This is a genomic window from Photobacterium lutimaris (assembly GCF_003025555.1).
Taxonomy (GTDB): Bacteria; Pseudomonadota; Gammaproteobacteria; order Enterobacterales; family Vibrionaceae; genus Photobacterium; species Photobacterium lutimaris.
In genome coordinates this window covers 288,358-346,028 of the sequence record NZ_PYMH01000003.1, presented here as the reverse complement: position 1 = coordinate 346,028, position 57,671 = coordinate 288,358, and the positions used below count along the sequence as shown (strand labels likewise).

Here is a 57,671-nt window from a genome sequence, read left to right as displayed (position 1 = left end):
TCCTTCGTCAGCTTGAAAACCACAGGGCTTAACAGTGACAGTGCAATCAAATTCGGGATCGCCATCATGGCATTGAGCGTATCGGCGAGTAACCAGATAAACTCTAACGAACTGGTTGCCCCAATCGGCACGGCAATAACCCACAACACCCGAAAAGGTACGATAGCCTTTACACCAAATAAATATTGGACACATTTTTCACTGTAAAAGCTCCAACCTAATATTGTGGTAAAGGCAAAAATAGACAGCGCTATTGCAACCACATAATTGCCAATTCCGGGTAATGCAGAGGCAAATGCAGCCGATGTTAAGGCTGCTCCTGTTTCACCACTAAGCCAGGTACCTGAAACGACAATGGCTAAGCCTGTGATGCTACAGACAATAATCGTGTCAATAAATGTGCCTAGCATGGCTACTAAGCCTTGAGCTACCGGGTTTTTAGTTTGCGCGGCAGCATGAGCGATGGGGGCACTACCTAGCCCTGCTTCATTAGAGAAAATACCACGGGCAACACCAAACCGGATTGCAGCCCACACTGCCGCCCCGGCAAAGCCGCCTTGTGCGGCCACTGGCGTAAAGGCGCTACTAATAATTAAACTGAAAGCCGCCGGAATATCGGAAATGTTCATCAGAAGAACAATCATGCCGGAGGCGATATAAAAAGCAGCCATCAATGGAACCAACTTACCGGCAACATCAGCGATACGCTTGATCCCGCCCATAAGTACGAGCCCAACTAATATCATCATTATCAGCCCGGTAACCACTGGAGAAACACCAAAGCTCGATTCAACAGCAGCTGCTACAGAGTTTGACTGTACGGTATTACCAATACCAAACCCGGCTAATGCCCCAAAAATAGCAAATGCCGTCCCCAGCCAGGTCCACTTACTGCTCAGACCGTTTTTGATATAGTACATAGGGCCACCAACATGGTTGCCATTAGCATCCGTTTCACGATATTTTACTGCGCATACCGCTTCGGCAAACTTCGTTGCCATACCGACTAATGCCGTACACCACATCCAAAATAAAGCACCCGGCCCACCCAAAAATATAGCCGTCGCTACACCGGCAATATTACCTGTGCCGATAGTGGCAGACAAAGAGGTCATTAAAGCATTAAACGGGCTGATCTCCCCTTTGGCCTTTTCTTCTTTCTCAGGGATCCTTCCTGCCCAGAGCAGCCTGAAGCCAGCGCCTATTTTCACAATCGGCATTAACTTTAAGCCAAGAGTTAGATAAATACCCACCCCAAGGATAAGCACCAACATGGGTATTCCCCACACAAAGCCATTTATAGCTGAGACAAAATTCGCGATTGAATCCATCCTTGCCTTCTCTTTTTATATTACATACCCCAAAAAACATAGGCGTCATTAACTATAAGTTCAACATCGAGGCGTAGAAAGACAATGCACGAGAGCAAGCAGGAAGGAGTACAGCATGGGCATTAAAAAAGCTTCACGGGGAAGCTTTTATCATCTCTTAATTGGGGGCAGTATTAATCATACAATGATGATTCACCCTCTGGCCGGGTTTTGAAACGACGATGGAGCCACATATATTGCTCTGGCGCTTCCATGATTGAACGCTCAACGGCCTTATTAACATAGGCGGCTGCAGCGTCAGGATCATTATGAGGAAACGCATCCAGTGGCGGGAAGACTTTAAGTGTATAACGCCCTGAGTCGGTATTACGCACCATCGCAAAAGGAACTACCGCACAATGCGACGCATCCACCAGCAAACTTGTACCGGTTGTCGTACACGCTTGCTCAACCGCAAACAAAGGGGCAAAAGTCGAGCGTCGCTTACCATAATCATGGTCTGGGGCATACCATACGCGCTCACCTTTGCGTAGTGCACGCAACATGCCTTTCACATCTTTACGATCAATCATGTATTTGTTGGAACGGATACGACCTGTAAACTGGAAATAATCAAAACAAGGGTTATTATTTGGTCGATATACACCTACACCTGGTGTTTTCATACCGAAGGCACGCGCACCAAGCTCAAGGTTTAATGAATGCACGGCAACAAGCAATACCCCTTTACCTTCCGCTTCAAGTTGATGGATATGCTCCATGCCTTCATAAGTCACATGGCGTTCAACGCGGATGTCGGGCCAAAACCAAGCCATACCCGTTTCAAACATCGCCAAACCGGTATTATCAATATTCTTTTTCATCAATATATCGCGCTCTTGTTGCGACATATCAGGGAAGCAAAGTTCTAGGTTACGAGCGATGGTATGCTTACGCTTTTTAATAATACGCATTGCCAACCGTCCAAGTCCCTGCCCAAGCCGAAACTGAATAAAATATGGCAACCAACTGATGAGGTACATCACTCCGACCATCAGCAGGGTTAACCAATATCGTGGATGTAAAAGCGACTTTGTAAACGTAGGCGCTGTAAATTTACTCATAAGCAATGGTATCCCGTTATTATTTTTATTCCGTACCTATATTTTATCCGAGCAACCAATGCCAGAAAAATTCATTGACGGAATTTATATCGAACACTGCATTCTATTGTGTGGCGATCGGCTATGCAAGGGGATGAAGTTTTGTACCATTAATTTTCAGTTTACATTAAGCGAGTGAGCAGAGATGAAGCAATACATGTTGCAGGAGTAATCAAATATAAGGCACTTATTGTGGCCAAATCAAATAACACCGAAGCCATCAAACGACAGAGTCGGCGTTGAGATGTGTCAGTATGAGTCAGTATGAGTCAGTGGGGTATTTATAGAATAAAGGAGAGCGGCCGAACAAAGCCAATTTACAACAGTTGGGGAAATTGAGAATGGTGACTTGAATAAACAAGCCACCAACTTGCGTTAAGTGAGCCTTTTACAGACTGATGGGGTTAAAGAGCACGTGAATGTAATTCAAACCCTTCTTGACTGTATAGAGATGGCTCACCTTCAGGGCGAGTTTTAAAGCGACGGTGTAACCACATGTACTGACAAGGCGCAGCCAGAATCGCATTTTCAACCGCTCTATTGATAACAACGGCCGCTTTTTCCGGGTCATTGCGCGGGAACTCTTCCTGCAACGGGGCAATAGTTATCACATAATCCCCTGAATTGGTTTCGCGTACCATTCTAAACGTCATCACCTCACAGCCGCTGTTGTCCACTAGCAGGCTAGTTCCTGTCGTCGTACACGCTTTTTCAACAGCAAACAAAGGGGCAAAAGTCGAGCGTCGGCGACCATAGTCATGATCAGGTGCGTACCATACACGAGCTCCCGTGCTCAATGCCTTCAACATCCCTTTGACATCTTTACGGTCGATCAATGTTCGGTTGGAGCGGGCCCTTCCTCGGTACTGCACAAAATCAAAACAAGGGTTATTATTCGGACGGTATATCCCGGTCCCTGATTTGTGAATCCCAAACGCACGTGCCGCGAGTTCTAAATTCAATGAGTGTACGGCAACGAACAATGCACCTTTGCCTTCTTGCTCAAGCTTTTCGATATGCTCCATGCCCTCGATGCGAACATGGCGCTTAACCCGTGCATCTGACCAAAACCAAGCCATGCCAGTTTCGAACAAGGCCAGTCCCGAATTATCAATATTCTTCTTAACGATATCTTTCTTTTCGTTTTCAGTCATTTCTGGAAAGCAAAGTTCAAGATTTCGCTCAATAGTAAAGCGGCGCTTTTTCATTAGCCCCATGGCTAAACGTCCAACCCCCTGTCCTAATCGGCGCTGAACAACATAAGGCAGACAACTCAGCAAATACATCAACACGATCAGTATTAGGGTTGGCCAATAACGTGGGCTAAGTAGATTCCAAGAAAAACGAGGTGCAGCAAATTTGCTCATAGATAGTTATCGCAATAAATAATGTCTAATTTAATCTGAGTGCTTTGTGAAAACACCGTCAATCACTTGCGAATCATACGCTGGCAGCGCTCAAAAACATAGCTAATTTGTGTGACACAAGCACTTTTATGAGCACAGCCTGAAAAAATGACAATTTAAGAATAAACAAATGAAAGTGAACGATGTTTTTATTTACTCACTAACAAAAAAACGACTTAAATATCCATACCTTAAGTAAGGTGTCTATTTTAGCCGTTTTATTTGATTAATTTTGGTAAAACTCTATTTTTGAAATTTTCAGTTAAAAGCCTTCAACCCCTTTCATGTCTGGCAATCGATGTGCAATACCTTTATGGCAGTCAATACAGGTTTTAGAGCCATCAGCCAGTGAGCTTGAATGCTGCACCGATGCGCGTTGGGACTGCTGTGTAAAATCCATATAACTGAACTCATGGCAGTTTCGGCATTCAAGTGAGTCATTTTTCTTCATTCGAGTCCACTCCCGACTTGCCATGTGTAGGCGTCGAGCCTCAAATTTTTCAGGGGTTGATATCGCGCCGGTGATCCATGCCCAGACCTCTTTAGAAGCCTGCATCTTGCGGGCCATCTTATCAGTCCAATCATGCGGTACGTGGCAGTCTGAGCAGATCGCCCTCACCCCTGTACGATTATTAAAGTGAATCGTGCCCTGGATCTCCTGATACACGTTATCCTCATGGCAACTGACACAGAATGGTTCTGAGTTTGTAAATTCCATCCCGGTGTTAAATGCCCCCCAGAAAATAACCCCTGCGATAAAACCACCTAATGTCAAAAAACCAATACTGAAATACTTCGCGGGTGAACGGATCAATGTCCACCATTTTTTTAACCATTGCCACATACGCCTCCCCCCTTACTTCTCTTGATCGAGCAGCGTATCGAGATCGGTAAATGAGTTACCTACCAATGGTTTAGCATCGGTTTGTACCACATGACACTGCTCACAGAAGTAACGCCGTGGCGATAGCTCTGCAAGAAAGTTACCGTCTCTATCCATGTAGTGAGTGACACTGATCATTCTCGCCTGTGTATCTTCTACCCGACTACGGGCGTGGCAGGCCATACATTTATTCGCATTCAAATCTACTTGGTAATTATCGATCTTATGAGGGATCAACGGCGGTTGCATTGGATAGCTCCGCTTTGGGATCCTGTCGTTATTAACTGTTTTGTTCATTTGCGGTGGTTCTGGTTCACCATTGAGAGCGTATTGACGTGTTGTTGCCAATTCATCCCCTTTGATAGCCTCCGTTGCCGCAATAACAAGCCCGGTAAAAAACAATAAAAGTACAGCAAATAGTTTATTCATGGTTGTACCCCTATGCCTTTACCACTTTAACCGCACACTTTTTAAAATCGGTTTGCTTAGAAAGTGGATCGGTAGCATCCAGTGTAACCTTGTTGATCAATTGGCTTGCATCAAACCATGGTACAAAGACCAGCCCTTTTGGTGGCTTGTTCCTACCACGCGTTTCCACCCGGGTAATAATTTCACCCCGTCGCGAAACCACCTTAACGGCATCACCACGCCGCATGCCCCGTGCTTTCGCATCTTCTGGGTGCATAAACACCTGTGCATTAGGGTATGATTTGTGTAACTCTGGTACTCGCCGTGTCATTGACCCCGAATGCCAATGTTCCAATACTCGACCAGTCGATAGCCACAAGTCATATTCTTCGTCAGGGCTTTCTGCCGGTGCTTCATATGGCAAGGCGAATATCACAGCACGACCATCAGGCTTACCATAAAAATCAAAATCACTTCCTGGCTTAGCATACGGGTCGGAGCCTTCCTTGAATCGCCACAACGTTTCCTTGCCGTCAACAACAGGCCAACGTAAGCCTCGCCCTTCGTGGTATACCTCAAAGGGCGCTAAGTCATGGGCATGCCCGCGACCGAACTGAGCATATTCCTCAAACAACCCTTTTTGCAGGTAAAAGCCATAATCCGTCGACTCGGCGTTGCTGTGTCCCTCTGCAATGTCTTCCAACGGAAACTCGTTAACTTGGCCATTGGCAAACAACACGTCAAAAAGGGTCTTGTCTTTGTAACTTGGATTAGCATCGAGCAACTCCTTCGGCCAGACCTCATCGGTCTTAAAGCGCTTAGAAAACTCAACCAATTGCCAAAGATCCGATTTCGCCTCTCCCGGCGCATCCACCATTTGGTGCCAAAGCTGAGTTCGACGCTCGGCATTACCATACCCTCCTTCCTTTTCTACCCACATTGCAGCGGGTAAGATCAAATCTGCCGCCTGAGCTGTTGCGGTAGGATAGGCATCAGACACCACAATAAAGTTGTCGGGGTTTCGATAACCAGGCAGGGTTTCTTCATTGATATTAGCTGCAGCTTGCAGGTTATTGTTTACCTGTATCCAGTAAGCATTGATTTTACCGTCTTTGAGCATCCGGCTTTGCAGTACAGCGTGTGCACCGACCTTGCCTGGTATAGTGCCATCCGGTAACTTCCAGATTTTTTCTGCAATTTTCCGGTGCTCAGGATTGTTGACCACCATGTCGGCAGGAAGACGATGGGAAAACGTACCGACTTCTCGAGCCGTACCACATGCCGAGGGTTGACCGGTCAATGAAAAAGGACTGTTACCCGGTGTTGAAATTTTACCTGTCAGCAAGTGGATGTTGTAAATCAAGTTATTGCACCACACACCGCGAGTATGCTGGTTAAAGCCCATGGTCCAGAAAGACATCACCTTGGTATCGGGATCGGCATAGAGCTCAGCTAACTCGATCAGTTTATGTTGCGGCACGCCCGACATTTCACTGGCTTTTTCCACTGTGTAATCAGAGACAAACGCTTTGAATTCATCAAATGTCATTGGCTCGGAGTCACCACTATCAGGATTTTTGGCTTGCTGTTGCAGTGGGTTATCCGGCCGTAACCCATAACCAATATCCGTCGCTCCCCGGCGGAAATTTACATGCTTGCCGATAAAGCTATGATTTACTTTATCGTTCGTGATGATGTAATTCGCTATGAAGTTGAGAATGGCGAGATCAGATTGAGGGGTAAATACGATAGGAACATCAGCTAACTCAAAACTACGATGTTCAAATGTAGAAAGTACCGACACCTTGACATTGGGATTGGATAATCTGCGATCGGTTACCCTTGTCCAGAGTATCGGGTGCATTTCTGCCATGTTTGATCCCCAAAGCACAAACGCATCAGCAGCTTCGATGTCATCATAGCAGCCCATTGGCTCATCGATACCGAAAGTACGCATGAATCCAACAACCGCCGAAGCCATACAGTGCCTTGCATTGGGGTCAATATTATTCGATCGGAAACCTGCCTTCATCAGCTTCGATGCCGCATAGCCTTCATAGATTGTCCACTGCCCCGACCCAAACATACCGATAGCTTCTGGGCCTTTTTCTTTTAGTACCGCTTTCCACTTTTCGGTCATGATATCGAAAGCTTGATCCCAGCTGATTGGGGTAAAGTCCCCCTCTTTATTAAACTTTCCATCTTTCATTCTTAACAGCGGTTGGGTCAGGCGATCCTCACCGTACATGATCTTAGATAAGAAGTAGCCTTTGACACAGTTGAGACCGCGGTTTACCGGTGATTTAATATCACCATGGGTAGCAACCACCTTGTCATCTTTAACCCCAACATTTACTGAACACCCAGTCCCACAAAATCGGCAGGGTGCCTTTTCCCAGGTGATATTAGTTTTCTCAGAATCAGTAACCACATTACTCGCCACAACGGGTATCGACATACCAGCCGCTGCTGCTGCGCTGGCTGCAGCCTGCGCCTTTATGAACTTACGCCGGGAACATTTCATTGCTTTCTCACTCAACTATTGCTTCACGGTAAAACACTCAAATACACAAGCTTTTGATATTTTTATTTTTACTAGCCTGCTAATACCTGTAAAAACCACACAAAAAACCCATAGCCGCCGACAACAGCAACAGCAAGAATCGGAAATAGTACAATGGTAATAAACAGAAAAGCCTTTAGTTCAGAACGTTGCCGGTTAGCATCACTCATCTGTAACTCCAATTAGTATGGGTACTTATAACTCTAGCTAGCTTCCGAGAATTTGATAACTTGGTGAGATAAAAACCTTCGCTGAGAACCGCTCGCAATAATAGTACGGGTGATCTTTTGTGCAACAAACGCAATATTGATGTTAGGGTGATTAGACAAGCGTTGTTAAAAAAGGAGTCATGGAATGACTATCAGTAAAACGAAATCAAGCTTTTACCGGCGACTATATGTCGCACACCTGATTGATTCAGGGGTAGCAACCGTACCCGATATCCTTGAGTATACCGGTATGCCACGGCGCACAGCTCAGGACACGATCAAGAGCCTTAGCGAACTTGATATTGTGTGTAGTTTCAAGCAAACAAAAGGCGATCGCAATCGCAGTGGGAAATATGAAATAGAAAACTGGGGGGCGATCAACAAAACGTGGATCGCCGAAAATATTGCTGAAATCAAATCGGTTCTGAATTACCCATAATCACAGCAAGTTGGTGGCAGGTTATTTTTTCTTATCCATCATCGCTTTAAGATCGGCAAATGGATTAAACGTCGCGGCTTGGTGATCATCTTCACCCGCTTTCACCACACTGCCCATCTGGTTGTCGTGCTCGGTATATTTTTCATGTTCATGATCATGACAGAACAAGCAGAGCAACTCCCAGTTACTCCCATCTGCAGGGTTATTAGTATGATCATGGTCAACATGGTGTACTGTCAGTTCACGCAGGTTTGAATAGACAAACTCACGGCTACAACGGCCACACACCCAAGGGTATAGTTTCAGTGCTTTTTCTCGGTAGCCTTGCTCTTGTCGGGCATACGCCGCACTGGTTCCATAAAAATCAGAAGACATTTTCTCACCTAGGATTTAATTTTGGTTTCATCGCTAGTCTAAAGGATTTCGTATTGTAGTGCTGCTAAACAATAAGAAATTCATGAATAGTCTCACTGAATGAAACATTTTACGCTAAAAATGAAAGCTATGATTGCTAAAATTGACAAGATAAAACAGTGTATCATTTTATAAACGACCAAATGACAGAGTAATGTCAATGTTAATTGGTGCTAAATTAAGCGACAAGACGGCTAAATGCTTAATAGAGGGCAAAAAAATACCCCCCTTGGATGTAATGCACCTTGATTATGATAATATTTGCCCTAATTTGTGAATTAAACTCTCATTCATATAGAGAAGACGACATATGGCTTTTGATTTTTCTGAACTAACTGTGGACTTATCGGCAATGCCGACAACGATTGATATGGGCCATGCTTGGCTGGGCGGATTAGTGCTCGTCATGCTGGTACTTTATATCTCGAAGAAAGGTAAACCGGTCGAAGTCGAGAAAGTTGTTGAGAAAGAAGTCGAGAAAATCGTTGAGGTTGAAAAACCTGTCGAGAAAATCATCGAGGTCGAAAAAGTTGTTGAAGTTGAAAAGATCGTAGAAAAGATCGTTGAAGTCGAACCTAAACTTAAAACATCGACACCAGATGCTGCACTGCAACTTCTTTCCCTGCTTCAGCAAGAAGCACGCTTTATTGACTTCATGCAAGAAGATCTCAAAGGTTTCAGCGATGCTGAAATCGGTGCTGCTGCCCGTGTTATTCATGAGGGTGGCCAGAAAGTACTCTCTGAATACTTCAGCTTTGCCCCTGTACGCGCCGAAGAAGAAGAATCGCGTATCACATTACCACAAGGCTTCAACGCTTCTGAAGTTCGTCTTACAGGTAATGTTGTTGGCGAGGCCCCATTTACCGGAACCCTAATCCACCGCGGCTGGAAAGTGACCGACATTAAACTGCCTAAACTGGCTGAAGGTCACGATGCAAAAATTGTTGCCGCCGCTGAGGTAGAACTGTGATGCAAGAAATTCAAGAACATCGTTATAGTGTTGGTATCGACCTTGGTACCACCCACTGCGTATTATCTTATGTTGATTTGCAAGACGACGACGCTAGCGTTAATGTCATGCCAATTGCCCAACTTACTACCCCGGGTAATGTTGAAGAAAAAAACCAACTACCCTCCTTTATGTATCAAGCTCACGAATCTGAGCTAGCCGAAGGTGATACCGCCCTACCATGGTCAGCTCACCCAAATGCGATTGTTGGTGCAATGGCTCGTGGCCTTGGTAGTAAAACCCCTATTCGCTTGATCGCCAGTGCGAAAAGCTGGCTATGCCACGGTGGCGTTAACCGCCGTGATGCCTTCCTGCCTTTAAATAGCCCGGAAGAAGTTGAAAAAGTCTCGCCGGTTGAAGCGACACGCCAATACCTTGCCCACCTTGCCGAGGCATGGAACCATCAACACCCAGAAACACCGCTGTTTGAGCAAGACGTTACTATTACCGTCCCTGCATCATTCGACCCAGCGGCTCGTGACTTAACAGCAGAAGCGGCCCGTGAAGTGGGTTTCAAGCACATGACATTGCTTGAAGAACCACAGGCTGCCGTATACAGCTGGCTCAAGAACAACGACGATACCTGGCGTGATCAGGTTTCTGTTGGCGATGTGATTCTGGTTGTCGATATCGGTGGTGGTACCACTGACTTATCTTTGGTTGCAGTGACTGAGGAAGAAGGCAACCTAACGCTAAACCGTGTTGCGGTTGGGGATCATATCCTGCTTGGCGGCGATAACATGGACCTTGCCCTTGCCTACCGCTTAAAGATGAAGCTGGCACAAGAAGGCAAGCAACTTCAGCCGTGGCAAATCCAAGCGATCACCCATGCTTGTCGTGATGCCAAAGAAGCCCTGCTAAGTGACGCAGAGCTTCAAGCTGTACCGATTGTGGTCCCTAGCCGTGGCTCAAAACTGCTTGGCGGCACACTGCAAACCGAGCTTACCCAAGAAGAAGTACAGCAAACGCTGGTTGAAGGCTTCTTCCCACGCAATACCATTGAGCAGCACCCAGTTGAGATGCAGCGCGGTGCACTGACGCAAATGGGTCTGCCATATGCTCAAGATGCGGCAGTATCTCGCCATGTTGCAGGCTTCCTGAGCCGTCAGTCTTCAGCAGTTGATGAGCTGTTTGAAAAGTACGACCAACTACATGAAGGCTTTATCCGTCCTACTGCCATCTTGTTCAACGGCGGTGTACTGAAGTCTGACTTGCTGTCTGAGCGCCTGCTTTCTATCATCAACAGCTGGCTAACAACGGCTGACAGCCCAGAAGCGAAACTGCTTGAGGGTCTTGACCTTGATCTTGCAGTTGCCAGTGGTGCGTCTTACTACGGTTCTGTCCGTAAAGGTAAAGGCGTTCGTATCCGTGGTGGTATCGCTAGCAGCTACTATGTGGGTATCGAAAGTGCCATGCCGGCAATCCCTGGCATGGAGCCACCACTGGAAGCACTCTGTGTTGCACCTTTTGGTATGGAAGAAGGTACACATGCCGAGGTACCTAGCCGCGAATTTGGCTTGGTCATTGGCCAGCCTGTGCAATTCAAATTCTTCGGCTCAACGGTTCGCCGTGATGACGCAGCAGGTACCCACCTTGATTGGTGGCAACCAGAAGAACTTGAAGAACTACCGGCTATTCAGGTAACGCTGCCGGTGTCTGAAGGCCGTTCGGCAGGCGAAATTGTACCTGTACGTCTTGCTTCTCGTGTCACCGAATTAGGCACCCTTTGCCTTGAAGCCATTCCGACCGATGGTGGTCAAAAGTGGCAGGTAGAATTCGACGTTCGCGAAAAATAATTTGCTAGAATAGTCAACGGCGCCTCAGGGCGCCGTTTTTTTATAAGTCTTGATGATAAATCTAGTTGACTGCATGGACAGATCAATCCATTAGATGTAAACAATATATTATTGAAATCAAAGATTTGTTCGTAAAGATAAAGCCTTCATTAATGCACTCAATGCCCTTTTGGGATACTATCTAAAGCCTTAAAAAGTATTAAAACAACCCGTCTGGAGTAATGAATGACTTCTCCTCGCTACCTTGTCGGTATTGATCTCGGAACAACCCACACGGTTGTTGCCTACACGCCGATTTCAGCTAACCTAGAATCGAGCCCAATCGAGATCTTTGAAATAGACCAACTTATCGCCCCTGGCGAGGTCGCACGTAAACCTCTTCTTCCTTCATTTCGCTACCACCCTGCCATTGGCGAAATTGACCCATCTTTAATGGTACTGCCATGGGATATCGAACCTGTAGAAGGTGATATTCAACACGCTATCGTTGGTGAACTTGCTAGGGAGATGGGCGCCAAGGTTGAAGGACGCCAAGTTGTCAGTGCCAAAAGCTGGCTATCACACACAGGTGTCGACAGAACCGAAGCTATTCTCCCTTGGTCGGCCAACAACAGTGTTGAAAAAGTTTCACCTGTCATCGCCAGTGCCAGTTATCTTAACCATGTTCGCCAGGCATGGGATTACCACCACCCAAGTGACAAGCTCCACGATCAGGAAGTTGTGATCACCGTACCGGCCTCTTTTGACGAAGGAGCACGGGCATTGACATTGGAAGCCGCCAAACTGGCTGGCTTTGGTGATATTCTGCTGCTTGAAGAGCCACAGGCAGTCTGCTACGACTGGTACGCAAAAAATAAAGATCAAGCCGAAGTACTGCTTAAAGACATTCCGTTATTAATGGTCTGCGATGTAGGCGGTGGTACCACCGATCTGAGCTTAATCAAAGTGGGTACTAAGGATGACAAGCTGACTCTGGATCGAATCGGCGTTGGTGATCACCTTATGCTGGGTGGTGACAACATTGACCTTGCCCTCGCCCATCTTGCCGAGCAACGCCTTCATGGTGCCAGCAAGAAACTCAGTGCCTCCGGCCTGTCTAAACTCATCCAACAAACTCGTAAAGTCAAAGAGCAACTGCTATCTGGCAACGCTCCTGATACCGCGAAGGTAACAATGCTAGGTAGTGGTTCACGTTTGATTGGTGGCGCTAAGAGTATTGACATGACGCGCGATGAGGTCCATAAAATCGCGTTGGACGGTTTCTTCCCGCAAACCGACTTCGGCGATCAGCCAAGTCATCGTCAGGCAGCTGTTATCGAGTTCGGCTTGCCGTATGCCGCGGATCCTGCGATCAGCAAACACCTGGCCCAATTCATTGCGTTGCATGATACGGTTTGCCGTGAGTCGCTCCAAGATTCTCCCCTTTCACCAGATGCCGATCAACCCGCAATTCCAGTTGCAGTGCTTCTAAATGGCGGGGTATTCAACAGCCCACTGTTATCTAACCGGGTACTAGACACGTTCTCACACTGGAAAGGTGACAATGTCACCCAGCTGGATAACCCTCACCCCGATCTGGCTGTGGCTTATGGAGCCGTCGCCTACGCCAAAGCACGGCATGGAGCGCAACTCAAGATTGGTGGGGGTTCTGCCCGTTCGTTCTTCTTGGTACTTGAGAACAAGAAGCGCGAAAAACAGGGGCTATGTCTGCTACCAAAAGGCATTGATGAAAGTACGGAAATTCGCCTGAAAGACCGTAAGTTCGCCCTCACATTGGGAGAGCCGGTCCGGTTTAACTTGGTTTCATCAACTGATGATAGTCACACCCAAGCCGGTGAGATATTTACGATTAATGAAGAGAGCTTTGTTTCGTTGCCGCCTTTCATTGCCACGTTAGACAGTGATCGCGATCGTGCCGAGCTGGCTGCCAACCAGAAAGACCGCGAAGAAGTCACTCTAGCCTGCCAACTCACAGAAGTCGGTACCTTGCAGCTAGAGTGTGTCAGTACCCATGATGACAACAAACGCTGGAAAGTCGAATTCGCTATCCGTAAAGATTTAGCCAAACTCCACCGCGATGGCAATAATTCAAATCTTGCCGAGTCGGCTCTACCTACTCGTATGGATGACGCCATTGCACTGGTAAAACAAGCTTACGGCGGCAGTACCAAGAACAATGACCCGAAAACCATTAAAACGCTGCGCAGCCAACTGGAGAAAGCACTAGGTAAGCGTGACAACTGGGAAACCCCTTGTCTGAGAGAGCTGGCTAATGCACTTCTCGATAGCAAAAAGCGGCGTCGTCGCTCTGATCTCCATGAGAGAAACTGGCTAAAACTAACCGGTTTCACCATGCGTCCTGGCTTTGGCTATCCATCTGATGATTGGCGGATGGAGCAGGTATGGCAGCTTTACCAACACGGTATTCAATCCAGTACCAGCACGCAGACTTGGAGCGATTGGTGGACATTCTGGCGCCGTATTGCGGGGGGCCTAAGCCAAGAGAAGCAATTGGTTATTTATAAAGACATTGCTAAGTACATCAACCCCGCAGCAAGCCGTAACAGTAAGCTGGCAAAAGAACTGCAGGAACGTAGCTACGAAGATATGGTGCGCCTGGCTGCAAGCTTAGAAAACTTGCCATTTGACAAAAAGCTCCAGCTTATTGAATGGATCTTCGGTCGATTGCAGAAACCACAATATTCCCAAGCGCATTGGTGGGCTATTGGCCGTATTGCAACACGCAGTCCTTTCTATGGCAGTGCACATAATTTGCTCACACCGCAACACGTCGCATACTGTTTACCAGAGCTGATGGAGTTCGACTGGCGCAAGGATCCCAACATCGCTTTTGCCGCTGTAATGATGTCTAGAATGACTGGTGACCGCACTTTGGACATTGACGAAAAGAATCGAAATGACGTTATTTTGAAGCTAAAATCCAGCAAAGCGCCAGAAAGTTGGATAAAGATGGTGTCGACCGTCAAGGTCTTGACAGAGAGTGAAACTAAGCGCGTATTCGGTGATGCACTACCAACAGGATTATGCTTAATCGATTAAGGTTCTGTTAGGGTTCAGCTGGTAATCTCATCAATCATAAATGAGAACTAATTTTTCTTCCTAAGAGATTTGCTCTGGGAATGTTTTTTGCCTAGCGAGTACACAACACATGAACCGTTCACAATATCGAATTATCGCACAGCGGATTTTTAAATCTGATAATCAGCGCATTGCAGTTGAGGCTGTGATCTTCGAAGGCCTATCTAGCTACGAAGCTGAGAAGCGCTTCGATGTGCCAAAAGGCACACTTTCACGCAACGTACGTAAATACAAGCGTGAAGTTGAATACCTAAATACGGTTGTAGCGGCCTAGTTTATCGGCTTAAATCTAAAACGGAGAATGATGACATTCTCCGTTTTTTTATGTGCGCTATTTATACGTGGTTTCCTGCGGCTACATCATACGTAACATATCATCGCGCCCTCTTAGCCAACAGCACATCAAGTACAAAGCAGCACCAATACACATCATCACTAGGTGTGAAATAAAACCGAACTCAGCAAAAACAACATACGCTGATGAGCCGGTCAAAATTGAAAATGGCAAACCATAGATTTCTGATAGTACCGCACCAGCTTCGCTCGACCCTGTTGCCTGAAACATGGCAATTTTAAACAGGATCACCGTCAGAATAGCCGCAAGCAATGGGTACCTGGTTAATTGCGACAAAGCCATAAGACCAGCTCCAATCGGGAAAAGTGCAATACTCATCAAGGCCAAGCGACCAACAAATTCAAACCAATGGCCGATGAGATTCACCACAGAGATCCCCCAGCTCACCATCATTTCTTGCGGTAGCCACACTGTCGCCATTATCCAAACTATAAAATCAGCCGCTATCATTAAGGCCGCAGCAATCAGCGGAATGACAACGAGCGCAAAAACCAATTTAACAGCGATAGCCTGATGATCTGAAACGGGCATCGAACGCCAAAATAGCAAGCTGCCCTCTTGTTTCTCTTTACGTAACGTCTTCGGTACATAGATAAAAAACAAAACAAGGTAAACAATACCGGCAACCACTTCATTAAGCTTGCCGACTAAGCCAGCAAACGTTCCTTGCGCGATTCCCCAGTCAATTATTCCCTGACCACTTGACTGCACAGTAAAAGAAGCATTATCCCCTTTCATTACGAAGGCAAAATTAATAATGGCAAAAGCCAGCAACAGCAGTGGTAGGCGAATCACAATACGATGCTCAATCAGCTCTTTTTCAAGTAATGTTAACCAAGCTTTCATACTTCCTCCTGCTGCAAGGCAATGAACACTTCAGACAAAGAAGGCTCACTGACTTCCCCTATCGACGACAGCTTTTCACCTTTTACATTTTCATAAATATATATCGAGCCTTTTACACCCTGCTGTATATATAAGGGCCTTGCCGCGTCGGCTTGTCGCTTGTTTTCTTCGTTCACAGTCACCTTATGAAAACGGCCTTTGAGCTCGTCAACAGCACCATGCATAACCGCTTTACCTTTCTTAAGGATTAGCAAATCAGTTAACAGGTGTGAGACCTCATCAACCTCATGACTCGCAATAATCATCGAACGCTCACCTTGCTTGAGCCAATCAACCAACTGGTTGTAGAAACGCTCCCTGAACATCAAGTCCAAACCAAGCGTTGGCTCATCCAAAATGAGCAAACGGACATCAGCAGACATGACTAACGCTAAATGCAACTGCACCTTCATACCTTTCGAAAGGCGGCCAATTTTGGTTGATAGCTGAATATCAGTTTGTGCTAAATATTTTTTTGCGCGCTCAAGATCAAAGTTAGGATGGACGCCTGCACTGTATTTTACGATTTGTTTTACTGTCATCCATTCCGGAAGCACGGCGACGTCAGAAAGGTATGCTAAGTCACGAACAATCTTTACCCGCTCTTTTCTTGGTTCAAGACCAAAAACATTTAATGTACCGTCATATTCATGTGCGCCCAGCAAACATTTTATAAGCGATGACTTTCCAGCACCATTATGCCCTAGGATGCCTAGCACCTGCCCCGGGGAAATTGAAAAATTAATCCCCATCAGCGCGCGGAATTTACCATAGCTTTTACCAAGCTGATATGCATTTACCAACGTATCCACTATTTAACCTTTTTATCTTTTCGTCCATTTCTACATAAGCATACTATCAGGTTCGCAATAGCCCTAATACACTTTGTTGTGCATAATATTAGATACGGGTATGTGGTATTATTTACAATAATAAAGGCAGGTGGGTACTGTGGATATATGACATAAAGAATGTGCCAACCCAGCGATTGGCACATTAAAGAGGTATACTGAGCTCACCCTAAGTGTGGTAGAGTGAGGATATCCGAAACATTGCTATGTTCGGAGCATTACTGTACCAGCCCTATAACATGCAAATTACACGCAGGCTAATATCGACAATTAACAAGTTTGAAAAGCGGTTTTATTCTTCGACTTTCCCAACGAGCTCGTCAGGTTCAACGCCGTCTTTTTCCATAAGAGCTAGAATCTCCATCATTCGAACTTGACGGGCTTCTTCTTTAAACTCATGGAGAACAGCAATAAGGTTGTTAATTTTGTGCAACGGCATACGTTTAATCACAGCCTTTTGACGACCTGGGACTTCATCTGCAAAATCGATAAGTACCTGGCGGTAGTCAACACGCTCTTCTTTTGTTATAACACCTGTTTTTGTATCAACTTTTACAGTTTTAGCTTCAACGCTATTAAGCATTGCTGATAACGCTTTTTCAGCAGCTGCAAAGTTATCCATCAATATTACCTCTTAAATTGAATATCATACATTAAAGCCAATGTTTAATAATTGGGTCATTCAAGCTGTTTAGTGATGATATGCAAATAACATTCAAATGATTTTACCTTGCATCAAGAGCAAGAAATTCTTTTCATATTGAACCACAATCAATGCAGCACATAGGTTGTCAGAAGCAATGAGTGGCAATCGTTAGGAACTACAAAGGGTAGATGCGATGATAATACCTCGAGTAAGGATCCTTGTGAACATAAATTTAAGGAAATTATCAAATATTCAGCAAACAGCAGGGTTTTCCTGCTTATAGACAGTGTGGACTAGGGAGAACACTTTAGCAAATTAATCCACATAGGCCTTTTTTATATTTATCCATTTCTACATCCAAATAGCTCTCGCTAAACAATATATACCCAAGCAAACATCCAGGCGATGGGCTCAGCGAGAATACTTGGATGGTCGCGAGTACCCATCAGTCCTCCCCACCTTCAGGTTCCCGCCATTACGTCCATAACCGTTTCAAATAACCTCGAAAGAGGCTTACTTGCCATTTCGCGATTTCCCTTGAACTAAACCCATGGATGATGCTCTGATTCCAGGAACCAAAATCATTGAGGTATCGGTAAATTTAAAAGTAATAATGAGAGGCAGGTATTATTTTCAAACATTTGCCCTATTGCTTTATGGCCATCGTACTGTAAAATTCACACTGTTAATAGCTAACACAATGAATATAAAGCCTTTTGGCGGACATTAGCGCAGTTTGGTAGCGCACTACTCTGGGGGAGTAGGGGTCGCTGGTTCAAATCCAGTATGTCCGACCAAAAAGCTTTATCCTGCCCATAGCCGCAGCACTGTCAACACAACTTCTTCATGAAGGGTCTATTCTACGCTGATTTAACACAACATATTCAATGAATTAGGTTAAACTACCCCAGCCTACTGTTTATGGTATTTATACCAGAGCCAAGTAAAATACTCGTACGTTGATTTTTTATGTCAAGCCGAGGTATCTTCAACGATTAGGCGTATCATTACATTGTTTTCAGCACTCTTAGCAATACAAGGGATATAACAAGCACATGCTTTTTTTCGTTAGCCAGCTGCATACTCTACCTCTGGCTCTATTATCAGTCAGTCAACAATCCAAAATGCTATGAAGCTATTGAATGTTTTACGTTTTTCTGCCATCGGCTGCATTCTGATCATTTCGTGCATTTTGTTGATCGATCGTTGGTTCTCCGATCAAGCTTCGCCACGTATCTTTGATAACACCCAAACGACCCCTTCCCGCTCTGTTGGCCTAGTGCTAGGTACCAGCAAGTATATCGCTAAATCACTCAACCCTTATTACCAGTATCGAATAGATGCCGCTAAGCAATTATATAAAGAAGGGAAAATCAATATTTTGCTGCTCAGTGGTGATAACGCCCATCGTTCATACAACGAACCGTGGACCATGAAGCGCGATTTGCTTAAAGCCGGTATACCTGACCAAGACATCGTACTGGATTATGCCGGGTTCCGGACTTTAGATTCAGTAGTCAGGGCAAAAAGTGTTTTCGATGCTAACCATTTTGTCATTATTACCCAGCGCTTTCACTGTGAACGAGCGCTGTTTATCGCAGATCGCAATGAAATCGATGCAATTTGCCTTGCCGTTCCTGAGCCCAAGGGCATGGCCGGATTAAAAATCCGCACACGAGAAGTTCTTGCTAGAATCAAGGCGATTATCGATGTCTATATTCTAGATATGCAACCCAAGTTTTCTGGCCCTAAAGAGCCGATAGAAAAAGAAGTCCTTGAGTTTGAAGGCCCTTACCTTCCGAAATAAGCGTAATCAGAGACTAATGCAATTATTTGGTAATCGATGGCTTAGGGGCAGGCTGAGACTGACTGCCCTTTGGCGTATTATCAAACGACTTAATAAACTTTGCCCTTACATTGCGCACATGCAACTGGGCATCCTGCCTAATGCGCTTTTGAATCCCTTGCTGTTTCATATTACCTGCCAAAATTAAACAATTATCCTTCATATTGCGTTGGAATATGATACATCTAGCATAGGAACGGGAAAATAGGCATAGAGTGCCACGACTTGTCATTTAGAGCGATATCACAGACTGCAGCAACTTTCGCTCAGTTCCGCGCCACTATCGTAATATACTGGCTGATCCTCATTATAAAATGGGTGATTTTATACACATTCCCACTTTATAGCCTCACACTTCAGTCAATCCAAACGCCAAGCGACCAACAAATAGACACACCTCTATTAACAAACCAAAAACAACTGTTAACATTCATCTCGAGTCAACTTAATGCAAAAGATTGCACTAAATAACTATAATCAGATGAAAGGAAACAACGATGACAGCCTTGACGATGACACTACGCAAGTGGCTGTTTGACCGGAACAGTATTATTCTTCTGGCAGACATAGCCCTCTTTACCCTACTTTTTAACACCCTACCTTTTGAAAAAGACGTGGTCGTTGGTCTTAGTATTCTTGCTTTTGTTGCGGTACTTTGGCTGACTGAAGCTGTCCACGTTAGTATTACCGCTATCTTGGTCCCTATCCTTGCTGTCGGCTTCGATATCTTTCCTACACCAGCAGCGCTAAGTAATTTCGCCAACCCGATCATCTTCCTCTTTCTAGGGGGATTTGCTCTTGCAGCAGCACTACACAAACAAGAACTAGACAAAGCAATTGCAGATAAAGTATTGATGATTGCACAAGGACGCATGTCAGTCGCTGTCTTCATGCTCTTTGGCGTTTCAGCGGTACTATCCATGTGGATCAGTAACACGGCAACAACAGCGATGATGCTTCCATTGGTACTGGGTGTATTAAATAAAGTTAATGCCAAGAGCGAACGCAGCACTTATGTTTTCGTACTGCTTGGTATCGCCTACTGTGCGAGTATCGGTGGTATAGCGACGGTAGTCGGTAGCCCACCTAACGCTATCGCGGCAGCAGAAGTGGGGCTGAGTTTTACTGAGTGGATGGCATTTGGCCTTCCAGCATCCATTGTATTGCTACCGATAACAGTTGCTCTGCTTTACTTTATGCTAAAGCCAAACCTTAACCACACCTTTGAGCTTGACCACAAACCTGTTGAATGGAACAACAGCAAACTCGCGACATTGGTCATTTTCGCTATCACTGTTACGCTGTGGATTTTAAGCAAGCCAATCAACGGTATGCTTGGTGGGCTCAAAAGCTTTGATACGCTAGTCGCTCTCTCCGCCATCGTTATGCTTGGTGTATCTCGCGTGGTACAGTGGAAAGACATCGAAAAATCAACGGACTGGGGTGTATTACTTCTGTTTGGTGGTGGTATTTGCCTGAGTAATATCCTAAAAGCCACTGGCACCAGTGTCTTCCTAGCGCACAGCCTGAGTGGTTTCCTAGAGCAAGCAGGCCTATTCTTCACTATCTTGGTCATTGCTGGCTTCGTGGTCTTCCTCACCGAGTTCGCCAGTAACACCGCAAGTGCAGCGCTATTGGTACCAGTGTTTGCAACTGTCGCCGAGGCGCTAGGCGTTTCACCGGTTATTCTATCTGCCTTAATTGCCGTTGCTGCTTCTTGTGCATTCATGCTACCTGTTGCGACGCCCCCGAATGCCATTGTGTTTGGTTCTGGACACATCAAACAGTCCGACATGATGAAGGTCGGTATATATTTGAACGTGCTTTGCATCGGGGTACTTTCTGCCCTTGCCTACCTGTTCTGGTAATCAAACTTAAATAAAAAAGGGTGGTCCTATGACCACCCTTTTTCATTCTTACTCAATTGAGAAGAAAACTTATACTAATCTGGATAAATAATTTAAGTCGATGATTATGACTGCTCATCTGCCGGAAAACGCACCCCTAAAATAGCTCGGGCTTGCGTAGTAATCGCACTGACTATCTGAGTGCGAATAAGCCCTTCATGGCTAACGCTACCCTCGCTATACAATCGAGCAAATTCTTCAGCTTCATAGCGCATTGCATTTTCATCTTGCTCTACGGTTAAATCAACCACGGGTTCATCTCGACGACATAACTTCACACTATGGCACTCTGAAATAAAATCAATCAGTAGCGTGCCCTGCTCACCTTGGATCTCGCTAGCAATGAAACCATCACTGACTTTTGAATGAGCTATAGTGGCATCAAATTCCGGGTAGTGCAGTACCAATGTACCGTGAGCATCTACGCCTGAATCTAACAAGCTCCCCTGCGCTGTCATGCTGTTCGGCTCGCCAAACAAGCTAATAGCACTACTGAGAGGATATACACCAATATCCATTAAAGAGCCGTTTGAAAAGACCGGATTAAATGTGTTTGGGTTCTCGCCATCTAAATATTTCTGATATCGAGAGGAATATTGGCAATAAGAAAAATAGACTTTACGTAAACGCCCCAGCTTAGGCAGTGCTTTTTTAATGACCTCAAAATTAGGTACATAGATTGCTTTCATCGCTTCGAATAACAATACCTGATGCTCTGCCGCAAGCTCGACCAACTCTTGAACGTCAGTAATATTGGAGGCTAACGGCTTTTCACCAATGACATGCTTACCGGCTTTGATAAAAACTTTTGCCTGCGATGCATGTAATGAATTAGGGCTGGCAATGTATACCGCATCAATGACATCACTGTTTGCCAGTTCGTCTAACGAGTCATAACATTTTACTGGCTCATACTTGCTTGCAAAGTCCGACGCTTTTTCCAGTGTTCGAGAATAAACCGCCGTTAGTTGGTAATGGCCGGTTGATAATGCTGCGTTAATAAAGCGATCGGTGATCCAGTTTGTACCGATTACACCCAAACGAATCATTGGCTATTTCCTTGTGGTTATTGATTATATACCCAAGCAACTTCAAGACCTTACTTAGGTATACACAGTTTACCAAATACTCATAGTGCACATAACTACAATATCTTCATGTAAACAAACCCTAAGCCTTGTGTTAACAGTCAGTTATGGTTTACTTTGGTTTAGTCGAATAATAATTACGAGTGACGCTATGTATTATGCGGAAATTACCGGATGGGGGAAGTGCCTCCCTCCTACGGAGCTCAGTAATGATGAGCTTAGTCAATTTGTTGATACGTCAGATGAATGGATTCGAACTCGTACAGGTATCGAGTCCAGACGAATTAGCCATGTGAATACCTCAGATCTGGCTCGTGTTGCTGGAGCTCGGGCACTTGCAGCTGCTGGGGTCGATGCATCTGAGTTGGATCTAATCATTATTGCAACTTGCTCGCCAGACACCCTAGTGCCAAATATCGCGTCTAAAGTGCAGCTCGATCTGGGGGCAACGAAAGCAGCCGCCTTTGATATGAATGCGGCCTGCACCGGGTTTCTGTATGGTCTGGAAACGGCAACCAAAATGATTCAAGCAGGTAACTATCAGCATGTTCTGGTTGTTGGCGCTGAACGCCTTTCATGGTATCTCGACTGGAGCCAGCGCGACACTGCCGTACTATTTGGTGACGGAGCTGGTGCTGCAGTCTTAAGCCGTTCAACGCAACATTCGGGGCTACTTGATGCACAATTAGGGTGTGACCCTGAAGGAAGAGATGTTCTTGCCATCCCCGAATTTGGTACGGCAATGGATCGTTTCAACCCTGACGCTGGGCATTTTGCCTTTAATTTTGTAGGCAGAGAAATCTTCCGCCGCGCGGTGCGTGGTATGGGTACCGCTGCGAATACCGTATTACAGCGAGCTAATTTAACCCAAGACGATATTGATGTTGTCATTCCCCACCAAGCAAACCAACGCATAATTGAAGCGCTGTGCGACCATGCGGGTATCCCACAGGACAAAGCCTTTATAAATATCCACAAGTACGGCAATACATCGGCGGCCACTGTGCCTATCGCACTATGCGAAGCCGTTGAACAAGGACGAATAAAAGCTGGTGATACCATTTTATCGGCCGCATTCGGAGCAGGCCTGACTTGGGGAGCTGCAGTCATTAAATGGGGACAACGTGTCACCCCCGTTAACAAGACGGATATCGAGCTGCCAGAGTGCCACCAAACGGCGACTGAATTACTAGAGAACGCCATCAAACACTGTAAAAAATGACCATAGATAAAACCAGCAACAAGGTTGCTGGTTTTATCTAACTATGCCGCTATACCGTCGCTTCCTCTACCCTATTCCTTCCCTGCTTTTTCGCCTTATACAACGCACTGTCGGCTCGCTGGATAAAGTCCTCGATGTCCTCTCCGGGAATATACTCGGTCACACCGACACTACAGGTAATATAGAGCCCATTCGCCCATTGATAACTTTCAACAATCATCCTGACCATCTCAGCAAACTCCTTCGCTCCTCGAAGGTTGGTTGCAGGGCAAAAAATAATGAATTCTTCTCCCCCCCAACGTACGACAACGTCGGTTTTTCGGGAGCGTAAGTTCAATACCCTACCGAACTCTTTCAATACCTCATCACCACCGTGGTGCCCCAAAGAATCATTGATCTTCTTGAAAAAATCGATATCGATATAGACCATCGACAAAGCGTGGCAGTTTCGTTGCGAAAAATCCACGATATCCCTTAACCAACAGTCCACGGCATGACGGTTTTGTGTCCCCGTCAGGTTATCGGTATAAGCCAGTTCCTTAAATGCTAAAGACTCTTGATAAAGATGCTGGTTAGCTTGTTTGAGGTACTCTGATTTTGCCACCATTTCACTCACCTGCTCGGCAAGGCGCCGCCGCTCATTAATGAGGAAATAGATGGCAGCAAAACCCCACATCAATATGTTGAGCCGTAACAAAGTCGCTTCCGACAACCAGTGGCCATAAAATACCAAGCGATTGAGCCGGATAGCGTAATTTGCAGGCTTGATATAACTTCCTGTCGCAATTTCTATTTGAACTATATTGTCAAATTGCGGACCAGCATTTTCAATTGGCACTTCATAATCAGCGATCCACCAAGATAATACCTGATACGACTTGAGTGGAATAACTTTCATACCATTACCTACGCCAGGTGCGTACTCAATGGCATTAAATTTATAGGATACGGGATCATCTTCAGTGGAGTATTCTGGGTCGAAGTTACGCAAATAGATACGAAGACGCTCATCGTCGTTCAAGCTGTAGTAATCGACATCAATACCGATTGAATGATATGAAGATAAATCTAACCCATGAAAGTTGTCATCTAATGCCAGTGATATCTCACAAAATGGCCATTTACCCTTAGCACCGATTTCGCAATTGAGTGCAATAGACTCGCCATCAAAATCAATACTTGATTGGCTATTACCGTCTTGCGCACTATCGTCAATACTCACATATGCTGCGTTCCTTGCATTGATACTCAGTTCCTTATCAAACCCACCGACGTAATGAAGAAGAAAAGTTAACAATGAAAACGTTAGCAGAAAATAAGCCGCTACTCGTACACGTCGTCTTAATTTGTCCACGGAATACCTACGACTACGAATGATCAAGCATACCCATTACGGATAACAACATGCTTGTGACAAACACAATAAGGCACACTAGCAGATGAAGTTGCCTTTACCAATAACCTAAATTATCAATGCAAAATAATAACTTAAAACAACGTATCCAGCCACGACATTACGCTTGCAACCTAAGTAAAGTTCCCTTGATGACACAAAAAAGCACCACGATAAGTGATGCTTATTTTTCGAATAAAATATATTCTCTTTCGCTATTTCCGAGCGCTGTGGCGACCTCGGTTCTTATGTATATGCGATTTCGCCTTAGCTCGGCGTTTGTCACTTGAACGTCCTCGACGACGATTTTCAGGTGGTTCAATCGTAGGGTCCGGTTCATACCCTTCTAGCCACTGCTGTGGCAGCCGTGTATCAAGTAACTCTTCAATTGCCCGCAGCGCCCATTCTTCATCAAGGCTCATCAGAGATATCGCATGGCCTGTTTGCCCCGCTCGGCCGGTACGGCCTATACGGTGCACATAATCTTCGGCTTTGAACGGCATTTCGTAATTGATGACATACTCCAGCTGCTCAATATCGAGACCGCGGGCAGCGACATCAGTGGCAACCAGTACCCTTGCTTTACCTGACTTAAAGTCTTCCAATGCGCGCTGGCGTGCGCCCTGGCTCTTATCACCATTGATGGATACCGCTTTGATGCCATCTTTACCAAGCTCTTTGGCCAGTTCATCCGATCCCTGCTTGGTTTTGGTGAACACCAGTACTTGCTGCCAGTTGCGTGAACCAATTAAGTAAGCCAGCAGTTCACTTTTGCGGTGTTTATCGACCGGATAGACCATTTGCTCAACCGTTACTGCGGTACTGTTGCTTGGTGTCACTTCGATCAGTTTGGGATCATCCAGAATATCAAAAGCCAGCTTTTTGACCTGCTTGCCAAATGTTGCGGAGAAGAATGAGGTCTGACGCTCAACCTGCATGCGCTTAAGAATACGCTTGATATCATCAATAAAGCCCATATCCAACATACGATCGGCTTCATCTAGAACCAGGTAGCTGCTCTTGCGGAGATCAACAGTGCGTACATGCGCATGATCAAGCAAGCGTCCCGGCGTCGCGACAAGAATATCAACGCCAGACTCCAACGCTTTGACCTGCACTTTCATGCTGGTTCCACCATAGGCAACAGCAACCTTTAGCGGTGTGTTCTTTGCGTACACACTCAAGCTATCGAATACTTGCTGTGCTAGCTCCCGGGTTGGCGTCAAGATCAAAGCCTTAACCTGCTTTGCTTCAACTGCCGTTCCACTTTCCAATAAGCGGTGGATAAGCGGAAGACCGAACGCAGCAGTCTTTCCTGTCCCCGTTTGAGCACCGGCCAACACATCGTGGCCTGCTAATATTTCGGGGATAGCCTGAAGCTGTACTGGTGTTGGCTGCTCAAAACCGAGTGATGACACATTTTCGACGAGTTGGTTATTCAACCCCAGCGATTGGAAAGACATGCAAAATACCGACAATTTTCAAAAGAAGCGGGATTCTAGCAAAAAAGCAATGAAAGTGTGAAACGATAAAAAAAAACACCGCAATGCGGTGCTTTTGAATTAACGAATAGTAACGACAGTTTATACCCAAATAACGGGGTATATGTATTACTTTATATTCAGGAATGCTGCACCGCGAACACCGCCAGAATCACCGTGCTTTGCTTTGATAATCTTAGGGCACTTGGCCACAGACAGCAGATACTTAGGAATACGCTTTGGCATCTCTTCGTAAATCAACTCAAAGTTAGAAAGGCCGCCGCCAAGTGCCACGACATGTGGGTCAGTGGCAGTAAATAGGTTTGCAAAACAAATAGCAAGTAGCTCCATAAAGCGCTCCACATGCTCAACAGCCTTTGCTTCACCGTCTGCATGCGCTTTGATGATCTCAACCGCTTTCTTCTCTTCACCGTAGTAATGCGCATAAAGAAGCTCGAAACCACGGCCTGACAAATAGCTATCTAAACAACCTTTCTTGTCACAACCACAGCCGAGCAGCGGTGCATTATCACCTAGATGGAACCATGCATCGAGTGGTAGTCGGGTATGGCCCACTTCACCAGCAACGTGGTTTCGGCCAGAGAACACCTTACCTTCGTAGATAAAACCACCACCAAAGCCTGTGCCTAGGATTAGGCCTAATACAGAAGGCTCATCCTGCAGATCTTCATCCCAAGCTTCAGACAATGCAAAACAGTTTGCATCGTTTTCAATTTTGACCGTACGACCAATTTTCGCTTCAAGATCTTTACGTAGCGGCTTGCCTTTTGCCGCTGGTACGTTAACCGTGAGAACTGTACCGTCATCGGCATCTTCCATTCCCGGCAGGCCTAAACCGATAGTGCCCTCGCAACCATATTCTGCATCATATTTATTGACCAGACTTGCGATAGTCTCAACTAACAGCTCATAGTCGCCGGTCGGGGTTGGCACACGTTCAGTGGCAACACGCTCAAGTTGTTCGTTAAACGCACCAAACTCAATTTTGGTTCCACCCACATCAAAGCCGTAGTACATCCTGCACTCCCAAAAATAGTAAAAAAACCAAACTGAAAAAATTATCCACATATCTACACCTACAGACTGTGACGAGGTGCAGGTTTAGCGGGGATCTATGGTGCTATCTATCGCGTTTGCTGAAAGAAACATCAAAATGCTGCATTATTCAGAGAATATGTGTAATCAACTCGCGACTAGACGTAACTTCCCATGTATTTATGTAACTGGCTGATGGCATTATCATCCGGTAACACGCGGTTCATCTTACCGGTCATGTAGTTCTCACGGAAAACATCGAACCACAGATCCAATACATCGGCATTCTTCTGTTCACCAAATAAGTCAACAATACGAGCCGCAACTTCAGCAGTTCCTAACTGATTTTCCTTTGAGGCTTCACGTACCTTGTAGCGCGACGGCTTTTCTGGGTTAATCGACAATACCGGAAATTGATTCAAATAAGGGCTCTTACGGAACATCTTCTTGGCTTCAGCCCAACTGCCATCAAGCATAATAAACAGTGGTCGTTTGCCCGATTCAATCTCCACTCGCTCAGCAACACGTTCTGGGGCTGCGTATTCCGCGGGAAATACTACATAGGGTTGCCACTGCGGGTCTTTCACCAATGCAAGCATCTCTGGATTAGGCTCTGTCCGGGACCAAATATAGGCATAGGTATCTTCAAACAAGTCAGCGATCAAACGGCCGGTATTACTTGGCTTTAGGACCTCATCATCATACATCACCAACAGAAAGGCAGCGTTGGACGAAATGCTAGGCTTGCTGGAGCAAATACACAAATGTTTGCGTAACATACAGAATAAGCAGCGCTCTACTTTACCGCCGCGGGCAAGGAACGGACGAGTAGAGCGAGCAAGACGCTCATCATATAACTTGTGGACAGCATGGATACGCATTACAGCTTTACCTAAATACAAAAAACGCCAGCATTCTACTGGCGTTTGTATACCCAAGCTAGTTCAAAATACACTTTTAGGGCTGCAGTCGGTACTTAGCCAGCAAGTCTTGCTGCTTGTGTGCTACATCCGAGACCCTACCAGCCTGTTCCACCAGCGTCTTAAGTTCTCGACTATTTGTTTGAGCTTTCAATGACACCAGCTCAACACTGTGGCCCACTTCAATGGATGCATTTTCCTGCTGCTGGGTTGCAGCAGCAATCGCGATCACCTTATCACTGATACTCACAACCATCGATTTGATTTGGTAAATTGAAGCCTGAACTTCACTACTTAACTCAATTGATGATGTCATCTCTTTCCGGCTTACCACCATCGCATCATTCACCTCTTTTGCTGCTTGGTGAAGCTCGCTAATAGTGGTACGGATCGAAGCGGTTTGCATATTGGTTTCGCTGGCGAGTTTACGCACTTCATCAGCAACGACAGCAAACCCTTTACCCTGCTCACCCGCGCGTGCAGCTTCAATCGCTGCATTCAGAGCCAACAGGTTGGTGTTATCAGCAATAGCACTGATCAACGCAACAACTTCGGTAATTTTATCGACATGGCTATCCAGCTCTTTCATCCGCGTTTCATTAACGGCAAACCGTTCGTCCAGCATACGCAGACGAGACGTACTTTCATCGATAATATCTACCCCCTGTTGGGCCATATCGTTCGCTTGCTTAGCTTCTTGTTCTGACTCGTACGTACTGACAACGATCTCTTTGATTGACACTTCAAGCTGAGTGATCGCAGTCGCGATAGCCGTCAGCTCATCGCTTTGATCTTTAATTGCAATACGAGATTGCGAGGCTGCCTTCTGGCTGGTTTCTGAAGCCGCACTTAACTGATAGCTATTATCAACCAACTGACCTAACGTTTGACTATTATTGCGGTTAGATTGGTTGAGTAATGTTCCCAACATGGCAAATTCTTTCGGTGCATCTTGCGTTGCCATGACCGTTAAATCGCCATGACTCGTCGCCTTGACGACCCGATCAATCCTTTGCAGTGAACGCTTTACTGAATGGCTGATCCAGCCACTGGAAACGACAGCAACAATCAAACCAGCAATACTGAATGTAATGAATAATGCCATTGCCTTTTCACTGGCTTGTATTACCCCCGCCTCACCTTGTTCAATTAACCGGTTGGCACCATCGGTCAGCGTACTAATTTGGTCAGCCATTGACGCGATTTGTTCCTGAGCATCCTGCACTTTGCCTGCCTGGTCCTCTTGCAGCGCCAAGGTACGCAACTGCAAGGCGACAATACCAGAATCCTCAAACAACTCTTTCACCATAGTCAACGGGACAAGAATACTGGTGTACTCTGAGATATTCGCGTCAATACGGTTCATTTCCCGCCACGCATAGTTCATTCCCGATAGGTTTGTACTTTGTAGGCTGCGTACAAACCCTTCGGCCGTCGACAGATCTTGCTCCATCATCAACGCCATTAAGTGAGTGGTCATTTCCAATGAATGGTTGACGAAATTGCTAACGTGATTAATCCCCTCCAGATTATTGGCGAAAACTTCCGTACCAACGCGATTCATTTCAGTCCTGACCGATGACACGGCATAGTTCATCATCGCCTTATCTGATTCGATCTCGCTTTGATTAACCAGGATATCTTGTTGAGATTGGTAAAGAGTAGCCGCGGCCTCCCCAACAAGTTCAGCTTGAGTGGCCAGTGTACGAATATCATTGCTCAACCATCCGAGTTGATTTTGTTCGGCTAGCCGTCGCAGTTCGCTCAAGGCCATGCTCATTGTCTGTTGCTCTTCATTGAACGCTTGGTGGGCAATATCAAGCTCTTCAACAGATGAACTATTAATCATTTCACTAAGATGCCGAGCTGACTGTAAGGAGGCCCGAACGATGACACTGCTATTCATGGTTACAGGTAATGCTTGATGACTCAGCAACTCAAATTCTTGTGCGACGTTTTTTAAGCCATTATTCCCGAAGTAAGAAAGTAAACCGCCCGTTGCTACCAATAATAGAAAGACAATTTGAATTGAGGCAACGATGGAAAGACGCGTTTTGGCACGCTTTGGGGTTTTCATGCTGATCATATCCCTGATTGAGTTCAGCCATTATCGTGGGGTTACATGCCAGCCCAACGACAGATACGTAATGGTTTCATCTCGTTATTTCATATAATTGGGGGCGGACATCTTGGAGGCAAACTTACTTAATAAATATGACAATTAGATTTCAATGATCATTTTCATTATTAATAACAATGGATATAACAATAAATACCGTCTTAAATACCCGTTGATACTCAGGGGGAATGGACTTGACGCAGAGCAGAAATAAAAAAAGCAGCTATATGCTGCTTTTGTTCGCTTATCGACTTATCGACTTATCGACTTATCGCACTGTCAAAAAGGTTTTTGACAAGTCCAACATAATCTTCGAGAAAACGCACTTGCTCATTGGTTGGACAGCGGCTCCAAGCACCGGCAAGTACCTCACTTAAGTCTTCCATCACCGCATCGGCTTCTTGCATTAGCTTGAAACGGAAATCAGCCTCCAGATCAGGATTTTGCGAAAAAACGGTCATCAAATTGGTTGCGATCATATCTGTTACTACGTCTTCAACCGTCTCTTCACAGCCTTCAGCTTCTGCATTTTCAAACAGAGAAAGGTGCTCTGTAAAATACTCAATAAGCGCGTGATAACCTTCAGATTCTACAACCATAATCCTATCTACTCTTCCGTTGATTCTTGACTCACGTTTACAGCTATCGTTTAAACGACACACCATGGTTATCGATAATAGCTTAAGCGCAAATTTGAAGGGTATTTTATGACAAAACAGGCTGATAATATAGGTAAAAATATCATTCTCACCCTAAGCTTCTATGAGATTCCGCGCATAGCGGCACATTGTTCCGTCGTTGACTGGTAGAGTGTACAGCGGTTTCGTCCTTGCCGTTTTGATTGATATAGAGCACTATCGGCGCATTCCAGCCATTGTTCATAAGAATTCATCCAAGAAGCCCACTCACAAATACCTAAACTTATCGTTACTCGAATATCCCGTACATCCACCTTCACGAGCGACTCTTGTATTCGGTTCCGCAATCGGTGGGTAAAATACTGGGCTAATTCAGCCGTTGTTCCTGGCAGGATCACACCAAACTCCTCGCCTCCGTACCGACCTGCAATGTCAGACTGACGTTTTGCTTTTTTCAATAAACTGGATATCGATTTAATTACTGCATCACCGGCGACATGGCCAAAAGTATCATTTACCTTTTTAAAATGATCAATATCGAACATCACCAAACTAGCCACACTCTGACTATGGCGACAATGGTCAAACTCATTGGACAAACATGATTCCCAGTGGCCGCGGTTATGCAGTTGGGTTAACTTGTCCGTGATGCTCAAATGAGTAAGCTGTGCATTGCTTTCCCTTAGATGGGTTTTACTTCTCGCAATATCTGATACATCGGTAATCGTTAAACAAATATGCCGATATTCACCGTCAAGCGCCTTGAGCGGAGTCAGCGTCATGTTTTGATACATGGCAGCCATCCCTCCCGTCACCGGGCTGAAATTGATGAAGTGAAATATATAGGGTCTATCTTCCCAACAGCTAAAAGAGCGCGTGCCGAGCTTAAATGTGGACTGAATTTTGTTTTTTAGCCATTCCTGCGGTAAATCCGGTATGACCTCAAATATATTTTCGCCCATAATTTGATCAGCACTGATCCCACTATAAGCCTTCATGAAAGTATTCCACGTCATCACGCGGTACTCCCTATCAAGCATAACGACTCCCGCATCAATATTATCGATTAACTGCGCGGTAAGGTGGAAATCAGATAAGCTCTCGGGATAATTCACGATAGGGTCTCCATAAAACGTCTGATAACTTGCGTTGAGTTATTATCCATCATCAGCAACACATCACAGGCCATGTCCAGGTTTTCAGATTGGTAACTGTACTCAATGGTAAAGAGCTCATTATTCGCTGTATCACTCACACCTCTGACCATGTATTCTTCAAGGCAAATCGGTTGCCGAATAGAAAACGGAATATTCATCTGTTCAGACAACGACACCAAAAAGGAAGACACCATTAAATTAGCAATGTCAGTCATGACTTCGCTGTATTTATCGTCGAACGAGCTAAACCCCAACCTTTTACCAAACAAAGTAATATCTTGACCATAAAGGCACACCAATGCTTCGCCATGAATACCGCCCCCCACAAACCGTTGGGCAATAGGCGTTGAGTCTGTACGCTGGATCTGATTGCTAATCATCATTTCCAAATCCCCTGCCCCCAACATCGCTACATTGGGCACTGGCATAGTGATGAACTCACCACAGTGATCGGAAATAATGGCTGCACCTTTACCTAAAGCAATATTGGCGACTTCTTTAAACTGATTAAGGTAATCATTTTCATCAGCACAGTTACTCGGATCGTGCTCGTATGTTAGGGACAAAGGCTGCGCTTTTTTATCAAAAGCAATCCCCAGTTTCTTCAAGGTGGCAGATAGCTGTGATCGAGAGAAAGGTTTGGCAAGAAAGTAATTCGCTCCAGCATCAACACAACGCTCTATCGCTTGCTGTTGTACATCAGCAGAAAGCACAATCGTTTTTGTCGGATACAAATTAACAGGCAGTTGCTGTAACACACCAAAGCCATCTAATACCGGCATAGTCAAATCAAGGAACATCACATCAATATCGTTTTTAGCCAGACAATCCAAAGCCAGCTTACCGTTATCAGCGAAGTACAAAGTAACGTCGCCGAATTCACGGAAAAACTTTTGCATTGCTCGGTGTACGAGCCGTGAGTCATCACAAATTAATACTGTTTTGTTATATGACACCAAGATATGACCTAGATTGCTTACCAACGCTAATAATGATAACGCCTTTAGCTGAATTTTATATTTTTTGGCATGATTAAATTATCCACTTAGTGACATGGATCGACTTTTATGAAGATAGGTGGATATATACAATTCAATAATTTAGCGAGAATCTAACACATTACATATTAGCCGTTACATTCGTGTGGTTTTTTGCATTTTGATTAACAGGTATGATTGAACACCACTATCTCACAAGGACATATCACAATGAAAATTATTCGCCTGATCCTTGGCAAGCTCATCCTATTGCTCAACGCTATTTTTTCTCCAAAGCCCCAACAACGCGCTCAAGAAGATCAGCAACGAATAAACCAAGCACTAGAATCGATGGCCCTATATCAATTCGAAACGTGCCCATTTTGTGTCAAAGTACGTCGTGCCGCAAAAAAAATGAACCTTCCGCTAGAAACCGTAGATGCTAAGCAACCTGACAACGAACAAGCATTACTCAATGGCGGCGGTAAACGCAAAGTGCCTTGCCTGCGAATTGAGAACGAGTCAGGTGAAGTAACATGGATGTATGAATCCAATGATATCATCCACTACCTCGAGCAGCGCTTCACATAGTCTTTGGCCTTGCCTGCGACAAGAATGTAAAGGCTTATGGGTAAAAAAGTGAACTACGTCAATCCCCTAAGCCATTTCCTGTGCAATTCTTCGCTTTTAATGCCACACTCCCGTTCTTTTCCTTGAAACACTAAAACTAAATGAAAAAAACCAAAGTCATCACTACCGACGATATTCTCCTAAAGCTATGCCAATCCTTTTCATCTGTACTGACAGCCGCCACAGATAGCCCAGTCAGTTACTCGGCAATGGTACAAAAGATCAATAAAACTAGCCTGAAGCCTGATATCGGGTGTTTTGTTCTGTTTGATGGTGGCTTTACTGGACTTGTTGTCACCAACTTTTCGCATCAAGCTGCGTTAGAGCTCTACCAAGATTATATGCTCAAAATGGGCATGTCAGCTGACGATCTCGCCATCCACCATTCCTCAGATGAAGTGGCTGATGTACTTGGTGAGCTTATGAACCAGGTTGTCGGCGATTTCACTAGAAAAATCCGCCGTGAGTTGCAAGTTTCAATTACTCAGAACCAACCCAAAATGTTGGCCCTGAATAAACAGATACTGTTATCCGTCGATACGAATCTTGATCGTCCTCAGGCCCGACGAGTCAGTTTTACGACGGAGAAAAATAATATTTTCTATTTGGAGCTGGCTATGGACAAAACAGAGTTCATCCAGCTGGAAGAGTTTGACCAACATGAAGAGTGTGATCCGGACCGAATCATCGAGGCGGCACAACAAGGCTCTCGTAACCCCTCTAATCCAGTCTCAGCAGCGACCGATGTCGACCTCGACCTGCTTGACGAGCTTGGCATCTAACCACTTTCTGTCAGCTTCATATGGTGCACCAGCAGGCAACGTAGCCTGCGGTGCCTCGTCCACTCACCGATGAAACAAATAGATTGGCTCAGCTTTGCTAAACTGTTGTAAAAAATGGTTAGAGGCTGTGTTTATGTATCGTCAGCGTTTTTGCTCTCTTATTCTTGGTGCAATCATATGTACCCCTTTTCCAACGCACGCAGAAAAGGTCAATTACAGCGAGCTCGAAAACGGCGACACGATTACTGTCACTCTAGATCAATTGCTGCCAACCCAAGCGGTTCTAGACTATGACCAAATCTATGCCAATCTTCAGCGCTATAAAGCTGATTTAAAAAACATGTACAACGATCTGTGTCGGTTAAATGGTGCCAAAGCAGTAAAGAAATGGGATGACAATTCCATGCCGACAGACCCTGAGACTTACCAGTGTTCGGGTAAGACGGCGCAGAACAAGGAGATGTTAAGCACCGTGGTCGTTGGCCCTGAAGAAGGCGCCCTCTACCTGACAGAAGGGCTAACCCTACTTTCAACATTTTGGGGGATGCCCAATGGCGGCACCAGCGTTCCTATTACGGTCAAAGTAAACCATAACCTACTAGGATCTGGTGATGACTTCTGGGCAGAAATGAACAACGATAACGAGGTATGGCTGGTTAATGATAAAGGGAGGGAAATAAAGCCTAAAGATCTCCCTGAATACATAGGGATGAAACAGCTTAAGCACGACAAATATCTTTCACTCGTGAGTTTTCTTAGTGGTATTAGCTATGCGCCACCGAAACCTAATGGCAAAGACAACAAAACCGCTTCCATTCCGTTCTTGGCATTAAATTGGGCGCTCGAAATCCGCCAGCATATGAAAATTTCCGAATACGATCTCAACGACCCTGAAGAGTATGCGACCGCCCTTACCGAAGCTGCCACCATCATGGTCGATCTGCCTAACGATGAAGTGATCGGCAAATCCAAACGTACTGCCATTGAAATGGGACAACTCGATTTAGTTGACAGCAAAGCGCTACAAGAGTTGGTGACAAATGAGAAGTCCTCTTTTGGTCTTGCTATGGCCTACCGCTTAGCTAAGAAAGAAAAGTCGACACCTAAAGCCATTTTAGAAGAGCAAGAAGCCGAGAAAGAAAAGAAAGATCAAGCAAAGGAGGAAAACGCAGAAAAAGCCAGTGCCGAAGAGGCTGACAACGAGGGCAGTGATGAAGATACATCAGATAATGACAGTGAGGCTAAGGAGTAACCTCACTGTTTCTCGTATTGAACACCCGTGGTGATACGCAATAAAACGCGCAAAACAACAGCGTCTACTTACGATGGTTCTTCGCCAAAAAGGCATCAAGCTTGTTGCCGAAGTTTTGCCTATCGGTCTGGTTCAGTGGCGCAGGGCCGCCGGTTTGCACACCAGAGCTTCGCATGGTTTCCATAAAGTCACGCATCTGAAGACGTTGTTTGATCGTGTCTTTAGTGTACATCTCACCACGTGGATTTAGCGCGTGGGCACCTTTAGTGATCACTTCATCAGCCAGTGGAATATCGGCGGTAATCACAAGATCGCCAGGCTCAGACTGCTGAACAATATAATTATCAGCAACATCAAATCCGGACTCAACCTGAATCGATTTGATATGCGGTGATGGCGGAACACGGATATACTGATTGGCAACCAAGGTCACAGCAACCCCTACCCGATTAGCTGCACGGAACAAAATTTCCTTAACGACATTAGGACAAGCGTCGGCATCGACCCAAATCTTCATACTTTTTCCTTTTTCTATAAAGATGAAGCACACTAATACCTATCTATATGGGTATAGTACTTCACCATCATATGTAATAAAAAGCCGCCATTTAAGGCGGCTTTTAAAAGCAAATTCAACTAAACGTTGATTAGCCAACAAGGCCTTTCTTCGCTAGGTACTCTTCATAGGTACCGTGGAAGTCTTCTACGCCATCTTTGGTAATCTCAAGGATACGCGTTGCAATCGAAGAAACAAACTGACGATCGTGAGAGACGAACAGTAGTGTGCCCTTGAAGTTTTCAAGTGCCAAATTCAATGCTTCGATAGATTCCATATCCATGTGGTTGGTTGGTTCATCCATCAGAAGGATGTTTGGTTTTTGCATGATCAGCTTACCAAACAACATACGACCCTGCTCACCACCAGAAATCACTTTTACAGACTTCTTAATGTCATTTTGTGAGAACAGCATACGACCAAGAATGCCACGAACGGTTTGCTCGTCATCACCTTCTTTTTTCCACTGACCCATCCACTCAAGCAGCGTCATATCTTCTTCAAAGTCAGCGCTATGGTCCTGAGCGTAGAAGCCAATGTTATTGTTTTCTGACCACTTAACCATACCATCCATCGGCTCCATCGCACCCGCAAGGGTGTTCAGCAGCGTCGATTTACCGATACCGTTTTCACCAATGATAGCGATACGCTCACCCACTTCAACCAGCATCTTAACGCCGTTGATAAGGATATTATCACCGTAGCCTTGCTTAAGACCTTCGACTTCCAATGCGTTACGGAAAAGCTCTTTTTCCTGATCGAAGCGGATAAACGGTGTTTGACGGCTAGATGCTTTCACTTCATCAAGCTGAATTTTATCAAGCTGCTTTTGACGCGACGTAGCTTGTTTTGCTTTTGATGCGTTAGCAGAGAAGCGGCTTACGAACGTTTGTAGTTCCGCCATTTGTGCTTTCTTCTTCGCATTATCAGAATGTAGACGTTCACGAGCTTGCTCAGCGGCGATCATGTACTCATCATAGTTACCAGAGAATAGGCGAAGTTCACCGTAGTCAAGGTCAGCCATGTGGGTACAAACACTGTTTAGGAAGTGGCGGTCGTGCGAGATGATGATCATGGTGCAGTTACGCGCCAAAAGGACCTCTTCCAGCCAGCTAATTGTATGAATATCCAAGTTGTTCGTTGGTTCATCAAGAAGCATGATTTCAGGGTCTGCAAACAAAACCTGAGCCAGAAGAACACGAACTTTCAGGCCAGGCGCAACGGCACTCATTAGGCCGAAATGTTGCTCTTCAGGAATACCAAGACCAAGTAGAAGCTCACCAGCACGCGCCTCCGCTGAGTAACCGTCCATTTCGGCGAACTCAGTCTCGAGGTCGCCAACACGCATGCCGTCTTCGTCAGACATTTCTGGCAATGCGTAAATGCGGTCGCGCTCTTCCTTTACTTTCCAAAGCTCTTTGTGACCCATAATAACGGTATCAACCACAGAGTATTCTTCGAAAGCAAACTGATCCTGACCCAACTTAGCCATACGCTCGTTTGGATCGAGTGAAACAGTACCGCCTGACTGCTCTAATTCGCCGCCAAGAATTTTCATGAACGTTGACTTACCACAGCCGTTCGCTCCGATAAGGCCATAGCGGTTACCGCCACCGAATTTAACTGAGATATTCTCAAACAGTGGCTTGTCGCCAAACTGCATCGTGATATTAGCTGTAGAAATCAATGTACTGTTCCAATAATGATGTATATCAAGCAATAAAAAAGTCGCCATAAAGACGACTTCCTCACCATGTGCCCGAAGTATAACAGGTTTTGTGAGCTTCATCACGAGTAGATTTCATTCTTCCCACCGCCCTGCGGGTGACTCTGTCGCTGAGATCGGCGACATAAAGCAACTCACTCATTTGCATAAAAAAACTGGAATATAAACTAAACCAATGAACAATATATTGTAACTTGTGATCTAATTGTTCACATCCACCAACACCAATAACAACACCACTATAAACAATACACAAGCATCATCCTTTATTGTTATTTTGTTTTTATATTATCTAAATCTTCTTATTTCTATTCACGGTTATTTCCCGATTAATTCCCAGACAAACTTTGTTACACACCTCAATATGACCTAGGTCTCAACACACATGAAGCATTTATCCTTTCAATCATCCTTTTCAGTAAAATTGATTCAGGCATTCATTACTCATAAATTAAAGTTATTGAGTTAGGTTTGTCTATTTCCTATACGTTTGCACTTCCACATCATATTTTGCAGTTAAGTCAGATGTTATGCGTGCGTTAGGAGATATGGCTCGATATGTTGCAGGAGCAATATTTGATACAGGGATGTTAAATTGAACCAATGTTGTTGATACTTTACTTTTAGCTTTATATACACATTACATAATTAGCTATCAACATTCTGTACTTATGAATATTATGTGAGATTAAATATGTTCATCCCATTGCTATCGCTACCCATCATATTTGGCGCGGGTTTTTTAATTGTAAAAAAATATAACACCCAGGCTGCACTTTTTGCCGCTGGCCTATTAATGATTTTAATTGGTGTTGTTTCAGGTAATACCGACTTCCTACCATCAGGAACAAATTCTTCCGGTGCGGTTGTTTTTGACTTTTTCCTTGTAATTAAAGCACTCTCCTCTTCAACCTTAGCCAACCTTGGTTTGATTATCATGAGTGTGGCTGGCTTTTCTAGCTATATGAACCACATCGGCGCTGCCAATGCCATGGTTCAAGTATCAACCAAGCCACTGTCGTTGATAAAAAGCCCATATGTTGTTCTCGCTTTGACATACGTCCTAGGCCAGATCATCAATATCTTCATTCCATCTGCTGTTGGCTTGGCAATGCTTCTGCTTGTTGCTATGTACCCTGTACTGGTGCGTATCGGTTGTACACCGGCATCTACCGCCGCGGTATTGGCAACAACTGCGTGTCTTGATTTAGGCCCTGCTTCAGGTAACTCGCTAAAAGCAGCTGAAGTTATCGGCATTGATGCGGCAACCTACTTTGTTAACCACCAGATGATCGTTGCCCCGGTTGTCATGGGTGTTATTGCTGTACTGCATTTCTTCTGCCAGCGTTGGTTTGACAAGAAAGATGCCGAAAAAGGTATTACCAATGAGTTGAAAGAAATCGATCAAGATATCGTAGCCGCACCGAAATGGTTTGCTATCTTGCCTATTCTTCCACTTCTGATGCTTCTGACATTCAGCAGCTTTGCCATCTCATGGATTAAGGTTGATGTTGTCACAGCAATGTTTACCAGCTTGTTCATTGCCATGGTGTGTGACTTCATTGTTAACCGTGACGGCAAAAAAGTGGCGGCGTCACTGAAAGTGTTCCTCGATGGTATGGGCAAAGCCTTTGCAAGTGTTGTCTCATTGATTATTGCCGCACAAACCTTCGTTGTTGGTTTGAGCACGATTGGCTTTATCAGCTTGCTGTTGGGTGCAACATCAACCGCAGGTCTCGGTTACCTGCCGATGATCATCGTGATGGTTACCATTATTGGTGCAACCGCTCTTCTATCTGGCTCGGGTAATGCGCCGTTCTTTAGCTTCGCGGATCTAGCGCCACAAATTGCCTCGACTTTAGGTGTATCAACGGCTGCCTTTGCACTGCCTATGCAGTTGTCCTCAGGTATCTTCCGTTCATTCTCCCCTGTCGCTGGTGTTGTTATTGCGTGTGCGGGTGTTGCTGGTATCTCACCAATTGAACTGGTTAAGCGTACTGCGATTCCAATGATGGGCGGCTTGGTTGCGCTTGTTACGATGAGTGCCATGCTGGGTTAATGCCAACTCAACTAATAATTCATAATAACTAACGTTTTATGAAACATAAAAAAACGGGCTTGAAAGCCCGTTTTTGTTTATTCGGTAAGGATTATTCCCAATCCAAGATAACCTTGCCTGACATGCCTGAGCGCATAATGTCAAAGCCTTCTTGGAAGTCATCAATCTTGTAGTGGTGAGTGATGATTGGTGTTAGATCAAGACCAGACTGAATCAAGCTTGCCATCTTGTACCATGTTTCGAACATTTCACGACCGTAGATACCTTTGATGATCAAACCTTTGAAGATCACCTGAGTCCAGTCAATGCCCATGTCTGATGGCGGAATGCCCAGAAGTGCAATCTTACCACCGTGGTTCATGCTTGTTAGCATGCTGTTGAAAGCAGATGGTACACCTGACATTTCAAGACCCACATCGAAACCTTCGGTCATGCCCAGCTCAGCCATCACATCTTCCAGTTTCTCTTCCGCCACGTTAACAGCACGGGTCACACCCATTTGACGAGCAAGATCCAAGCGGTATTCGTTCACGTCAGTGATAACAACGTGACGAGCACCAACGTGCTTAGCAACCGCTGCAGCCATGATGCCGATTGGACCAGCACCGGTGATTAGAACGTCTTCACCCACTAGGTCAAAAGACAATGCCGTGTGAACAGCGTTACCGAACGGGTCGAAGATAGACGCTAGGTCGTCAGAGATACCTTCAGGGATCTTAAATGCGTTGAACGCAGGGATCACAAGGTATTCAGCAAATGCACCTTCACGGTTGACACCAACACCGGTAGTGTTACGGCAAAGGTGAGTACGGCCGCCACGACAGTTACGGCAGTGACCACATGTGATATGGCCTTCGCCCGATACACGGTCGCCAATTTCAAAGCCACGGACTTCCTGGCCAATGCCAACAACTTCACCCACATATTCGTGACCGACAACCATAGGAACAGGAATAGTCTTTTGCGACCACTCATCCCAGTTGTAGATGTGAACATCAGTACCACAGATAGCAGTTTTCTTGATGCGAATAAGTAGATCGTTATGGCCAAGCTCTGGCTTGTCCACTTCAGTCATCCAAATGCCTTGTTCTGGCTTAAGTTTGGAAAGTGCTTTGATTTTCATTATATGTTCCTACTGCAGGGTAGATATGCAAGGGCTGATACTATGCCAGCCCTTGGCCCTTGAACTACTGGATAATGGGATTAAATAATGCCCATGTCCTTGCCCACTTCGATGAAGGCATTGATCGCTTTGTCTAGCTGCTCTGGAGAGTGCGCGGCTGACATCTGAGTACGGATACGTGCTTGGCCCTTAGGTACAACAGGGAAAGAGAAGCCAACAACGTAAATACCCTTCGCCAATGCACGCTCGGCGAACTCAGCGGCAACTTTTGCATCACCTAGCATAATTGGGATGATAGCGTGATCGGCACCGCCCATCGTAAAGCCAGCCGCTTCCATACGAGTACGGAATTGTTCAGCGTTTGACCATAGGCGGTCACGCAGGTCGCCACTTTCTTTTAGTAGATCGATAACGCGGATAGACGCATTAACAATCGCAGGGGCAACAGAGTTAGAGAATAGGTATGGACGAGAACGCTGACGTAGCCAGTCAATCACTTCTTTCTTACCTGATGTGTAGCCACCTGAAGCGCCACCCATTGCTTTACCTAGCGTACCCGTGATGATGTCGATACGGTCAACAACATTGTGGAACTCGTGCGTACCAGCACCGGTTTTACCCATAAAGCCAACAGCGTGAGAGTCATCAACCATGGTCAATGCGCCGTATTTGTCTGCTAAGTCACAGATAGCGGGGAGGTTAGCCACGACGCCGTCCATTGAGAACACACCGTCAGTCACGATAAGAATGTGGCGAGCACCGGCTTCTTTTGCGGCAATCAACTGCTGCTCAAGCTCTTCCATGTTGTTATTCGAATAACGGAAGCGCATCGCTTTACATAGGCGAACACCATCAATGATCGACGCGTGGTTTAGCGCATCAGAGATGATTGCGTCTTCTTTGCCAAGGATTGTTTCAAACAAACCCGTGTTGGCATCGAAACAAGAGGTGTAAAGAATCGTGTCTTCTTTACCTAAGAAAGTGGATAGTTTCTGCTCAAGCTCTTTGTGAATGTCTTGAGTACCACAGATAAAACGTACAGACGCCATGCCGAAACCGTGCTCATCCATACCGGCTTTACCCGCTTCGATAAGCTCAGGATGGTTAGCAAGACCAAGATAGTTATTCGCACAGAAGTTCAATACTTCTTCGCCAGTACTGATAGAAACAGCAGCTTTCTGCTGAGAAGTGATAATGCGCTCAGACTTGTAAAGACCTTCAGCTTTTACTTCTTCGATTTGCTGATTGATTTGATCATAAAATGCGGCAGACATGATGTTCCTCACAATAATATCGTTCAACCGGCTGCCACCAATTGACATCCGGTACAAACACACGGTGAAACCGTCTATTTGAGCAATATTTCCATTTATAGATTAGGTGATTTACCTGCAATTATTGCAATTTCACAGGATCTTTGAACTCTAGCCATTCTAATCAAAGAGCAATCAGACTATTATCCCCTCTCGTGGAAAAGGTCTCGTGAATTATGGACACAAATAAACTTATTGCCTTAATGCCAGAGCTGGCAGTATTTAAAATTGTTGTTGATGAAGGCAGTTTCACTGCAGCAGCAAGAAAGCTGGGAGTGACCCCTTCGGCCCTGAGCAAACAGCTTTCCCGGCTAGAGCAAACCCTATCAGCCAAGTTGCTCGTACGCACCACCCGCAAGCTGGTCATTACCGAGTCGGGTAAAGGTATTTACAACCAATGCGGTACCTTACTGGAAGCGACCAAACAAGCGGTCGAATTCACGGTCTCTGAACACGAAACGCCATCCGGATCGTTGACAGTGGCCGCTCCTAAAGCGTTCTTGAGTATTGTTTTACAGCCTATGGTACTGCCGTTTCTCACTCAGTACCCTGAAATCGAGTTGAAACTCAAAGCGCGCGATGGCGATATCGACCTTATCTCTGAAGGGATTGACGTGGTGTTCCGCCTGACGGAAAAACCGACCGAAGGGTTAGTGCTAAAACACATGGGAAAAGTCAGCCTGAGCCTCTGTGCCAGCCCCGATTACCTTGATCAAAGAGGGATACCTAACCACCCAACCGATCTGTTACAGCACGACTGCCTCTACCTCGGCGAAACACCGACTGATCATATTTGGGACTTTGTCAACGATGGGGAAATGCACACAATCCCTGTTTCTGGTAGATATGCGGTCAATCACTCCCAAATGCGCCTGCGTGGTGTCATGGATGGCTTAGGTATCGGTATCTTCCCAGACTTTGTCATCAAAAGAGCCTTGGCTGAGGGTGACGTGAAGCCGGTATTGGAAGACTGGACCATCAAGGGCAACTACCAAGGCGACATTGCTCTGCAGTTTGCCCATACCAAATTCATGCCTGCTCGTCTGCGGGTCTTTATCGACTATGTCGCAGAGCACATGGCGAAATACACGGTTTCTTGAAGTAGGGTCCTCCCCTACTTTCCTTCCTTGACCCACCTATCACCCAAGTCATCTCACTGAACCAGGCGCGTTGAAGTTACTTGGGTATATACTAATAAACACAACAATGAGACAACACTCGCACCTTTGATCCAATCCGACATGAAAGTCGTTAGTTATTGGCAGCAGCGCTGATTTATACAGCGTCATCACCCGCTTTCCCACCTACCATCAGGAAGGAAGACGACAATGAGTAAGCTGTTAACAAGTCTATTGGCGATAATTCTGGTTGGTTTTAGTGTTAGCGCCCTGTCCTACCCTACGGGTTCTATGCATTGGAATCACCGTAGTATTTTGTATTTCGCACCTGAAAAAGATCAGCATGTAAATACCTTTATCAAGGAATCGCTGATGCATGACTGTATGCTACAAGAGCGGGACATCGTAGTGGTGGTCATGACCAAAGACGGCTATAACAAACCAACAGATGTGTTCAGCCCGGAAGACATCGTGCGCTTGGAAAAGCTCTACAACATATCTCGTGATACCCATACCGCTATATTGATAGGTAAAGACGGATTAGAAAAACACCGATGGAATAAACAGACCAACTGGCAGCACATCTCCCAACTTGTTGACAGCATGCCACTGCGCAAAAAAGAAATCGCTTATACCTCTAACAGCCGCTGCTCAATCTAGTTGCGGCTGACATTTTATCTACATATTTTCGACTCACTCACAGATCGACTCTACGCCCCCTGCTACGCCTATATTTTTTGCTTCGGGAGGATTCTATTTTCATGCAAAAGCAGTAAGGTATTGGGCACATCGACTTTTGAGGGCGGAATAACAATGATGACCAGGCCTTTTTTTTACCACGGACAGGACACCCACTGGGTAACGGTTTCAAAACACTCTCTAACCCTAACGCTTGTCAGCGAAGCTGACACACTGATTTCCACAATTTTCATTCGTTGTGAACCAGACAACGAAGAACTATTGATAGATATGGAAAAAGGGAAGGCCGAAGGTAGGCTCCAGTACTGGCATGGCCAAATCCCACTGAACCATGATAAAGCCTTAACCCATTACTGTTTCAAAGTGATGCAGAACAGCCGCCAATGGTGGCTGGACAGCAAGGGGGTCAGCCCTCGAATGCCTGGTAGGGAGTCACATTTCAAATATAACGCCCAACATCAGCCACCGCTGTGGGTCAAAAGTCAGGTGTTCTACCAAATTTTCCCAGATAGATTCAACAATGGCGACCCATCGATCAGTGTGGTGGATAACGAGTACTGCCTAAAGGGCGATGAACGCCCGACTATCGCCAAAGAATGGGGGGCCCCCGTATCGGGTTCGCATAATAGCAATGGTCCGAATGAATTCTACGGCGGTGACCTCAAAGGGATTGAAGATAAAATTGATTACCTTGAAAAGCTCGGCGTGACGGCACTGTATCTGAACCCTATTTTCGAAGCGCCGAGTAACCATAAATACGATACCACTGATTACACCCGTATCGATCCACACTTGGGAAATAACACACAGTTTGCCGCCATGGTTGACAACCTCCACCAGCGTAATATGAAAATCGTGCTGGATGCGGTGTATAACCATACCTCAGTCAACCACCCATGGTTTAATCGCTATCAGAAGCAGCAAGAGTTCGTCGGCGCATTTGGCAATCCTGACTCCCCTTTCCGCAATCACTACCAGTTCGATGGTGACAGCGAGCATTACATTGGTTGGAAAGGTATAGATAGCTTACCCAAGCTCAATTTTTCGAACCCAGAAGTCCAAAATTATATTTATGCCGGCGACGATGCCGTGATCAAGCAATGGCTTCGTCCGCCGTACAACATTGATGGCTGGCGTTTTGATGTTATTCATATGCTCGGTGAGGGCGTAGGGGCTGCCAATAATGCCCATTATGTCAAAGCCTTCCGCAATGCCGCGAAATCAGTCAATCCTGACTGTTATATCTTAGGTGAACACTTCTTTGAAGCCACCAGCTGGCTGGAAGGTGATCAGGAAGATGGTGCAATGAACTATTACGGTTTTGCCCACCCGGTGAGAGCATTTTTTGCTAATAAAGATATCGCCTATCATAACTGTAAAATTGATGCAGCTGAGTTTGCACAGTGGCTAGAAGAAGTTCGCGGTAAAGTGCCGTGGCAGAACCAACTGGCACAGCTTAACCAGCTGGACAGTCACGATACCATGCGCTTTTTGACGACATTGGAAGGCGATCAAGACACCATGAAACTGGCTCTACTGATGCTATTTACCTATGTCGGCACACCGTGCATTTACTACGGCACAGAAGTAGCACTAGAAGGAGGCCATGATCCGGATAACCGCCGTTGCTTCCCTTGGGAACGAACTGAAACCTCAAATTCTACTTACGACTTTATCAGCAAGCTCATCGGCACCCGTAAAGCCCACCTTGCTTTGCAGGAAGGAAGTCTGCACTGGCTGCATGCCGAGCAACAACAACTGGCCTACGCCCGAACTCTGGGGAGTGAAACACTGCTTACCTTAATCAATAACAGCAACGCATCAAAAGCGCTGACCCTGCCGGTTTGGCAGTTAGGTATCGCTGATAGCGCCGTTTTGACCGAGTTGATCACTGGCGACGAATGGGAATGTAAAGATGGGGTGCTCAATATCACTCTTGCAGGAAAAGAAGGCTTACTCCTGACGTTGTAATGCACCACAGAGTAATAATCAATAAGCCCTGACTGTGAACTGTCGCATTATAGTCAGGGACTTTTTTAACTCACGGCATCCGTACTCAGTACACCGAGTAAAGTGCTAAACAAGTTAATTTTGATAATGGGTTTCGCGAGGTAAGCATCCATCCCCGCATCAAAGCAGTGCTGTTTTTCACTTTCCATCACATTCGCTGTGAGCGCAATGATGGGAACCTGTCTACCATTAGTGGTCTGCCTTATCATTTCTGTCGCTTCCAAGCCCCCCATCTCCGGCATTTGACAATCCATTAAAATCAAATCCGGTCTGCGGTTTTTCATATAATTGACAGCTTGAACCCCATTATCAACCACATCGATGTTGGTTAATCCCATCGATTTAAGGAAAGCAATCACCAACTGTTGGTTCACGTGGCTGTCTTCCGCCACTAAAATACGAGTATGAGCAAACTGCGATAAATCACATTCTGTACTTTTAGGCGGCTCCAACGGCTTGATACCACTGACCGCTAACGCTTTTTTAATCGAGAGTCGAAATGAGAACTCGGTCCCCTCACCTTCTTGGCTGATCACCCCGAGCTTTGCCCCCATCAACTCACATAACTGGCTGGAAATAGTCAACCCAAGCCCTGTACCACCGTACAGCCTTGAAATAGAACCGTCAGCTTGCGTGTATGACTCAAAGATGCTTTCAATCTTATCAGCAGAGATCCCTATACCACTGTCAGAGACCCGAATGCATAAGTCCGCTTCATGAGCTTTATCTTGCAAAATCTCGACCGATACATTCACAAAACCACAGTCGGTGAACTTGACGGCATTTCCTAGTAAGTTTGTGATAACTTGCCGCAAATGCTGTTCATCACCATTAAAGTAACAGTCCTTTTCGGCCGGTAAGCTAATGTTCACTGCAAGGTTTTTTGCTTTGGCATCTAATCGAACCGTTTGCACGCATGAATGGATTAGCTGGCTCATGTTAAAAACCGTTTCTGATACTTCAACCTTTCCGCTTTCAAGTTTAGAGTAACTTAAAATCTCGTTGATAAGAATTAATAACGAACACGCAGATTCTCTAATGTACTCAACCTGCTGACTCGACTCATGATCCAGGTTCCGTTGTTGCAGGCACTGAACAAAACCAATAATACCATTCATCGGCGTTCTGATTTCGTGGCTCATATTTGCCATAAATTCGCTTTTCACTCTAACGGCGCGATCCAACTGTTCGGCTTGGGATTCTAGTGCTTGGTTAAGCTCTAATAACTTTTTGTTTCTAAAAAACAACTTAGCATCTGAAGCCTGTATCTTTCTCGCTAAGCACCCCACCTCACTATCCGACTCTGTAAGTTCAAGTAAACTGACTTCCCCTTTCCCCACTAAAGAAAGCTGTTCAGTAATCATAGAAATTGGTTTAGTGACACGGGTATAAACATAATAAAGAATAAAACACAGCATAAGAATGAAAGGCAACGAGAGCTGTATTAGGGAAATCAGCAAATCTTTTACTGTATAAGAACCTTGATAATAAACGGTATAATGGGCAATAACTTCACCACCAAACGATATATCGCTGACAATATTAAAATGAAAGCCTGAATTGAATACTCCCGCTTGCTTAGCGTCGGTAGACGATAATCGACTAACAGGGTTATTCTGATAGCGATGGCTCAATTGGCCTTCAAGATCAAAAATACTTACCGCCGAGATTTCATCATAATTAGAAAAAAAACGGTTTAACTCAATGGAGCTTTCAAGGTCGGGTCTTAGAAACGTATCGATAACCAACGGTGAAGAGGTATTCATTAGCACCTCAACATTCCTTGTCACACGCTTTAGGTTTTCTTGGTAGGTGAAAAGCAATGATACGAATATTGAGGCCAACATGATTAAGCCAATAACAACAAAAAGTCTGCGAGCCAGTACACCTTTGGTACACATGGCGACTGTTGATTTAATTCGACGGCCCGCCATATTATTACTCCCTTTCAAGTTCTACCGGTAACTGTCTCGTCGTCCAGTCAATCCAAGAGCCATCATATAAAGCAACATCAAATCCCGCCCTTTTAAGAACGTAAAAACCCAGTGTGGAGTTTCTGCCTAAATTACAATAGGTAATGTATTTTTTATCTCGTTCTAGGTGACTGATGGAAGAAGCCAATTCAATATTACTTTTTACAACCTGCTGCCCCGCTTCATCCTTAACCAAGGATGAAATAGGAAAATGTAAAGCCGAGGGGATCCTGCCATAAGTACTGCTCATGGATTTTCGCCCTTGGTATTCGTCTAAGGTTCTAACATCCAATATGGTGTAATTTTTCGAATAAGTCGCCAACTTGACGACGGTGGTACTGGCATAGACCGATGCATCAAAATTAGGCGTGAATTTGCTTCGCTTAATATTCTGTGCTTGGCGTTCAATCGGTTGGCTCTGGGACCATGCTGAGTAGCCGGGTTCGAACACCGTTACATTGTCATGACCATAAAGTGTCAAAATCCAAAACAAGCGAGCCGCACTAACAAGATCGCCATTGTCATACACGATAACCTGCTTCTCCCGTTTCAGTCCTTTCTCTCGAAGCAACGACGTAATTTGCGTCCGACCTTTTACGTACAATGCCCTGTCTTTATTGAAATACGCTTGGCCAAACGGAAAGCTAATAGCACCGGGAATATGTCCAGTGTCATATTCCTTTTTACTCCTACCGTCATAGATGATGAGGCCAGTACTCTCTAACTGGTTTGCAAGTTGTTGAACCGACAAAGCCGATGCGGTCGATGGCACCAACAACAAAGCAACGAACAACAATATAAAAGTAATTCTCATGACTTAACCTATTTGCTCTCTGGGCCAAGGGCCGCGCATTATTAGTAATGACTAACACACCAGCAAAATACGCACCAAGTTAGCGACGCAGTAATCTTTTGTTTATAAAGAATTAATTGTTATCGCAAGCACTGATTTGCAGATATATTCAATTTGAGAGTCAAATTGCTAACGTATTTGTTAACGTTCAAAAATAAGTCCTGCCATATTTTACGGTCCACAAGTTAGGGGCTGTTAAAAGCTTGCACCATGTCACTGTTTCAGCCTGCGCGAGATCACATTTATAAGCCAATAATTTTACTAGGATAAAAACCACACAACCGTTACACTCACCGCCATAAAATTATAACAAAAACATTACAACCCGCTCTGCGGTCTCTTCCCTAACGTGAAAGGTCCTAACTAACGATGAGTCCAGAAAAATACCTTCTCGACTGGCAAACAAGCCAAACCAATGCTGAATCTATTTCCCCGCTATTGGGTCAGCTTTATCGGCAAAAAGGCGTTGAAGTCCTGATGTTCGGCAAACAAATCGTAAATACCTCAGTCATCGATATCGTTAAATCCCACCGTCTTTCCCGCCGCTACACAGGTTCTGAGCTGTCACCTACACAAACATTACCGCTGATTCAAGCACTAACGGCCCTAGACCTATCACCTTGCCGTGTCGATATTGGCCAGCTTGCGCACAGCTACTGGTCAAACAACGAAGGTGAAGCCAATATCAGTGATTACCTACAAACTGCATTATTGGAATCACTAAACAGCACCCAATCTGTTGAAACACGCGATGTGGTTCTTTATGGCTTTGGCCGTATCGGTCGACTACTTGCACGACTATTGGTAGAAAAGAGTGGTCAAGGTTACCCACTTCGCCTTAAAGCAATAGTGGTTCGAGGTGGCAAAGACGGCGACTTAGAGAAACGTGCTAGCTTGCTCAGACGAGATTCGGTGCACGGCCCATTCAATGGCAGCATCACGGTTGATGAGCACCGCAAAGCGATTATCGTCAATGGTAACTATATCCAAGTCATCTATGCCGACAGTCCTGCTGAAGTCGATTACACGGTTTTTGGTATTCATAATGCCCTCGTTGTCGATAACACAGGCATGTGGCGTGACCGTGAAGGACTAAGCCAGCACCTAGGTTGTAACGGTTCGGAAAAAGTTCTACTAACCGCCCCGGGTAAAGGTGATTTGAAAAATATCGTCTTCGGCGTCAATGAGTCTGTGATCCAAGAAGACGATACCATCATCTCGGCGGCCAGTTGTACTACCAACGCCATTACCCCGATCCTAAAAGCAATCAATGACAAGTACGGCATTGATTCCGGTCATATCGAAACGGTGCACTCGTTTACCAACGATCAAAATCTCATTGATAATTTCCACAATGGCGAACGCCGTGGTCGTTCTGCATCGCTGAACATGGTCCTAACCTCTACCGGTGCGGCGAAAGCGGTCGCCAAAGCCTTGCCTGAGCTATCAGGAAAATTAACAGGAAATGCGATTCGGGTACCAACCCCCAATGTTTCTATGGCCGTTGCTAACCTGAACCTCAATAGTCTTGCAGAAAAAGACGAGCTCAATGCCTACCTGCGAGATATGGCACTTAACTCGCCACTTTCAGGCCAAATTGACTATACCGAGTCGACAGAAATCGTCTCATCCGACATCGTCGGTTCACGTCATGCCGGTGTCGTTGACGGTGCAGCGACTATCGCCCAAGACCAACGCTGCGTCCTGTACATTTGGTACGACAATGAATTTGGCTACAGCTGCCAAGTGATCCACTGCATGGAGCAGATGATGGGCGTGCGTTACAAAACTTACCCCGAAGTGAAGTAGATTCCCTTCCATCACAATAATAATATTCCTAGCAAATTTTGCCGCCACGTTTACTGGCGGCTTTTTTTATCAACCATACGGTTAAATAATCAATCCCGTTAAAAGTACTTAAAACGACAATTAAAAATAAAAAGGCTCACATTATTTGTGAGCCTTAATAAACAGCTAATTTAAACAGTACGGAATTACTGCTTACCTAGATGCAACCAGGTTTCAACCACGGTATCTGGATTAAGGGAAACCGAATCGATCCCTTGCTCCATCAACCAATCAGCTAAATCATCGTGATCGGATGGGCCTTGGCCGCAGATCCCGACGTACTTCCCGGCTTTGTTAGCCGCTTTAATCGCCATCGCCAGCATTGCTTTGACGGCTTCGTTACGCTCATCAAACATATGGGCAATTTCACCGGAGTCTCGGTCAAGCCCCAAGGTCAATTGAGTCATATCATTGGAGCCAATCGAAAAACCATCAAAGTACTTTAGGAAGTCATCGGCTAAAATCGCATTGGAAGGCAATTCACACATCATGATCACCTTCAAGCCATTTTCGCCGCGGCGAAGATCGAACTTCGCCAGTATATCAATCACCGACGCCGCCTCGCTCACGGTGCGAACAAACGGGATCATAATTTCGACGTTTTTCAGCCCCATGGTTTCACGAACCCGCTTAATAGCGTCACACTCAAGTGCAAAACAATCTTGGAATTGCTCTGAAATGTATCGTGATGCACCACGGAAGCCAATCATCGGGTTTTCTTCCGTCGGCTCGAAGTTAACACCACCCACCAAATTGCGATATTCATTCGACTTAAAGTCAGACATACGAACAATCACGCGCTTTGGCCAGAAGGCCGCTGCCAGCGTTGAAATCCCCTCGGTGAGTTTTTGAATATAAAACTCAACCGGATCTGGGTAACCGCTGATTCGCAGGTCGATTTCAGCTTTCAGCTCATCAGACTGCTGTTCATAGTTAAGCAACGCTTTGGGGTGGATACCGATCATTTTGTTAATGATAAACTCCAACCTTGCTAAGCCGACTCCTTCGTTGGGGATACAAGCGAAGTCAAAGGCTCTATCCGGGTTGCCGACATTCATCATCACTTTCAGTGGCAAGTCAGGTAGGTCATCAACCGCGGAGCGTCGCACTTCAAAGTCCAACTCACCTTCATAGATATACCCTGTCTCCCCTTGGGCACATGAAACGGTGACACGCTGGCCGGTTTGCAGAAAATCGGTCGCATTACCACAGCCAACCACAGCCGGAATACCTAACTCGCGAGCAATAATGGCTGCATGGCAAGTTCGGCCGCCACGGTTAGTGACAATCGCCGCCGCTTTTTTCATCACCGGTTCCCAGTCAGGATCTGTCATATCAGCAACCAGTACATCACCCGCTTGTACCTGATCCATCTGTGACAGATCGGAAACCACACGGACTTCACCACTGCCAATTCGCTGGCCAATTGCTCGGCCTTCGATCAGAGCATGGCCTGTTCCATTAAGGTGGAAACGCTCCATCACAGTGGCATCATCGCGCGAGCGAACCGTCTCTGGTCGAGCTTGAACAATCAATAGCTCACCAGTGATGCCATCTTTGGCCCACTCGATATCCATTGGTCGTCCATAGTGCTTCTCGATAATCAGCGCTTGCTTGGCCAAAGATTCGATTTCTTGATCGGTTAAGGAGAATTGCGATTGTTCTTGTTTGGAGGTATCGAGGATTTCAACCTGCTTTCCTAAAGATCTGTCGTCGGTATACACCATCTTGAGCAATTTAGAACCGATAGTACGACGTACAACGGCAGGGTTACCGGCCTGTAAAGTTGGTTTGTGCACATAGAATTCGTCAGGATTCACAGCCCCCTGGACAACCATTTCACCAAGGCCCCACGAAGAAGTAATAAATACCACCTGGTCAAAGCCAGACTCGGTATCCAAGGTAAACATTACGCCAGATGACGCTTTGTCCGAGCGCACCATTCGCTGGATGCCCGCTGATAATGCAACCCCTTTATGATCAAATCCCTGGTGAACACGGTAAGAGATAGCGCGGTCATTAAATAGCGAAGCAAAGACATGTTTCACCGCTTCGATAACCGCATCGATACCACGCACGTTAAGAAAGGTTTCCTGTTGACCCGCAAAAGAAGCATCAGGCAAATCTTCCGCTGTTGCTGAAGAGCGGACGGCCACTGACAGCATATCGTCACCCTGTGCCAGCTCTAGGTAACACTCACGAATATCCTGCTCCAGTTCCTGTGGAAACGGTGCCTCTAGAACCCAATTTCGGATAGTCTCGCCAGCTTGCTGCAAGGCATTTACATCTTCGACGTCAAGTTCGTCGAGTAACTGGTAAATGCGCTCATTGAGTGCGTTTGCTTCTAAGAACTGATTAAAGGCATATGACGTCGTTGCGTAGCCATTCGGTACTTTTACCCCCGCATTAGCCAAATTCGCCACCATCTCGCCAAGAGATGCATTCTTACCACCGACCTTGTCAACATCATTCATTGACAAAGCATCGTACCAGACAACATTCTGTTGCACGGCAATTCTCCTTATTGGATTCAACAGTTTAAAGCAGGTAACCCTTTAGTAAACGATTGCGTTTTACTGCAAAAAAAAGCAAAAAATCAATTTTCCGCGCAAACCATCAATCACGTCTCCTTAAGTGCACTTCACCAGATGTTCACGTCGGCAAAGTACCGTTACCCTATCGGTTATTGTTATAAATATAAGTGCTAAAATTCTGTCAAATCTTTTAATTTTCAATGACTTGAAAACGTATATGTATATACGATACCGCTGGATATACGCACATATATAAACACTCTCTTATTGGCGGTAGGTCTACATGTCGCAGCATTAATGCTCTGTAGCACCTAACTTCTGCTTTCAGTTTTTCACCTCTAATCAACTTTATCTAGCAAATTATCAAAAAAATTTGAAGCCCATCAGGTTTTTGATCTAGCTCAACATTGGTAGGTCTGTGAGATATTCACCGTAAAGATCATCTTTTAACCTTTAAAATCAGTAAAATAGCCAACATTTAGAGTGGTTATCAATCAACCAATTTATAGTGATGAAAATACAAGCTACCTCAGCAATACTTGAGTTCACACAAGCCCCTTATCTCCCTTCATATCAATATTTGTAAAAACCTATAAAAGCTGATGTGAAATTATCGAACACAAGATTGCATAAAAATGTGATGATAAAGAGAGAAAGTTGTCTGTTAGACGATTATATTGAGTGCTACGCCACTTACCGCTAAAAAATATATTCAAGGATTAAACTTTTAATGCAATCCAAAACCAAGTTTCGTAGTGTATTCTTTGTTTCTGACGGTACGGCGATTACCTCGGAAACCCTTGGCCATGCTGTGTTAGGTCAATTTGACATTACTACTCGTCAAATGACCTTACCGTTTGTTGAAAGCATTGAACGTGCCAATAGTGTGAAGCAACAAATCAACCAAGCCTACGACAAAACAGGCATTGAGCCATTGGTGTTCTATTCCATTGTGCTCCCAGAAGTTAAAGCAATTATTGAGCAGAGCAACGCCCACTTCTATGATGTACTCAACGCGCTAGTTGCCCCCTTGAGTAAAGATCTGCAGCTCGCACCGCAACCTCAACTGCAGCGTTCTCATAGCATTGGCAAAGATGCCGACAGCTATCAAGACAGGATTGCAGCGATCGAATATACCCTTGCCCATGACGACGGCGTGTCGCTCAACAATCTGGAACAAGCTGATGTTATCCTGCTTGGCGTATCACGCTGCGGTAAAACACCGACGTGCCTCTATCTTGCGATGCAATTTGGGATCAGGGCTGTTAACTACCCTTTCATCGCAGAAGACATGAGTAAGCTTCGCCTCCCTACAGCCATTGAGCCCTATCGTTATAAAACCTATGGACTCACTATCGATACAGAGCGGTTAGTCGAAATCCGCCACGAGCGTTACGCCAATAGTCACTACGCGAGCGTTGAGCAATGCGAGAGCGAGCTCGGAAAGGTTGAGGCGATGTTTCGTCGCGAAGCTATTCCATATCTTAATACCAGTCGCCTCTCTGTAGAAGAAATTGCCACTCGGTTACTCGATATCAGCGGCCTGAAACGTAAGATGTGCTAACCCAAATCACTGGATTATCTCAGTGTCTGTTTATCGGCGAGTATTCTGTTTTTTACTACTCGCCGTCGTTATTGAGGATGATTATCACTATCTGACCGCAAAATCTCAATATTGAGAGATAAAAAAATACAAAATTTCAATCACTTATTAATTTCTTATTTTTCTCCCTATTATTCATCAAAAAATTATCAATTCTTGAAATATGCTTACTCTGAGCTTCAAAAAAATAATAACGAGGTTCCAAGATGATTAGGGTTGCGCTTACAGCGATATCAACAGTATTTCTAGTTGCCTGCGGTGGTTCGTCAAGTGATTCGACAAAGCCGACCGTCGATACGATGGATGATGTTAGTGTTAGAACAATTGGTATTGATAAAGTAAATATATCTGGCGAAGACGTTGACTTCTATATTAAAGAGTCAAATGTCAGCGGAATTTTATTTGATGAAAACAATAAAACACAGTCCGTTTCAGACTCAGATTCTTATTATCACAAGATCAGCTGGTCATCAGCAACACCTATGACAATTGATGTTGGTGTTCAAGATACTAACACTCATATTAAAGAGTCAAAATCTGAAGATATACTGCTGAATAACAATGAAAAACTTTGGGCCATCGCATGGAGTGACAACGGTGAGACTACCTTGTCGACGAATGTACAAAACCCAGCTTCGATTGAAGATAAATACCGCGTTCGCATCTTTGCCGTAGAAGATGCATGGGTACAAGTTGTCTCAACGGCAGTATCCAGTACAGAAGTTAAGAAAGGTAATTTCTCTTCTCAAATGATTATAAGCAATTGTAGTGGGGAACTTTACTTAGGTGCAAACCAGCGCGACATTTGCGATTTAGATATAGGGAAATCTTATTTATTAATTGTTGACGGGGAAAATGTGCTATTAGCAGCAGAAGAAAAACAATAACTATATATAACAACTATAAAATGATAATTATAATTTAGGGTAAATATAAAAATAATATTGCGCTTTGTATTACACGCAAGGAATGCCTACATAATATATACGTCTGTCTTAACAGAGATAAAAATATAATTTTACTTCATGGAATGATAACTCTGTTAATCTCTAGGAGATTTTTGGGACAAACGCAAAGAATACCGTAGGCAGCGGTGGCATAAGCCCCGGCATTTTTGCCGGGGCTATCTTTATTTAAATCTTGCGAATATCGGTACTTACTTTGCTTCGGCTACAGCTACCAGTTCTTCATCAGACTTTTTCAAGAACGCATATGTCACACCCGTTACAATCGTACCGGCCGCAATCGCCACCAAGTACATCAGTACAGGTGAAATCGCATTTGGAATAAACAGAACGAACAAACCACCATGCGGAGCCATTAGTTTGGCACCAAACAGCATCGACAGCGCACCTGTTAACGCACCACCCGCCATACAGCTTGGGATAACACGCATTGGATCACGCGCTGCAAATGGAATCGCACCTTCCGAGATAAAGCATAAACCCAATACGAAAGACGCTTTACCGGCTTCTGATTCACTGGCGTTAAACTTACGTTTGGCCAAGAACGTTGCCAAGCCCATACCCAGCGCAGGCACCATACCGGCAGCCATGACTGCCGCCATCGGCGCGTAAGTTTGTGACGCCAGCAAACCAACACCAAAAGTATATGCCGCTTTGTTGACCGGCCCGCCCAAGTCGAAACACATCATACAGCCCAGAATAATACCTAGCAGTACAGCATTAGCAGACCCCATGTTGTTGAGGAAATCAGTCAGGCTAGTCATTGCCGTGGAAACTGGACCGCCTACCACGTAAATCATGATAAGACCTGTCACCAAACTCGATAGCAACGGAATGATCAAGATTGGTTTCAATGCTTCCATCGATTGCGGTAGCTTAACGTGCTCTGCAATAAACTTAGCACTGTAACCCGCAAGGAAACCTGCAACGATACCACCAAGGAACCCCGCGCCCGTTGAGCTTGCTAGCATACCACCAATCAAACCTGGTGCGAGACCCGGACGATCAGCAATCGAGAAGGCAATGAAACCTGCCAGTACTGGTACCATCAGCGCAAATGCCGAGCCACCGCCAATCGTCATCAGAGCAGCAGCCAGTGTTCCCTCTTGTTCAAAAGCGGTAATACCGAATACAAATGACAACGCAATAGAAAGACCACCAGCAACGACCAATGGCAACATATGGGAAACACCGGTCATCAAGTGTTTGTACGCACCGGTCTTTTCTTGCTTTGCATCTCTCTCAGATGCCGCACCCGCTTGGTGCTGATAAGGTGTCGCTGTTGAGAATGCTTTTTCAAACTCTTCTGTCGTTTTCTTCAGAGCCGCACCAGTACTGGTTTTATACAGTTTTTTACCCGCAAACCGAGCAAGGTCCACTTCAATAT

The 57,671-nt window shown here is 45.3% G+C and carries 46 protein-coding genes and 1 tRNA gene (2 of these 47 only partly in view); 19 read left to right on the top strand and 28 right to left on the bottom strand.

Translation table 11 applies throughout. The features are described 5' to 3' along the window. From C9I99_RS10535 to C9I99_RS10505, 7 genes are all read right to left on the bottom strand, one after another. On the bottom strand, nt 1–1,331 hold the 5' portion of the coding sequence (locus C9I99_RS10535; RefSeq protein WP_107348825.1) for an alanine/glycine:cation symporter family protein. Its footprint begins 52 nt before the window's first position; the window shows 1,331 of its 1,383 coding nt (coding positions 1–1,331); the start codon lies at nt 1,329–1,331; its stop codon lies off the left edge, out of view. A 173-nt stretch (nt 1,332–1,504) separates the two neighbouring features. Next, complete coding sequence (locus C9I99_RS10530) at nt 1,505–2,434, bottom strand: Kdo(2)-lipid IV(A) acyltransferase (protein WP_107348824.1); 930 nt, start codon at nt 2,432–2,434, stop codon at nt 1,505–1,507. 443 nt (nt 2,435–2,877) lie between these two features. Continuing rightward, nucleotides 2,878–3,840 carry an LpxL/LpxP family Kdo(2)-lipid IV(A) lauroyl/palmitoleoyl acyltransferase gene (gene lpxL / locus C9I99_RS10525; protein WP_107348823.1) on the bottom strand — a complete coding sequence of 321 codons (963 nt, stop codon included), beginning with the start codon at nt 3,838–3,840 and terminating at the stop codon, nt 2,878–2,880. Nucleotides 3,841–4,141: 301 nt separating this feature from the next. After that, complete coding sequence (locus C9I99_RS10520) at nt 4,142–4,723, bottom strand: NapC/NirT family cytochrome c (protein WP_107348822.1); 582 nt, start codon at nt 4,721–4,723, stop codon at nt 4,142–4,144. Between the two features lie 12 nt (nt 4,724–4,735). Then, nucleotides 4,736–5,191 carry a nitrate reductase cytochrome c-type subunit gene (locus C9I99_RS10515; RefSeq protein ID WP_107348821.1) on the bottom strand — a complete coding sequence of 152 codons (456 nt, stop codon included), beginning with the start codon at nt 5,189–5,191 and terminating at the stop codon, nt 4,736–4,738. 10 nt (nt 5,192–5,201) lie between these two features. Continuing rightward, nucleotides 5,202–7,694 (bottom strand): nitrate reductase catalytic subunit NapA, encoded by a 2,493-nt coding sequence (gene napA / locus C9I99_RS10510; protein WP_107348820.1) that lies wholly within the window; start codon nt 7,692–7,694, stop codon nt 5,202–5,204. A gap of 71 nt (nt 7,695–7,765) precedes the next feature. After that, the gene (locus tag C9I99_RS10505; RefSeq protein ID WP_107348819.1) at nt 7,766–7,903 is read right to left on the bottom strand and encodes a periplasmic nitrate reductase, NapE protein; all 138 of its coding nucleotides are present in this window, start codon (nt 7,901–7,903) and stop codon (nt 7,766–7,768) included. A 184-nt stretch (nt 7,904–8,087) separates the two neighbouring features. Between C9I99_RS10505 and C9I99_RS10500 the strand changes: the two genes are divergently transcribed. Beyond that, entirely contained in the window at nt 8,088–8,381 is a 294-nt protein-coding gene (locus tag C9I99_RS10500) for a winged helix-turn-helix domain-containing protein (RefSeq protein ID WP_107348818.1), read from the top strand. Nucleotides 8,382–8,402: 21 nt separating this feature from the next. On the opposite strand, the gene C9I99_RS10495 is transcribed toward C9I99_RS10500, so the two are convergent. Further along, entirely contained in the window at nt 8,403–8,756 is a 354-nt protein-coding gene (locus C9I99_RS10495) for a YajD family HNH nuclease (RefSeq protein WP_107348817.1), read from the bottom strand. 349 nt (nt 8,757–9,105) lie between these two features. On the opposite strand from C9I99_RS10495, the gene C9I99_RS10490 reads away from it, so the two are divergent. The 4 genes from C9I99_RS10490 (at nt 9,106) to C9I99_RS10475 (ending at nt 14,973) form a co-directional block, all read left to right on the top strand. Beyond that, complete coding sequence (locus tag C9I99_RS10490; RefSeq protein WP_107348816.1) at nt 9,106–9,765, top strand: DUF2760 domain-containing protein; 660 nt, start codon at nt 9,106–9,108, stop codon at nt 9,763–9,765. Beyond that, a complete protein-coding gene (locus tag C9I99_RS10485; RefSeq protein ID WP_166645427.1) occupies nt 9,765–11,600 on the top strand; it encodes an Hsp70 family protein in 1,836 nt (611 codons plus the stop codon). Before C9I99_RS10490 ends, C9I99_RS10485 begins: the two co-directional genes overlap by 1 nt. Nucleotides 11,601–11,825: 225 nt before the next feature. Further along, nucleotides 11,826–14,660, top strand: coding sequence for an Hsp70 family protein (locus tag C9I99_RS10480; RefSeq protein WP_107348815.1), 2,835 nt, complete (start codon nt 11,826–11,828; stop codon nt 14,658–14,660). A gap of 109 nt (nt 14,661–14,769) precedes the next feature. Beyond that, on the top strand, nt 14,770–14,973 hold the full coding sequence (locus tag C9I99_RS10475) for a helix-turn-helix domain-containing protein (protein WP_107348814.1): 204 nt from the start codon (nt 14,770–14,772) through the stop codon (nt 14,971–14,973). Nucleotides 14,974–15,054: 81 nt separating this feature from the next. Here C9I99_RS10475 and C9I99_RS10470 read toward each other — a convergent pair whose 3' ends face one another. The 3 genes from C9I99_RS10470 to C9I99_RS10460 all read right to left on the bottom strand — a co-directional run bounded on the left by C9I99_RS10470 (nt 15,055) and on the right by C9I99_RS10460 (nt 17,412). Then, a complete protein-coding gene (locus tag C9I99_RS10470; protein ID WP_107348813.1) occupies nt 15,055–15,900 on the bottom strand; it encodes an ABC transporter in 846 nt (281 codons plus the stop codon). Further along, entirely contained in the window at nt 15,897–16,751 is an 855-nt protein-coding gene (locus C9I99_RS10465) for an ABC transporter ATP-binding protein (RefSeq protein WP_107348812.1), read from the bottom strand. Before C9I99_RS10465 ends, C9I99_RS10470 begins: the two co-directional genes overlap by 4 nt. Before the next feature lie 331 nt (nt 16,752–17,082). Beyond that, the gene (locus C9I99_RS10460) at nt 17,083–17,412 is read right to left on the bottom strand and encodes a hypothetical protein (RefSeq protein ID WP_107348811.1); all 330 of its coding nucleotides are present in this window, start codon (nt 17,410–17,412) and stop codon (nt 17,083–17,085) included. A gap of 744 nt (nt 17,413–18,156) precedes the next feature. Here C9I99_RS10460 and C9I99_RS10455 point away from each other — a divergent pair. The 3 genes from C9I99_RS10455 to C9I99_RS10445 all read left to right on the top strand — a co-directional run bounded on the left by C9I99_RS10455 (nt 18,157) and on the right by C9I99_RS10445 (nt 21,150). Continuing rightward, nucleotides 18,157–18,233 (top strand) — tRNA-Pro (locus C9I99_RS10455). Nucleotides 18,234–18,565: 332 nt separating this feature from the next. Continuing rightward, on the top strand, nt 18,566–19,243 hold the full coding sequence (locus C9I99_RS10450; RefSeq protein ID WP_107348810.1) for a SanA/YdcF family protein: 678 nt from the start codon (nt 18,566–18,568) through the stop codon (nt 19,241–19,243). A 536-nt stretch (nt 19,244–19,779) separates the two neighbouring features. Beyond that, nucleotides 19,780–21,150 (top strand): SLC13 family permease, encoded by a 1,371-nt coding sequence (locus C9I99_RS10445; RefSeq protein ID WP_107348809.1) that lies wholly within the window; start codon nt 19,780–19,782, stop codon nt 21,148–21,150. 104 nt (nt 21,151–21,254) lie between these two features. Here the strand turns inward: C9I99_RS10445 and C9I99_RS10440 are convergent, their stop codons facing one another. Then, on the bottom strand, nt 21,255–22,238 hold the full coding sequence (locus tag C9I99_RS10440; protein WP_107348808.1) for a Gfo/Idh/MocA family protein: 984 nt from the start codon (nt 22,236–22,238) through the stop codon (nt 21,255–21,257). Nucleotides 22,239–22,428: 190 nt separating this feature from the next. Between C9I99_RS10440 and C9I99_RS10435 the strand changes: the two genes are divergently transcribed. Further along, nucleotides 22,429–23,499, top strand: coding sequence for a ketoacyl-ACP synthase III (locus C9I99_RS10435; protein ID WP_107348807.1), 1,071 nt, complete (start codon nt 22,429–22,431; stop codon nt 23,497–23,499). A gap of 49 nt (nt 23,500–23,548) precedes the next feature. On the opposite strand, the gene C9I99_RS10430 is transcribed toward C9I99_RS10435, so the two are convergent. The 8 genes from C9I99_RS10430 to C9I99_RS10395 all read right to left on the bottom strand — a co-directional run bounded on the left by C9I99_RS10430 (nt 23,549) and on the right by C9I99_RS10395 (nt 33,219). Then, nucleotides 23,549–24,721, bottom strand: coding sequence for a GGDEF domain-containing protein (locus C9I99_RS10430; protein WP_243734487.1), 1,173 nt, complete (start codon nt 24,719–24,721; stop codon nt 23,549–23,551). A 386-nt stretch (nt 24,722–25,107) separates the two neighbouring features. Further along, on the bottom strand, nt 25,108–26,355 hold the full coding sequence (locus tag C9I99_RS10425) for a DEAD/DEAH box helicase (protein WP_107348805.1): 1,248 nt from the start codon (nt 26,353–26,355) through the stop codon (nt 25,108–25,110). A 147-nt stretch (nt 26,356–26,502) separates the two neighbouring features. Beyond that, nucleotides 26,503–27,411: an N-acetylglucosamine kinase gene (nagK, locus tag C9I99_RS10420; protein WP_107348804.1), complete on the bottom strand. Its 909-nt coding sequence runs from the start codon at nt 27,409–27,411 to the stop codon at nt 26,503–26,505. 176 nt (nt 27,412–27,587) lie between these two features. After that, on the bottom strand, nt 27,588–28,310 hold the full coding sequence (locus C9I99_RS10415) for a tRNA-uridine aminocarboxypropyltransferase (RefSeq protein ID WP_107348803.1): 723 nt from the start codon (nt 28,308–28,310) through the stop codon (nt 27,588–27,590). Between the two features lie 76 nt (nt 28,311–28,386). After that, nucleotides 28,387–30,426, bottom strand: coding sequence for a methyl-accepting chemotaxis protein (locus C9I99_RS10410; protein WP_107348802.1), 2,040 nt, complete (start codon nt 30,424–30,426; stop codon nt 28,387–28,389). A gap of 302 nt (nt 30,427–30,728) precedes the next feature. Beyond that, nucleotides 30,729–31,067 (bottom strand): DUF3802 family protein, encoded by a 339-nt coding sequence (locus C9I99_RS10405; protein ID WP_107348801.1) that lies wholly within the window; start codon nt 31,065–31,067, stop codon nt 30,729–30,731. Nucleotides 31,068–31,228: 161 nt separating this feature from the next. Further along, a complete protein-coding gene (locus C9I99_RS10400) occupies nt 31,229–32,221 on the bottom strand; it encodes a sensor domain-containing diguanylate cyclase (RefSeq protein WP_107348800.1) in 993 nt (330 codons plus the stop codon). Then, complete coding sequence (locus C9I99_RS10395) at nt 32,218–33,219, bottom strand: response regulator (protein ID WP_107348855.1); 1,002 nt, start codon at nt 33,217–33,219, stop codon at nt 32,218–32,220. The genes C9I99_RS10400 and C9I99_RS10395 overlap by 4 nt, the downstream gene beginning before the upstream one ends. A gap of 252 nt (nt 33,220–33,471) precedes the next feature. On the opposite strand from C9I99_RS10395, the gene C9I99_RS10390 reads away from it, so the two are divergent. The 3 genes from C9I99_RS10390 to C9I99_RS10380 all read left to right on the top strand — a co-directional run bounded on the left by C9I99_RS10390 (nt 33,472) and on the right by C9I99_RS10380 (nt 35,904). After that, nucleotides 33,472–33,831 carry a glutathione S-transferase N-terminal domain-containing protein gene (locus tag C9I99_RS10390; protein ID WP_107348799.1) on the top strand — a complete coding sequence of 120 codons (360 nt, stop codon included), beginning with the start codon at nt 33,472–33,474 and terminating at the stop codon, nt 33,829–33,831. Between the two features lie 140 nt (nt 33,832–33,971). Continuing rightward, complete coding sequence (locus C9I99_RS10385) at nt 33,972–34,652, top strand: DUF3334 family protein (protein WP_107348798.1); 681 nt, start codon at nt 33,972–33,974, stop codon at nt 34,650–34,652. A gap of 133 nt (nt 34,653–34,785) precedes the next feature. Further along, a complete protein-coding gene (locus tag C9I99_RS10380; protein WP_107348797.1) occupies nt 34,786–35,904 on the top strand; it encodes a ParB/Srx family N-terminal domain-containing protein in 1,119 nt (372 codons plus the stop codon). Nucleotides 35,905–35,968: 64 nt separating this feature from the next. On the opposite strand, the gene C9I99_RS10375 is transcribed toward C9I99_RS10380, so the two are convergent. Then, nucleotides 35,969–36,421 carry a YaiI/YqxD family protein gene (locus C9I99_RS10375; protein WP_107348796.1) on the bottom strand — a complete coding sequence of 151 codons (453 nt, stop codon included), beginning with the start codon at nt 36,419–36,421 and terminating at the stop codon, nt 35,969–35,971. A 130-nt stretch (nt 36,422–36,551) separates the two neighbouring features. Beyond that, the gene (locus tag C9I99_RS10370; protein ID WP_107348854.1) at nt 36,552–38,147 is read right to left on the bottom strand and encodes an ABC-F family ATPase; all 1,596 of its coding nucleotides are present in this window, start codon (nt 38,145–38,147) and stop codon (nt 36,552–36,554) included. Between the two features lie 733 nt (nt 38,148–38,880). Here C9I99_RS10370 and dcuC point away from each other — a divergent pair. Continuing rightward, entirely contained in the window at nt 38,881–40,245 is a 1,365-nt protein-coding gene (gene dcuC / locus C9I99_RS10365; RefSeq protein ID WP_107348795.1) for a C4-dicarboxylate transporter DcuC, read from the top strand. A gap of 91 nt (nt 40,246–40,336) precedes the next feature. Here the strand turns inward: dcuC and tdh are convergent, their stop codons facing one another. Beyond that, entirely contained in the window at nt 40,337–41,368 is a 1,032-nt protein-coding gene (gene tdh, locus C9I99_RS10360; RefSeq protein ID WP_107348794.1) for an L-threonine 3-dehydrogenase, read from the bottom strand. A gap of 80 nt (nt 41,369–41,448) precedes the next feature. Beyond that, nucleotides 41,449–42,642 carry a glycine C-acetyltransferase gene (locus tag C9I99_RS10355; RefSeq protein WP_107348793.1) on the bottom strand — a complete coding sequence of 398 codons (1,194 nt, stop codon included), beginning with the start codon at nt 42,640–42,642 and terminating at the stop codon, nt 41,449–41,451. Nucleotides 42,643–42,857: 215 nt separating this feature from the next. Between C9I99_RS10355 and C9I99_RS10350 the strand changes: the two genes are divergently transcribed. The 3 genes from C9I99_RS10350 to malZ all read left to right on the top strand — a co-directional run bounded on the left by C9I99_RS10350 (nt 42,858) and on the right by malZ (nt 46,469). Then, on the top strand, nt 42,858–43,781 hold the full coding sequence (locus C9I99_RS10350) for a LysR family transcriptional regulator (protein WP_107348792.1): 924 nt from the start codon (nt 42,858–42,860) through the stop codon (nt 43,779–43,781). A gap of 228 nt (nt 43,782–44,009) precedes the next feature. Beyond that, a complete protein-coding gene (locus C9I99_RS10345) occupies nt 44,010–44,459 on the top strand; it encodes a DUF4174 domain-containing protein (RefSeq protein ID WP_107348791.1) in 450 nt (149 codons plus the stop codon). 156 nt (nt 44,460–44,615) lie between these two features. Next, the gene (gene malZ, locus C9I99_RS10340; protein ID WP_107348853.1) at nt 44,616–46,469 is read left to right on the top strand and encodes a maltodextrin glucosidase; all 1,854 of its coding nucleotides are present in this window, start codon (nt 44,616–44,618) and stop codon (nt 46,467–46,469) included. Between the two features lie 65 nt (nt 46,470–46,534). Here the strand turns inward: malZ and C9I99_RS10335 are convergent, their stop codons facing one another. Together C9I99_RS10335 and C9I99_RS10330 are read right to left on the bottom strand one after the other, a co-directional pair. Then, nucleotides 46,535–48,442, bottom strand: a complete 1,908-nt coding sequence (locus C9I99_RS10335; protein ID WP_107348790.1) for an ATP-binding protein — start codon at nt 48,440–48,442, stop codon at nt 46,535–46,537. Between the two features lie 4 nt (nt 48,443–48,446). Beyond that, the gene (locus C9I99_RS10330) at nt 48,447–49,295 is read right to left on the bottom strand and encodes a sulfurtransferase (protein ID WP_107348789.1); all 849 of its coding nucleotides are present in this window, start codon (nt 49,293–49,295) and stop codon (nt 48,447–48,449) included. A 408-nt stretch (nt 49,296–49,703) separates the two neighbouring features. Here C9I99_RS10330 and C9I99_RS10325 point away from each other — a divergent pair, with 408 nt between their 5' ends. Next, the gene (locus C9I99_RS10325) at nt 49,704–51,143 is read left to right on the top strand and encodes a glyceraldehyde-3-phosphate dehydrogenase (RefSeq protein ID WP_107348788.1); all 1,440 of its coding nucleotides are present in this window, start codon (nt 49,704–49,706) and stop codon (nt 51,141–51,143) included. A 185-nt stretch (nt 51,144–51,328) separates the two neighbouring features. On the opposite strand, the gene ppsA is transcribed toward C9I99_RS10325, so the two are convergent. Then, on the bottom strand, nt 51,329–53,692 hold the full coding sequence (gene ppsA, locus C9I99_RS10320; protein WP_107348787.1) for a phosphoenolpyruvate synthase: 2,364 nt from the start codon (nt 53,690–53,692) through the stop codon (nt 51,329–51,331). A 754-nt stretch (nt 53,693–54,446) separates the two neighbouring features. On the opposite strand from ppsA, the gene ppsR reads away from it, so the two are divergent. Together ppsR and C9I99_RS10310 are read left to right on the top strand one after the other, a co-directional pair. After that, nucleotides 54,447–55,280 carry a posphoenolpyruvate synthetase regulatory kinase/phosphorylase PpsR gene (gene ppsR, locus C9I99_RS10315; protein WP_107348786.1) on the top strand — a complete coding sequence of 278 codons (834 nt, stop codon included), beginning with the start codon at nt 54,447–54,449 and terminating at the stop codon, nt 55,278–55,280. 245 nt (nt 55,281–55,525) lie between these two features. Then, on the top strand, nt 55,526–56,206 hold the full coding sequence (locus C9I99_RS10310) for a hypothetical protein (RefSeq protein ID WP_107348785.1): 681 nt from the start codon (nt 55,526–55,528) through the stop codon (nt 56,204–56,206). A 269-nt stretch (nt 56,207–56,475) separates the two neighbouring features. Here C9I99_RS10310 and fruA read toward each other — a convergent pair whose 3' ends face one another. Next, a protein-coding gene (gene fruA, locus C9I99_RS10305; protein WP_107348784.1) for a PTS fructose transporter subunit IIBC crosses the window boundary here: on the bottom strand, nt 56,476–57,671 show its 3' portion. 547 nt of this gene lie beyond the right edge of the window; only the last 1,196 of its 1,743 coding nucleotides appear in the window; the start codon falls outside the window, past its right edge — the gene reads right to left on this strand; it ends in the stop codon at nt 56,476–56,478.

What these genes read in the sequence shown, in the direction of transcription:
- C9I99_RS10530 (WP_107348824.1), bottom strand. Translation starts at nt 2,434, where the DNA reads ATGAGTAAATTTACAGCGCCTACGTTTACAAAGTCGCTTTTACATCCA.
- lpxL (WP_107348823.1), bottom strand. Translation starts at nt 3,840, where the DNA reads ATGAGCAAATTTGCTGCACCTCGTTTTTCTTGGAATCTACTTAGCCCA.
- C9I99_RS10520 (WP_107348822.1), bottom strand. Translation starts at nt 4,723, where the DNA reads ATGTGGCAATGGTTAAAAAAATGGTGGACATTGATCCGTTCACCCGCG.
- C9I99_RS10515 (WP_107348821.1), bottom strand. Translation starts at nt 5,191, where the DNA reads ATGAATAAACTATTTGCTGTACTTTTATTGTTTTTTACCGGGCTTGTT.
- napA (WP_107348820.1), bottom strand. Translation starts at nt 7,694, where the DNA reads ATGAAATGTTCCCGGCGTAAGTTCATAAAGGCGCAGGCTGCAGCCAGC.
- C9I99_RS10505 (WP_107348819.1), bottom strand. Translation starts at nt 7,903, where the DNA reads ATGAGTGATGCTAACCGGCAACGTTCTGAACTAAAGGCTTTTCTGTTT.
- C9I99_RS10500 (WP_107348818.1), top strand. Translation starts at nt 8,088, where the DNA reads ATGACTATCAGTAAAACGAAATCAAGCTTTTACCGGCGACTATATGTC.
- C9I99_RS10495 (WP_107348817.1), bottom strand. Translation starts at nt 8,756, where the DNA reads ATGTCTTCTGATTTTTATGGAACCAGTGCGGCGTATGCCCGACAAGAG.
- C9I99_RS10490 (WP_107348816.1), top strand. Translation starts at nt 9,106, where the DNA reads ATGGCTTTTGATTTTTCTGAACTAACTGTGGACTTATCGGCAATGCCG.
- C9I99_RS10485 (WP_166645427.1), top strand. Translation starts at nt 9,765, where the DNA reads ATGCAAGAAATTCAAGAACATCGTTATAGTGTTGGTATCGACCTTGGT.
- C9I99_RS10480 (WP_107348815.1), top strand. Translation starts at nt 11,826, where the DNA reads ATGACTTCTCCTCGCTACCTTGTCGGTATTGATCTCGGAACAACCCAC.
- C9I99_RS10475 (WP_107348814.1), top strand. Translation starts at nt 14,770, where the DNA reads ATGAACCGTTCACAATATCGAATTATCGCACAGCGGATTTTTAAATCT.
- C9I99_RS10470 (WP_107348813.1), bottom strand. Translation starts at nt 15,900, where the DNA reads ATGAAAGCTTGGTTAACATTACTTGAAAAAGAGCTGATTGAGCATCGT.
- C9I99_RS10460 (WP_107348811.1), bottom strand. Translation starts at nt 17,412, where the DNA reads ATGGATAACTTTGCAGCTGCTGAAAAAGCGTTATCAGCAATGCTTAAT.
- C9I99_RS10450 (WP_107348810.1), top strand. Translation starts at nt 18,566, where the DNA reads ATGAAGCTATTGAATGTTTTACGTTTTTCTGCCATCGGCTGCATTCTG.
- C9I99_RS10445 (WP_107348809.1), top strand. Translation starts at nt 19,780, where the DNA reads ATGACAGCCTTGACGATGACACTACGCAAGTGGCTGTTTGACCGGAAC.
- C9I99_RS10440 (WP_107348808.1), bottom strand. Translation starts at nt 22,238, where the DNA reads ATGATTCGTTTGGGTGTAATCGGTACAAACTGGATCACCGATCGCTTT.
- C9I99_RS10435 (WP_107348807.1), top strand. Translation starts at nt 22,429, where the DNA reads ATGTATTATGCGGAAATTACCGGATGGGGGAAGTGCCTCCCTCCTACG.
- C9I99_RS10425 (WP_107348805.1), bottom strand. Translation starts at nt 26,355, where the DNA reads ATGTCTTTCCAATCGCTGGGGTTGAATAACCAACTCGTCGAAAATGTG.
- nagK (WP_107348804.1), bottom strand. Translation starts at nt 27,411, where the DNA reads ATGTACTACGGCTTTGATGTGGGTGGAACCAAAATTGAGTTTGGTGCG.
- C9I99_RS10415 (WP_107348803.1), bottom strand. Translation starts at nt 28,310, where the DNA reads ATGCGTATCCATGCTGTCCACAAGTTATATGATGAGCGTCTTGCTCGC.
- C9I99_RS10410 (WP_107348802.1), bottom strand. Translation starts at nt 30,426, where the DNA reads ATGAAAACCCCAAAGCGTGCCAAAACGCGTCTTTCCATCGTTGCCTCA.
- C9I99_RS10405 (WP_107348801.1), bottom strand. Translation starts at nt 31,067, where the DNA reads ATGGTTGTAGAATCTGAAGGTTATCACGCGCTTATTGAGTATTTTACA.
- C9I99_RS10390 (WP_107348799.1), top strand. Translation starts at nt 33,472, where the DNA reads ATGAAAATTATTCGCCTGATCCTTGGCAAGCTCATCCTATTGCTCAAC.
- C9I99_RS10385 (WP_107348798.1), top strand. Translation starts at nt 33,972, where the DNA reads ATGAAAAAAACCAAAGTCATCACTACCGACGATATTCTCCTAAAGCTA.
- C9I99_RS10380 (WP_107348797.1), top strand. Translation starts at nt 34,786, where the DNA reads ATGTATCGTCAGCGTTTTTGCTCTCTTATTCTTGGTGCAATCATATGT.
- C9I99_RS10375 (WP_107348796.1), bottom strand. Translation starts at nt 36,421, where the DNA reads ATGAAGATTTGGGTCGATGCCGACGCTTGTCCTAATGTCGTTAAGGAA.
- dcuC (WP_107348795.1), top strand. Translation starts at nt 38,881, where the DNA reads ATGTTCATCCCATTGCTATCGCTACCCATCATATTTGGCGCGGGTTTT.
- tdh (WP_107348794.1), bottom strand. Translation starts at nt 41,368, where the DNA reads ATGAAAATCAAAGCACTTTCCAAACTTAAGCCAGAACAAGGCATTTGG.
- C9I99_RS10355 (WP_107348793.1), bottom strand. Translation starts at nt 42,642, where the DNA reads ATGTCTGCCGCATTTTATGATCAAATCAATCAGCAAATCGAAGAAGTA.
- C9I99_RS10350 (WP_107348792.1), top strand. Translation starts at nt 42,858, where the DNA reads ATGGACACAAATAAACTTATTGCCTTAATGCCAGAGCTGGCAGTATTT.
- C9I99_RS10345 (WP_107348791.1), top strand. Translation starts at nt 44,010, where the DNA reads ATGAGTAAGCTGTTAACAAGTCTATTGGCGATAATTCTGGTTGGTTTT.
- malZ (WP_107348853.1), top strand. Translation starts at nt 44,616, where the DNA reads ATGACCAGGCCTTTTTTTTACCACGGACAGGACACCCACTGGGTAACG.
- C9I99_RS10335 (WP_107348790.1), bottom strand. Translation starts at nt 48,442, where the DNA reads ATGGCGGGCCGTCGAATTAAATCAACAGTCGCCATGTGTACCAAAGGT.
- C9I99_RS10330 (WP_107348789.1), bottom strand. Translation starts at nt 49,295, where the DNA reads ATGAGAATTACTTTTATATTGTTGTTCGTTGCTTTGTTGTTGGTGCCA.
- C9I99_RS10325 (WP_107348788.1), top strand. Translation starts at nt 49,704, where the DNA reads ATGAGTCCAGAAAAATACCTTCTCGACTGGCAAACAAGCCAAACCAAT.
- ppsR (WP_107348786.1), top strand. Translation starts at nt 54,447, where the DNA reads ATGCAATCCAAAACCAAGTTTCGTAGTGTATTCTTTGTTTCTGACGGT.
- C9I99_RS10310 (WP_107348785.1), top strand. Translation starts at nt 55,526, where the DNA reads ATGATTAGGGTTGCGCTTACAGCGATATCAACAGTATTTCTAGTTGCC.